The sequence below is a fragment of the Streptomyces sp. NPDC086080 genome (assembly GCF_044540255.1).
GTDB lineage: Bacteria > Actinomycetota > Actinomycetes > Streptomycetales > Streptomycetaceae > Streptomyces.
The window spans coordinates 389,989-447,059 of record NZ_JBITRU010000001.1 but is presented as its reverse complement, the minus strand read 5'-3'; the positions used below and the strand labels follow the sequence as shown (position 1 = coordinate 447,059).

The 57,071-nt window shown below is 72.3% G+C and carries 47 protein-coding genes (2 of these 47 only partly in view); 18 read left to right on the top strand and 29 right to left on the bottom strand.

The genetic code is table 11. From position 1 onward, the window contains the following. A protein-coding gene (gene ptsP / locus ACIF9R_RS02075; RefSeq protein WP_399972977.1) for a phosphoenolpyruvate--protein phosphotransferase crosses the window boundary here: on the top strand, positions 1-468 show its end. 1,203 nt of this gene lie to the left of the window's left edge; 468 of the gene's 1,671 nt are visible here — the last part of the coding sequence; its start codon lies off the left edge, out of view; the stop codon is at positions 466-468. Between the two features lie 68 nt (positions 469-536). Here ptsP and ACIF9R_RS02070 read toward each other — a convergent pair whose 3' ends face one another. Then, on the bottom strand, positions 537-1,430 hold the full coding sequence (locus ACIF9R_RS02070) for a hypothetical protein (protein WP_399972974.1): 894 nt from the start codon (positions 1,428-1,430) through the stop codon (positions 537-539). A 99-nt stretch (positions 1,431-1,529) separates the two neighbouring features. Continuing rightward, positions 1,530-3,497, bottom strand: a complete 1,968-nt coding sequence (locus ACIF9R_RS02065) for an acetoacetate--CoA ligase (RefSeq protein ID WP_399972972.1) — start codon at positions 3,495-3,497, stop codon at positions 1,530-1,532. A 212-nt stretch (positions 3,498-3,709) separates the two neighbouring features. Here ACIF9R_RS02065 and ACIF9R_RS02060 point away from each other — a divergent pair, with 212 nt between their 5' ends. After that, the gene (locus ACIF9R_RS02060) at positions 3,710-6,088 is read left to right on the top strand and encodes a glycoside hydrolase family 31 protein (protein ID WP_399972970.1); all 2,379 of its coding nucleotides are present in this window, start codon (positions 3,710-3,712) and stop codon (positions 6,086-6,088) included. Here ACIF9R_RS02060 and ACIF9R_RS02055 read toward each other — a convergent pair. The 6 genes from ACIF9R_RS02055 to ACIF9R_RS02030 form a co-directional block, all read right to left on the bottom strand. Then, on the bottom strand, positions 6,079-6,615 hold the full coding sequence (locus ACIF9R_RS02055; protein ID WP_399972968.1) for an NUDIX domain-containing protein: 537 nt from the start codon (positions 6,613-6,615) through the stop codon (positions 6,079-6,081). The two genes, ACIF9R_RS02060 and ACIF9R_RS02055, sit on opposite strands and share 10 nt — an antisense overlap. Positions 6,616-6,753: 138 nt before the next feature. Then, positions 6,754-7,356, bottom strand: coding sequence for a GTP-binding protein (locus tag ACIF9R_RS02050; protein ID WP_399972966.1), 603 nt, complete (start codon positions 7,354-7,356; stop codon positions 6,754-6,756). Beyond that, positions 7,337-11,023: a hydantoinase B/oxoprolinase family protein gene (locus tag ACIF9R_RS02045; RefSeq protein WP_399972963.1), complete on the bottom strand. Its 3,687-nt coding sequence runs from the start codon at positions 11,021-11,023 to the stop codon at positions 7,337-7,339. Before ACIF9R_RS02045 ends, ACIF9R_RS02050 begins: the two co-directional genes overlap by 20 nt. 24 nt (positions 11,024-11,047) lie before the next feature. Beyond that, a complete protein-coding gene (locus ACIF9R_RS02040; protein WP_399972961.1) occupies positions 11,048-11,443 on the bottom strand; it encodes a DUF742 domain-containing protein in 396 nt (131 codons plus the stop codon). A gap of 9 nt (positions 11,444-11,452) precedes the next feature. Further along, entirely contained in the window at positions 11,453-11,887 is a 435-nt protein-coding gene (locus ACIF9R_RS02035) for a roadblock/LC7 domain-containing protein (RefSeq protein ID WP_399972958.1), read from the bottom strand. Then, positions 11,884-14,844: a nitrate- and nitrite sensing domain-containing protein gene (locus ACIF9R_RS02030; protein ID WP_399972955.1), complete on the bottom strand. Its 2,961-nt coding sequence runs from the start codon at positions 14,842-14,844 to the stop codon at positions 11,884-11,886. The genes ACIF9R_RS02035 and ACIF9R_RS02030 overlap by 4 nt, the downstream gene beginning before the upstream one ends. A 417-nt stretch (positions 14,845-15,261) precedes the next feature. On the opposite strand from ACIF9R_RS02030, the gene ACIF9R_RS02025 reads away from it, so the two are divergent. Continuing rightward, the gene (locus ACIF9R_RS02025) at positions 15,262-15,888 is read left to right on the top strand and encodes a hypothetical protein (RefSeq protein WP_399972952.1); all 627 of its coding nucleotides are present in this window, start codon (positions 15,262-15,264) and stop codon (positions 15,886-15,888) included. 171 nt (positions 15,889-16,059) lie between these two features. Continuing rightward, positions 16,060-16,824, top strand: a complete 765-nt coding sequence (locus ACIF9R_RS02020; protein ID WP_399972950.1) for an IclR family transcriptional regulator — start codon at positions 16,060-16,062, stop codon at positions 16,822-16,824. On the opposite strand, the gene ACIF9R_RS02015 is transcribed toward ACIF9R_RS02020, so the two are convergent. The 4 genes from ACIF9R_RS02015 to ACIF9R_RS02000 form a co-directional block, all read right to left on the bottom strand. Beyond that, entirely contained in the window at positions 16,825-21,477 is a 4,653-nt protein-coding gene (locus tag ACIF9R_RS02015) for a hypothetical protein (protein ID WP_399972947.1), read from the bottom strand. A 34-nt stretch (positions 21,478-21,511) separates the two neighbouring features. Next, on the bottom strand, positions 21,512-22,393 hold the full coding sequence (locus ACIF9R_RS02010; protein ID WP_399972945.1) for a hypothetical protein: 882 nt from the start codon (positions 22,391-22,393) through the stop codon (positions 21,512-21,514). A 49-nt stretch (positions 22,394-22,442) separates the two neighbouring features. Continuing rightward, positions 22,443-23,969, bottom strand: coding sequence for a hypothetical protein (locus ACIF9R_RS02005; RefSeq protein ID WP_399972942.1), 1,527 nt, complete (start codon positions 23,967-23,969; stop codon positions 22,443-22,445). 104 nt (positions 23,970-24,073) lie between these two features. Further along, complete coding sequence (locus ACIF9R_RS02000; RefSeq protein ID WP_399972940.1) at positions 24,074-24,778, bottom strand: GntR family transcriptional regulator; 705 nt, start codon at positions 24,776-24,778, stop codon at positions 24,074-24,076. 133 nt (positions 24,779-24,911) lie between these two features. Between ACIF9R_RS02000 and ACIF9R_RS01995 the strand changes: the two genes are divergently transcribed. The 5 genes from ACIF9R_RS01995 to ACIF9R_RS01975 are packed head-to-tail and all read left to right on the top strand — an operon-like array spanning position 24,912 to position 29,460. Then, complete coding sequence (locus ACIF9R_RS01995; RefSeq protein WP_399972937.1) at positions 24,912-26,231, top strand: MFS transporter; 1,320 nt, start codon at positions 24,912-24,914, stop codon at positions 26,229-26,231. Continuing rightward, positions 26,228-27,073, top strand: a complete 846-nt coding sequence (locus ACIF9R_RS01990; RefSeq protein WP_399972934.1) for a putative hydro-lyase — start codon at positions 26,228-26,230, stop codon at positions 27,071-27,073. Before ACIF9R_RS01995 ends, ACIF9R_RS01990 begins: the two co-directional genes overlap by 4 nt. 37 nt (positions 27,074-27,110) lie before the next feature. Further along, positions 27,111-27,869, top strand: a complete 759-nt coding sequence (locus tag ACIF9R_RS01985; protein ID WP_399972931.1) for a LamB/YcsF family protein — start codon at positions 27,111-27,113, stop codon at positions 27,867-27,869. Further along, positions 27,866-28,528: an allophanate hydrolase subunit 1 gene (locus ACIF9R_RS01980; protein ID WP_399972929.1), complete on the top strand. Its 663-nt coding sequence runs from the start codon at positions 27,866-27,868 to the stop codon at positions 28,526-28,528. Before ACIF9R_RS01985 ends, ACIF9R_RS01980 begins: the two co-directional genes overlap by 4 nt. Beyond that, the gene (locus ACIF9R_RS01975) at positions 28,525-29,460 is read left to right on the top strand and encodes a biotin-dependent carboxyltransferase family protein (RefSeq protein ID WP_399972926.1); all 936 of its coding nucleotides are present in this window, start codon (positions 28,525-28,527) and stop codon (positions 29,458-29,460) included. The genes ACIF9R_RS01980 and ACIF9R_RS01975 overlap by 4 nt, the downstream gene beginning before the upstream one ends. A 606-nt stretch (positions 29,461-30,066) precedes the next feature. Here ACIF9R_RS01975 and ACIF9R_RS01970 read toward each other — a convergent pair. Continuing rightward, the gene (locus ACIF9R_RS01970; RefSeq protein ID WP_399972923.1) at positions 30,067-31,485 is read right to left on the bottom strand and encodes a HEAT repeat domain-containing protein; all 1,419 of its coding nucleotides are present in this window, start codon (positions 31,483-31,485) and stop codon (positions 30,067-30,069) included. Positions 31,486-31,783: 298 nt separating this feature from the next. Further along, positions 31,784-32,176, bottom strand: coding sequence for an ankyrin repeat domain-containing protein (locus ACIF9R_RS01965; RefSeq protein WP_399972920.1), 393 nt, complete (start codon positions 32,174-32,176; stop codon positions 31,784-31,786). 258 nt (positions 32,177-32,434) lie between these two features. Here ACIF9R_RS01965 and ACIF9R_RS01960 point away from each other — a divergent pair, with 258 nt between their 5' ends. Together ACIF9R_RS01960 and ACIF9R_RS01955 are read left to right on the top strand one after the other, a co-directional pair. Further along, positions 32,435-32,629 carry a hypothetical protein gene (locus ACIF9R_RS01960; RefSeq protein WP_399972917.1) on the top strand — a complete coding sequence of 65 codons (195 nt, stop codon included), beginning with the start codon at positions 32,435-32,437 and terminating at the stop codon, positions 32,627-32,629. A 50-nt stretch (positions 32,630-32,679) separates the two neighbouring features. Then, a complete protein-coding gene (locus ACIF9R_RS01955; protein WP_399972915.1) occupies positions 32,680-34,404 on the top strand; it encodes a hypothetical protein in 1,725 nt (574 codons plus the stop codon). A 133-nt stretch (positions 34,405-34,537) separates the two neighbouring features. Here the strand turns inward: ACIF9R_RS01955 and ACIF9R_RS01950 are convergent, their stop codons facing one another. Continuing rightward, positions 34,538-36,037 carry a PLP-dependent aminotransferase family protein gene (locus ACIF9R_RS01950; protein WP_399972913.1) on the bottom strand — a complete coding sequence of 500 codons (1,500 nt, stop codon included), beginning with the start codon at positions 36,035-36,037 and terminating at the stop codon, positions 34,538-34,540. Between the two features lie 64 nt (positions 36,038-36,101). On the opposite strand from ACIF9R_RS01950, the gene ACIF9R_RS01945 reads away from it, so the two are divergent. The 4 genes from ACIF9R_RS01945 to ACIF9R_RS01930 all read left to right on the top strand — a co-directional run bounded on the left by ACIF9R_RS01945 (position 36,102) and on the right by ACIF9R_RS01930 (position 39,627). Beyond that, complete coding sequence (locus ACIF9R_RS01945; protein ID WP_399972910.1) at positions 36,102-36,803, top strand: YitT family protein; 702 nt, start codon at positions 36,102-36,104, stop codon at positions 36,801-36,803. After that, positions 36,800-37,567 (top strand): glycerophosphodiester phosphodiesterase, encoded by a 768-nt coding sequence (locus ACIF9R_RS01940; protein WP_399972907.1) that lies wholly within the window; start codon positions 36,800-36,802, stop codon positions 37,565-37,567. Before ACIF9R_RS01945 ends, ACIF9R_RS01940 begins: the two co-directional genes overlap by 4 nt. Before the next feature lie 51 nt (positions 37,568-37,618). Then, positions 37,619-38,986, top strand: a complete 1,368-nt coding sequence (locus ACIF9R_RS01935; protein ID WP_399972905.1) for an MFS transporter — start codon at positions 37,619-37,621, stop codon at positions 38,984-38,986. A gap of 266 nt (positions 38,987-39,252) precedes the next feature. After that, entirely contained in the window at positions 39,253-39,627 is a 375-nt protein-coding gene (locus ACIF9R_RS01930; RefSeq protein WP_003977404.1) for an RNA polymerase-binding protein RbpA, read from the top strand. 119 nt (positions 39,628-39,746) lie between these two features. Here ACIF9R_RS01930 and fxsA read toward each other — a convergent pair whose 3' ends face one another. From fxsA to ACIF9R_RS01910, 4 genes are all read right to left on the bottom strand, one after another. Next, entirely contained in the window at positions 39,747-40,334 is a 588-nt protein-coding gene (gene fxsA / locus ACIF9R_RS01925; protein WP_399972901.1) for an FxsA family membrane protein, read from the bottom strand. 68 nt (positions 40,335-40,402) lie between these two features. Continuing rightward, positions 40,403-41,230, bottom strand: coding sequence for a polyprenol monophosphomannose synthase (locus ACIF9R_RS01920; RefSeq protein ID WP_399972898.1), 828 nt, complete (start codon positions 41,228-41,230; stop codon positions 40,403-40,405). 560 nt (positions 41,231-41,790) lie between these two features. Beyond that, positions 41,791-43,395 carry an amidohydrolase gene (locus ACIF9R_RS01915; RefSeq protein WP_399972896.1) on the bottom strand — a complete coding sequence of 535 codons (1,605 nt, stop codon included), beginning with the start codon at positions 43,393-43,395 and terminating at the stop codon, positions 41,791-41,793. A gap of 246 nt (positions 43,396-43,641) precedes the next feature. Next, positions 43,642-44,082, bottom strand: a complete 441-nt coding sequence (locus ACIF9R_RS01910) for an Lrp/AsnC family transcriptional regulator (protein ID WP_351998282.1) — start codon at positions 44,080-44,082, stop codon at positions 43,642-43,644. Positions 44,083-44,298: 216 nt separating this feature from the next. On the opposite strand from ACIF9R_RS01910, the gene ACIF9R_RS01905 reads away from it, so the two are divergent. Next, a complete protein-coding gene (locus ACIF9R_RS01905) occupies positions 44,299-44,733 on the top strand; it encodes a hypothetical protein (protein ID WP_399972892.1) in 435 nt (144 codons plus the stop codon). A gap of 168 nt (positions 44,734-44,901) precedes the next feature. On the opposite strand, the gene ACIF9R_RS01900 is transcribed toward ACIF9R_RS01905, so the two are convergent. The 4 genes from ACIF9R_RS01900 to ACIF9R_RS01885 form a co-directional block, all read right to left on the bottom strand. Beyond that, entirely contained in the window at positions 44,902-46,074 is a 1,173-nt protein-coding gene (locus ACIF9R_RS01900; RefSeq protein WP_399972889.1) for an acyl-CoA dehydrogenase family protein, read from the bottom strand. A gap of 511 nt (positions 46,075-46,585) precedes the next feature. After that, entirely contained in the window at positions 46,586-47,242 is a 657-nt protein-coding gene (locus ACIF9R_RS01895) for a TetR/AcrR family transcriptional regulator (protein ID WP_399972887.1), read from the bottom strand. 94 nt (positions 47,243-47,336) lie between these two features. Beyond that, on the bottom strand, positions 47,337-47,477 hold the full coding sequence (locus tag ACIF9R_RS01890; RefSeq protein WP_190100033.1) for an SCO1431 family membrane protein: 141 nt from the start codon (positions 47,475-47,477) through the stop codon (positions 47,337-47,339). A 142-nt stretch (positions 47,478-47,619) separates the two neighbouring features. Further along, entirely contained in the window at positions 47,620-48,993 is a 1,374-nt protein-coding gene (locus ACIF9R_RS01885) for a peptidase C39 family protein (protein ID WP_399972884.1), read from the bottom strand. A gap of 283 nt (positions 48,994-49,276) precedes the next feature. On the opposite strand from ACIF9R_RS01885, the gene ACIF9R_RS01880 reads away from it, so the two are divergent. Continuing rightward, a complete protein-coding gene (locus ACIF9R_RS01880; protein WP_399972881.1) occupies positions 49,277-49,897 on the top strand; it encodes a uridine kinase in 621 nt (206 codons plus the stop codon). Between the two features lie 426 nt (positions 49,898-50,323). Next, positions 50,324-52,180 (top strand): AAA family ATPase, encoded by a 1,857-nt coding sequence (locus ACIF9R_RS01875; RefSeq protein ID WP_399972879.1) that lies wholly within the window; start codon positions 50,324-50,326, stop codon positions 52,178-52,180. Between the two features lie 188 nt (positions 52,181-52,368). On the opposite strand, the gene ACIF9R_RS01870 is transcribed toward ACIF9R_RS01875, so the two are convergent. From ACIF9R_RS01870 to ribH, 6 genes are all read right to left on the bottom strand, one after another. Beyond that, positions 52,369-53,445, bottom strand: a complete 1,077-nt coding sequence (locus ACIF9R_RS01870) for a hemolysin family protein (protein ID WP_399972876.1) — start codon at positions 53,443-53,445, stop codon at positions 52,369-52,371. Beyond that, entirely contained in the window at positions 53,442-54,773 is a 1,332-nt protein-coding gene (locus ACIF9R_RS01865; RefSeq protein ID WP_399972873.1) for a hemolysin family protein, read from the bottom strand. The genes ACIF9R_RS01870 and ACIF9R_RS01865 overlap by 4 nt, the downstream gene beginning before the upstream one ends. A gap of 295 nt (positions 54,774-55,068) precedes the next feature. Further along, positions 55,069-55,539, bottom strand: coding sequence for a PH domain-containing protein (locus ACIF9R_RS01860; protein WP_399972871.1), 471 nt, complete (start codon positions 55,537-55,539; stop codon positions 55,069-55,071). An 18-nt stretch (positions 55,540-55,557) separates the two neighbouring features. Next, complete coding sequence (gene hisG / locus ACIF9R_RS01855) at positions 55,558-56,421, bottom strand: ATP phosphoribosyltransferase (protein WP_399972868.1); 864 nt, start codon at positions 56,419-56,421, stop codon at positions 55,558-55,560. 49 nt (positions 56,422-56,470) lie between these two features. Continuing rightward, on the bottom strand, positions 56,471-56,743 hold the full coding sequence (locus ACIF9R_RS01850) for a phosphoribosyl-ATP diphosphatase (RefSeq protein ID WP_004990764.1): 273 nt from the start codon (positions 56,741-56,743) through the stop codon (positions 56,471-56,473). A gap of 34 nt (positions 56,744-56,777) precedes the next feature. Then, positions 56,778-57,071, bottom strand: the 3' portion of a protein-coding gene (ribH, locus tag ACIF9R_RS01845; protein ID WP_399972865.1) for a 6,7-dimethyl-8-ribityllumazine synthase. Its footprint extends 192 nt past the window's final position; only the last 294 of its 486 coding nucleotides appear in the window; its start codon lies beyond the right edge, outside the window; it ends in the stop codon at positions 56,778-56,780.

The window sequence follows — 57,071 nt, the reverse complement described above, 5'->3', positions numbered from 1 at the left end:
CGGGAGGCGGGGCTACGGGCGAAGTTCGGCGCCATGGTCGAGATCCCGTCGGCCGCGCTGCGGGCGCGCTCGGTCCTGCAGGAGGTGGAGTTCCTTTCGCTGGGCACGAACGACCTCGCGCAGTACACGTTTGCCGCGGACCGTCAGGTGGGTGCGGTCTCCCGGCTGCAGGACCCCTGGCAGCCCGCGCTCCTCGATCTGGTGGCGCTGTCCGCCGAGGCGGCACGGGCCGAGGGCAAGAGCTGTGGTGTCTGTGGTGAGGCCGCTTCCGATCCACTGCTGGCCTGTGTGCTGACGGGTCTGGGTGTCACCTCTCTCTCCATGGGCGCGGCGTCTCTTCCGTATGTGCGGGCGTCCTTGGCGAAGTTCACGCTGGCGCAGTGCGAGCGGGCCGCGGCGGCCGCGCGGGCGGCGGACAGTGCCGAGGATGCCCGCGCCGCCGCTCAGGCGGTGCTGTCGGGCGAGTAGCCGGATCGCGATCGGCTTCCCGAGGGGCGTTCCACTCGAGGTGGAACGCCCCTCGGGCGTTGCGCGGCTCAGTGATCGTGGGCCCTGCTCGGGCCGCCCTCCTCTCCCAGGTCGGGTGGCTCGCAGTAGTCGACGTTGGACTCCGGAGCGATGAGGTCTCCGGATTCCGCGTCCGTGCAGTAGGCGTCGAAGACCTCTCCGGCGGTCAGGGGTTCGAGACCGTAGGCGCGCACGCGCCAGCCTTGGACGCGGTCCGGCGTGCCGGGTGTGCTGGTCCGCATGACGAGTCCGCCGGGGCTCGCGGTGGCGAGGCCGACGGCCAGGACGGTGGTGAACTCCAGGGCTTCGGACTTGTCAAGCTCCATGTGACCGGAGAGGTCGTCGGCGTGCAGGACGGCGACGAGCGTTTCGGGTGCTCCGGCGACGCTGCAGACGAGGTGCCGCTCGCCGGGTGGCGCCGTGTCGAGAATCCGCACGAGGAGGTGCGAGGCGCGGGTGAAGGCGGCGCGGCCCAGATCCTCGCCGCAGGAGACGCAGGCGCCGAGGCGGGCGAGGAGTGTGGTCGCGTACTCCCACGTCGCCTGGCGGACGGCCTCGTCGACGAGGGTGGGCAGGAGGTCGGCGAGCGGCCGGCCGTCGTAGGGGACCGTGGGCCCGGTGGAGGCGAGTTCGGCGGTGAACCGGTTGCGGCTGGTTCGGCTGTCGGGGTCGAGGCCCGTTCGCTCGCAGAAATCGGCGTAGTCCGCGGGGTCGAAGAGGGCCACGGTGGTGTGTCCGCCCTGGAGGGCGCGTGTCCTGAGGACGGCTTCCATCTGCTGGAGGTAGATGGTGTGGTCGTCGAAGACGAAGCTGCGGTAGCGCCGCATGGCGCGGAAGTCGTGTTCGTCGGTCAGCACGCCGATGGTGCCGGTGATTTCGCGGCGCAGGACGCGTCGCAGGGTTCGGTGATCGGTGGACGCCATGTCTCCCCCTCTGCACGGTCGATCAATGCTCACTCACAGTAATCGGAGGCACTGACAACGGGGGAGACGATGGCGTATCCGGAGGCGGCCGATGCGGGTTCAGGCGCGGGTGCGGCCGAGGTCCTCGTAGAAGGCGAGCAGGTCGAGGTTGTCGATGGAGCCGGGGTTGACCGCCTTGGCCAGGGGTGTGCCCTGGAGGAGGCGCTTGACCGGGACCTCGATGCGTTTGCCGGTGAGGGTGTGCGGAACGCCGGGCACCTCGATGATCTCGTCGGGGATGTGGCGCGGTGAGAGTTGTTCGCGGATGGTCCGCTTGATGCGGCTGCGCAGGTCCTCGTCCAGGGTGGCGCCGGGGGCCAGGTGGACGAAGAGGGGCATCCAGTAGCCGCCGTCGGGCTGCTCGACGCCGATGACGAGGGATTCCCTGATCTCCGGGAGGCGCTCCACGGCTTCGTAGATGTCGGCCGAGCCCATCCGGACGCCCTGGCGGTTGAGGGTGGAGTCGGAGCGGCCGTGAATGACGACCGAGCCCCTCGAGGTGATGGTGATCCAGTCGCCGTGCCGCCAGACACCGGGGTAGGTGTCGAAGTAGCTGTCGTGGTACCGGCTGCCATCGGGGTCGTTCCAGAAGCGGATCGGCATGGAGGGCATCGGGTTGGTGACGACGAGTTCGCCGACCTCGTCGGTCAGGGGCTTGCCGCTCGGGTCCCAGGACTGCAGGTCGGTGCCGAGACCGGGGGCCTGGAGCTCGCCGATATGGACGGGGAGGGTCGGTACGGCACCGGCGAAACAGGAGCACACGTCCGTGCCGCCGCTGACGGAGGCGATCCAGAGATCGTCGCGGACCTCGTCGTGCAGCCAGCGGAAGCCGTCGGGGGGCAGGGGGGAGCCGGTGGTCGCGACACACTTGACGGCGGAGAGGTCGAAGTCCCGCGAGGGGTGCACACCCGCCTTGCGGCAGGCCATGACGTACGCGGCGGAGGTGCCGTAGAGGGTGGCTCGGGTGCGCTCGGCGATCCGCCACTGGGCCCCCGTGTCGGGGTAGCCGGGGCTGCCGTCGTACAGGACGATCGTCGTTCCGGTGAGGAGGCCGGAGACGAGGAAGTTCCACATCATCCAGCCGGTCGACGTGTACCAGAAGAAGCGGTCCTCGGGACCCAGGTCGCAGTGGAGTCCGAGTTGCTTGAGGTGCTCGACGAGGATGCCGCCCTGGGACTGGACGATCGCCTTGGGCAGGCCGGTGGTGCCGGAGGAGTAGAGCACCCACAGGGGGTGGTCGAAGGGCACCTGCTCGAAGACCGGCTCGGTGTCCGCGGAGGTGAGGGCGGACCAGTCGAGTGCGCCGTCGGGTGCCTCGGTGCCGAGCAGGGGGATATGGACAACGGCGCGCAGGGTGGGCAGGTCAGCGCGCAGTTCGGCGACGACGTCGCGGCGGTCGTGTTCCTTGCCGCCGTAGCGGTAGCCGTCGACGGTGAACAGGACGACGGGTTCGACCTGCTGGAAGCGGTCGAGGACGCTGCGGGCTCCGAAGTCGGGGGCGCAGGAGGTCCACACGCCGCCCACGGCCGCCGTGGCGAGGAGGGCGACGACCGCCTGGGGGATGTTCGGCAGATAGCCGCTGACCCGGTCGCCGGGGCGTACGCCGAGGGAGCGCAGTTCGGCGGCGAGGGAGCCGACCTGGCGGCGCAGCTCGGCCCAGGTGACGGGGGTCGGATCGTGGGTCTCGTCCACGTACAGCAGGGCCGGTTCGTCCGCGCGGGACTCGGCCGCGCGCAGGGCGTGCTCGGCGTAGTTCAGCGTCGCTCCGGGGAACCACTGGGCGCCGGGCATCGAGCGGTCGCCCAGCACGCGCGTGTACGGCGTCGAGAAGCGGACGTCGAACCATTCCGTGACCGCTTGCCAAAAGGTGTCCAGTTCCTCCACCGACCAGCGGTGGAGCGCCGCGTAGCCGCCCTCGGCGGGGGCGTTGTGGTGGTCGGCGGCCCAGGTCTGGAACGCGGTGATCCGTGCCTGGGCGATCCGTTCCGGATCCGGCTGCCAGAGCGGCTGGGGGTTCACGGTGGACATGGGGCGGCTCCCGGGCTGTGCGCGTGGTGTGCGTCCTGCGCGCACGGGCTGGGGTGTGCGCGTGACGCGGCTGAGAGGGACGATGCCACGTGATCGACTTCTGCACCAGGGCACCCCCACTCGGTCCGTGTCGTGGAGATGTGGTCCGATCACGGATGAACGGGAGTTGAACGACACCCGCGCGGGGCGTGATCGATGACAGGGTGAGCAGCATGGACGGTCGTGACCTGGTGCGTTCGGTGAGGTCGGTCGGTTCGGCGGGGGCGGCTCAGGGGTTGCGTACCGTACGGGCGGCGTGGCGCAGGCGGTGGGCGGACGCCCGTGGGCTGCCGCCGCGGGGGCCGGTGCGGGCGCGGGTGCCCGGGTCCGTGCGGGCGGTGGAGTTCGGGCCCGGTGGAGGGCTGATCAGGTTCAGCCGCTCGGATCTGCGGATCTTCGTAGCGGTGAACGGGGCCGTTTTCTGGGGCTGGGACGGGACGGCTCCCGAACCGTCGTACGCGCTGGCCGGCCGCTGCCCCGATCCGGATCCACGTGCGGCGCTGGAGCCGGACAAGGACGGTGGCTGGCGTGTGGTGGCCGAGCGCATGACGGTGGTGGTGTCCCGGTACGGGGCGGTGGAGGTGCTCACTCCCGGCGGCGTGTCACTGCGGCGTGATCTGCCGCCGCGCTGGTGGGAACCGGTCGGTGGGGGAACCGCGCGGTGGTCGCAGCGGTCGGAGGTGCCGGCGGACGCCCGCTTCTTCGGTCTCGGAGGGCGCGCGACGGGCCCCCGGCTGCGGGACGGCGCGTACCGCTTGTGGAACACCGGTCCCGATCGTGTCCTCCGGCGCGGCGGCGACCCTGTGTCCGTCACGATGCCGGCGCAGATGGTGGTGGCCGACGCGGGCACTCATCTGGTGTTCCACGACAGTTCGTGGGACGGCTCGGTGACCCTCCGGGAGGGCGAGGAGGGAGCCGGTTCCGGGCACGACCGGGCCGGGACGAGTGAGCTGCGGATGGACGGTGGCCCGCTGCGCTGCTGGGTGATGGTCGGCACTCCCGCGCGGGTGCTGCTCGCCTGGGCGTCGCTCACCGGCGCTCCGGCACTGCCTCCCGCGTGGGCGCTCGGTCACCAGCACGCGTGGTGGGGTGGCGGTGGTGAGGAGGACCTGCGGAGAGTGGTCGATGGCCACCGCGAGCACCGGCTGCCGTTGGACGCCGTACACCTGGGCGCCGGCCACTTGGACTCCCGGCGGGTGTTCACCGTCGACCAGGAGCGGTTCCCGAAGCTGCCGGTCCTCGCGGACGAGCTGCGGCGCGAGGGGATCAGGCTGGTGTCGGTCGTCGGTCCCGCCGTCGGAGCGATACCCGGCAGCCCCGTGTACGACGACGGAGTGAACCGGGACGCCTTCGTGCGGGACGCCTCCGGGGATCTCGTGCGGGGAGTCTCCTGGTCCGGGGACGCCGTCTTTCCGGACTTCACGCACGCGCGCGTGCGCGCGTGGTGGGGCGCGTTGTACGCGGAGCGGCTGGCACAGGGGTTCGCCGGCTTTTGGCACACGCTGGACGAGCCGACCTCGTTCACGGCCTTCGGGGAGCCGACGCTGCCGCGGTCGGCCGGGCACGCGATGGAGGGGCGTGGCGGTGATCATCGCGAGGCGCACAATGTGTACGGGCTGTGCATGGCCTGGGCCGCGTACGAGGGACTGCGGACCCGGGAGCCCCAGGAGCGGCCGTTCGTGGTGACCCGCTCCGGGTGGGCCGGTGTGCAGCGCTACGCGGGGGTGTGGTCGGGCGAGGTGGGGGCGGGCTGGTCCGGGGTGCGGGCGTCGCTGGCGCTGGTGCTCGGTCTGGGGCTGTGCGGGATTCCCTACTCGGGCCCGGATGTCGGCGGCTTCGACGGGGCCCGGTCCCCGGAGCTGTACCTGCGACGGCTCCAGCTGGGGGCCTACCTGCCGTTGTTCCGCACGTGTACCGGTCCGCGTGCGGGCGGCGGGGAACCGTGGGAGCTCGGCGCGGAGGTTCTGGCGCACGCCCGCGCGGCGCTGGTGGAACGACGCCGGCTGTTTCCGTACTTCATGACCCTGGCGCACCTGGCCAGGCGCACCGGAGCACCTTATGTGCGGCCGTTGTGGTGGTCGGCGCCCGAGGAGCGCCTGCTGCGTGACTGTGAGGACGCGTTCCTGCTCGGCGACTGTCTGCTGGTGGCGCCGGTGCTCGGCCCGGGGGTGGACCGGCGGTCCGTCCCGTTGCCGCGCGGGAGGTGGTACGACACGGCGACGGGACAGGCGTACGAGGGGCCGGCCCGCGTCGTGGTCGACGCGCCCCTGGGCCGGATTCCGGTGTTCGCGCGCGGTGGCGCCGTCCTTCCGGTGCGGGGGGAGAACGGTGGTACGGAGCTCGAGGTGTGGGCCCCTGCCCGGGGGCGGACCGGGGGTGGGCTGGTCGTGCCGGATGCCGGCGACGAGTGGGAGGAGCCGGAGATCGAGCGGTACACGGTCCGGTGGTCGGGTGCGCGGATTCTCGTCGAGCGGGAGGGTGAGGACGGTGTCGGTGAGCCGCGCCGGCCGGTGCGTGTGCGTGGGCTGGGCCCGGGTGGGGGTCAGATGTAGCGGCCCTCGAACCACGCCCGTACGGCCATGGTGTGCAGGGGGAAGGCGAGTTCCTCCGGGCGGCGGAGAAGGTGCCGGCCCTCGGTCTCGTCGGTGGGGGCGGAGGGCGGCAGGTCCTGCGCGGAACGTTCCGGCAGGAGCCCGAACAGCAGCAGGTGTCCGTCGGGTGAGCTCATGGCGTCGGCGAGGCGGACGTCGCGGCTCGCCGCTTCGATGCCGGTCTCTTCCCGCAGTTCACGGACGACTGCCTGGCGCCAGTCCTCCCGGTGGTCGATGAAGCCGCCGGGCAGTGCCGTGCCGCCGCGCGCGGGGGCGATGGCGCGGGTGATGACGACCAGGGCGGTACCCCGCGTGTCGTACACGGGCTGGAGGGCCACCGCGACGGGAAGGGGGTTGCGGTAGGCCACGGCGCCGCAGGCCGGGCAGGTGCGGGGCCAGCCGGAGACGCCCTCCCCGTAGGGCGCACCGCAGCTCGAACAGTGGGAGTGCGGCACGGAGTTGGGGGACGGGGCAGGAGTTTCGGGCACGCGCGGGACTGTATCCGATCACGACGGGCGTGTCTCCGGCAGGTCGGTCATGGGCGGTGAGTGACCTGGGGACACCGGGAGCCGCGCGGCGGCCCGTACCCCGGCCGGCGGGAGTACGGGCCGTGTCCGCCCGTCTCCTCAGGTGGTGACGGCCCGTCGGTGCGAGGCCTGTGCCATGGCGTGCTGGACGACGCCGATGAGGACCTCCTTGACCGACTCACGGTCCCGCGCGTCGCATGTCAGCAGCGGTACGTGCGCGTCGAGGTCGAGGGCCCGGCGGATGTCCTGTTCCGGGTAACGGGCCGCGCCGTCGAAGCGGTTGACTCCGACGAGGAACGGTATGGAGCGCCGCTCGAAGTAGTCGATGGCGGCGAAGCAGTCCTGCAGACGCCGGGTGTCGGCGAGGACGACGGCTCCGAGGGCCCCCTCGGACAGTTCGTCCCACATGAACCAGAACCGCTCCTGGCCGGGTGTGCCGAAGAGGTACAGCACCAGGTCCTCGCGGAGCGTGATGCGGCCGAAGTCCATGGCCACGGTCGTGGTGTTCTTCGCCTCCACGCCACTGGTGTCGTCCACCGGGCGTCCGGCCTCGGTGAGGAGTTCCTCGGTGCGCAGCGGCCTGATCTCGCTGACCGCGCCGACGAGCGTGGTCTTCCCCACGCCGAAGCCGCCGGCCACAAGGATCTTGAGCGTGACGGGCTCGACCGGGGGCTTGCCGCGCTCAGAACGCCCGAAGATCATCGATCTCTTCTCCTGCTTGATGGGGTTCGGGCGGCGGGCCGTATCCCCCGCCGCCGGGGGTTTCGATGACGAGTACGTCGTCGGCGCCCAGGTCGGCCGTGTCGCTGCCGGCGAGCCGGGTGACCGTGCCATCGGCTCGTTCGACCCGGTTGGAGCCCAGGGCTCCGGGGGCTCCACCCGCCATGCCGTACGGCGCGATCCTGCGGTGCTGGGACAGCGTGGAGACGGTCATGGGTTCCAGGAAGCGCAGACGGCGCACGGCTCCGTCGCCGCCGGGCCACCGTCCGGAGCCTCCGCTGCCGCGGCGCACCGCGAACTCCTCGAGACGGACGGGCAGTCGCCATTCGAGGATCTCGGGATCGGTGAGCCGGGAGTTGGTCATGTGGGTCTGCACGACGGACGCGCCCGGGAAGCCGTCTCCGGCACCCGAACCGGAGGCCACGGTCTCGTAGTACTGGTGGCGTGCGTTGCCGAAGGTGACGTTGTTCATGGTGCCGGAGCCCTCCGCCTGGACGCCGAGGGCCGCGTAGAGGGCGCCGGTGACGGCCTGGGAGGTCTCCACGTTGCCCGCGACCACGGCGGCCGGCGGTTCGGGCGCCAGCAGGGAGCCGGGCGGGACGATGATCGTCAGCGGGCGCAGGCAGCCGTCGTTGAGCGGGATGTCGTCCGCGACCAGGGTGCGGAAGACGTACAGGACGGCCGCGTTGACGACCGAGAAGGGGGCGTTGAAGTTGGTGGACAGCTGTGCCGACGTACCGGTGAAGTCGATGGTCGCGGCCCGGTTCTCGCGGTCCACCCGGACGCGCACCCGGATGACGGCGCCGGAGTCCGTCTCGTAGGCGTACTCACCGTCGTCGAGGGCGTCGATGACGCGGCGCACCGCCTCCTCGGCGTTGTCCTGGACATGCTTCATATAGGCCTGGACGACATCGAGGCCGAAGTTCTCGATCATGTGACCGACCTCGTCGACCCCCTTGTGGTTGGCGGCGATCTGGGCGCGCAGATCGGCGAGGTTGGTCTCCGGGTTGCGGGAGGGGTGGGGGGCCTCGGTGAGGAGGCGGAAGGTCTCCTCCTCACGGAAGCGTCCGTGCTCGGTGAGCAGCCAGTTGTCGAAGAGGATGCCCTCCTCGTCGATGGTGCGGCTGTCGGCCGGCATGGAGCCGGGGGCGATGCCGCCGATCTCCGCGTGGTGGCCGCGTGAGGCGACATGGAAGAGGACCTTCTGTTCACTCTCCGTGTCGTCGTCGGCAGCGGCGCCGAAGACCGGGGTGATCACGGTGACGTCGGGCAGATGGGTGCCGCCGTGGTACGGATCGTTGACGGCGTAGGTGTCCCCGGGGCGCATGGACGGGCCGCGCCGCCGGATGACCTCTTTCACGCTGGTGCCCATCGAGCCCAGGTGGACGGGGATGTGCGGGGCGTTGGCCACCAGGTTTCCGTCGGGGTCGAAGAGGGCGCAGGAGAAGTCCAGGCGCTCCTTGATGTTGACGGACTGGGCGGTCGACTCGAGGCGGGCGCCCATCTGTTCGGCGATGGACATGAAGAGGTTGTTGAAGACCTCGAGCAGGACCGGGTCGGCCGCTGTGCCGACGTCGGAACTCTGCGTGACCACGGCGCGTTCCATGACCAGATGCCCGTCGTCCCTCACCGTGGCCCGCCAGCCGTCGTCGACGACGGTCGTCGCACCGGACTCGGCGATGATCGCCGGACCGGTGACGGTCTCGCCCGGCGGAAGGTCCTCGCGGCGGCACAGGGGTGCGTCGCGCCAGATTCCGCCGGTGTGGAGGCGGACCGTCCGGGAGGTGGCGGCGCCGTGTCCGGGGAGGGCTTCGGCGGGAGCGAGGGCGGAGAGATCGGGGGGTTCCGTGATGCCGGTGGCTTCGATGGAGAGGGCTTCGACGACGATGGGGCGGTCGAGCGTGAAGGAGTACGTGGCGCGATGACGTTCTTCGAAGGCGCGCCGCATCGTGCCGGGTTCGGTCAGCTCGACGGTGAGGGTGGTGTCGGTGCCGTCGTAGCGCAGCTGGGCGCGGCGGGTGACCTCGATCCGCTCGTCGGGGACGTCCTCGGCGAGGAGTTCGGCACGGGCCGCCGTCTCCAGGTCGTCGGCGATCTTGTGGACGCCGGGCATCGCGTCGGGTCGCAGGGGCGCTTCGACGGAGCGTTCCCGCATGGCCGTGGTGTCGGCGAGACCGATGCCGAGTGCGGACAGGACACCCGCCATGGGCGGGACGAGGACGGTGCGGATACCGAGGGAGTCGGCGACCATGCAGGCGTGCTGGCCGCCCGCGCCGCCGAAGGTGGTGAGCGCGTACCGGGTGATGTCGTGGCCCTTTTGGACGGAGATCCGCTTCACCGCGGCGGCGATGTTGGCGACGGCGATCTGCAGATAGCCCTCCGCGACCTGTTCGGGGGTGCGGTCGTCGCCGGTCCGTTCATGGATCTCGCGGGCGAGGGCGGTGAAGCGGTCCCGGACGACGGCGTCGTCGAGAGGCTCGCCGCCGTCCGGGCCGAACACGGCGGGGAAGTGGGCGGGCTGGATACGGCCGAGCATGACGTTGGCGTCGGTCACGGCGAGCGGGCCGCCGCGCCGGTAGCAGGCGGGGCCCGGTTCCGCGCCCGCCGAATCCGGTCCCACGCGGTAGCGGGATCCGTCGAAGTGGAGGATCGAGCCACCGCCGGCGGCGACGGTGTGGATGTCGAGCATGGGCGCGCGGAGCCGGACTCCGGCGATCTGTGTGGTGAAGACGCGTTCGTACTCACCCGCGAAGTGCGAGACGTCGGTGGAGGTGCCTCCCATGTCGAAACCGATGACGCGGTCGAATCCGGCGATCCGCGACATGCGAGCCATACCGACGATGCCGCCGGCCGGTCCGGAGAGGATGGCGTCCTTGCCGCGGAACTGACCGGCCTCGGTGAGACCACCGTTGGACTGCATGAACATCAGCCGTACGTTCTGGAGTTCGTCGGCGACATGGCGGACGTAGCGGCGCAGTACCGGCGAGAGGTAGGCGTCGACGACGGCCGTGTCGCCACGCGGGACGAGCTTCATCAGAGGGCTGACCTCACTGGACAGCGAGATCTGCGGAAAGCCGATACGGGCGGCCAGCTCCCCGATCCGCTGTTCGTGAGCGGGGTGCAGATGGCTGTGCAGGCAGACCACGGCGACGGACCGGATCCCGTCGTCGTACGCCTGTCGCAGCGGACCGGTCAGGGCGTCCAGGTCGGGGGGACGCAGCACGGTACCGTCGGCGGCGAGGCGTTCGTCCACCTCGACGACCCGTTCGTACAGCAGTTCGGGCAGGTCGATGCGGCGGGCGAAGATGCGGGGGCGGTTCTGGTAGGCGATGCGCAGGGCGTCGCGGAAGCCGCGGGTGATGACCAGCAGGGTTCGTTCGCCCTTGCGTTCGAGAAGGGCGTTGGTGGCGACCGTGGTCCCCATGCGTACGGCGTCGATCGGGGCGTCGGATCCGGCCAGCAGCGCGCGCACGCCGACGACCGCCGCGTCCGTGCCGAAGGCGGCCCCCCGGCTCGCGCCGGAACGGGAATGCTCCGGATCCGGCCGGTCTGACAGCACCTTGTGGGTGAGCAGCCGACCGTCGGGACGCCGCGCGACGATGTCGGTGAAGGTGCCGCCTCGGTCGACCCAGAACTGCCAGCCTGTCACGTCACTACCCCGCTTCCGCGCCGGTCACAGTGCCCGGAGGCCGCTGATCACATCGCGCAGAATACTCTCGTCCGGCAGCTCGGCCGGGGGTACCGGCCGGTTCACATGGACCAATTCACAGTCCACGAGGTCTCCGACGAGGACCCGGATCACTCCGATCGGCAGGTCGAGTTCGGCGGCGAGTTCGGCGACCGTCTGCGAGGTGTCGCGGCACAGCCCGACGATGTCCACGTGCTCCGGGGAAAGGGTGGGGTCATCCTCCGGGTCGTCCGCGTACGGCTCCGCGACGACCACCGCGATCAGGTCCAGGCGGTGCTGGGCCGCACTGGTGGTGCGGCCCCGCGTCATCGCGTACGGACGGACGACCGGTCCGGCTTCGTCGTCGAACCAGTGGCTTCTCCCCTGACCGTCAGCGCTCATGTCCTCTCACTACCCGCCCGAGGACAGATCGGTGCGCGGTGCGGCGCCCAGATGCACACCGACCCGCTTCACCAGCAGCGTCATCTCATAGGCGACCTGACCGACGTCGGAGTCGGCATCCGCGAGGACGGCGAGGCAGCTGCCGTCACCGGCGGCGGTGACGAAGAGGAACGCCTCGTCGAGTTCGACGACGGTCTGGCGCACGTCGCCTGCCTCGAAGTGGCGGCCCACACCTTTGGCGAGACTGTGGAATCCAGAGGCGACGGCGGCCAGGTGCTCGCTGTCCTCCCGGGTCAGTTCCTTCGACGCGCCCGTGGGCAGGCCGTCGCCGGACAGCACGATCGCCTTGCGGATGCTGGCGACGCGGTCCACCAGGTCGTCGAGGAGCCAGTTCAGCTCCCCCCTGTCGCTCTCGGCATGGCCGGTGGCCTTCGGTGCGGTCATCGACCGTCCCCCTTAGTTGTTCGTCGTGGTGCTGTGCCGCTGTCGGCTTCGTCGCCTGCGGCGTTCTCGTCGCGGCCGCGCTGCCAGCCGCGCTGCAGCGAGGCCATGCGGCTGCGTACTTCGTCCGCGTCCCGTTCAACGGGCTCGGCCCTGCTGTCGTTCAGCGGTTCGGCCGCGCGCTTGAGCTGCGGGGCCAGGCTGGCCTGCCGTATCCGCCGGGGCAGTGATCCGGCGACGGGCCCTGCCGCGGCGGGGTCCGGCCCGCCGGGGTTCGCCGGGGAGGCGTCGGGTCCGCTCGCCGCGGTCGCAGGGCTCCGGGTGCGCCGGGGAAGTCCGGCCGGTGAACCGGCTGCGGACGGGCCACTGTGCTCCGCGTCGTCGGCCGTGGGACGGGCGGGGCCTGCGGACCGCCGGCGGGCGGGCAGGGGCGGCGGTGTCTCCGCATCCGGTTCCTCTCGCTCAGGACCGGAGACCGGACGTCCGGCGCGGCGGCGGGCGGGCAGCGGGGACAACGGCTCCGCGGCCGGCCCGTCGTGTCCTGCGGGTTCCACGCCGCGGCGCCGGACGGGCAGCACGGGCGTGGCTCCCGGTTCGGGGCGGGTGGGTGAGACGGCCGTCCTCTCCTCGTCGGCCCGCTCCCCCCGGGCGCCCTGGTCGCGGACCGGACGGCCGTGGGAACTGACCAGCTTGGGGGTCGCCCTGCGGGTGAGCGGGACCGGCGTGCTCGTCCCGTCCTCCGTCTCCGGGGCCTTGGGAGTGCCGGAGTTCCGCCGGTGGGGCTCACGCCCGCGGCCGGGGCGTTCGTCCTTGGTGTCGGAGAGGGAACGGCGGGAGCGGAAGAGCCCGCCGTGCTCGCTCTCCCCGTCGCCCAGGGCGCCGGGGAAGCTCTCCAGGGTGTCCAGGTCGACGGGGGCTTCCAGTTCGACCGGCCCGTCCAGCACCGAGGCGGGCAGTCGGGGCAGTTGTACGGGCACCTGGGAGAGTGCGGCACGGCGGCTCTCCTCGGTTTCCCGGTTCTTGGAGCGCTGGGGCCGGTCGAGGCGGAAGCCGACGCCATTGGTGTCCGGGATGTCGTCCGTCAGCAGTGCGTCGGGGATGAAGACGACCGCCGTGGTACCGCCGTACGGGGAGGGCTGCAGGGAGACCCGGACGTTCTGGCGCTGGGCGAGACGGCTGACCACGAACAGTCCGAGCCGGTCCGTGTCGGAGAGTTCGAACTCCGGGGTTTCCGCCAGCCGGAGGTTGGCGTCCAGGAGCGCGTCGGCCGCCATGCCGAGCCCGCGGTCGTGGATCTCCAGGGTGAAGCCGTTGCCCACGCGCTCGCCCACGACCTGGACGGCGGTGTGCGGCGGGGAGAACACCGTGGCGTTCTCGAGCAGTTCGGCCGTGAGGTGGGTGAGGTCGGCGACCGCCGGTCCGGTGACGGCGACCCTCGGCAGTCGGCGGACCTCGATGCGCTCGTAGTCCTCGACCTCCGCGACCGCGGCGCGTACGACGTCCATGAGCTGCACGGGCTTGCGCCACTGCCGGGAGGGTGCCGCGCCGGAAAGGATCACCAGGCCCTCGGCGTGCCGGCGCATACGGGTGGTCAGGTGGTCCAGGCGGAAGAGGTCGGCGAGTTCCTCGGTGTCCTCGGTCCTGCGCTCCATGGCGTCCAGCAGGGTGAGCTGCTTGTGCAGCAGGACCTGGCTGCGGCGGGCGAGATTGACGAACACCTCGGAGACGCCGGCGCGCAGCTCGGCCTGTTTGACGGCGGCTTCCACGGCCGCGCGCTGCAGGGTGTTGAGGGCCTGGCCGACCTCTCCCATCTCGTTCTTGTCGTACTCCAGACGCGGCACCTCGGTCTCGATGTCGACCTGTTCCCCGGCGGAGAGACGGCGCATCACGCTGGGCAGCCGTACACCGGACGCCTCGTGTGCCTCCAGGCGCAGCTGCCGGAGGTCGCGGATGAGGCCGCGGCCGACGCGTACGGAGAGGAAGAGGGAGACCAGCAGGGCGATGAGTCCGAGCAGACCGGCGACGACTGCCTGGCCGATGACCTCCATGGCGACGGGGCGGACGCGGTCCTGATAGCGGTCGGTGGCCTGGTCGTTGAGGGTGCCGAGCTCGGCGAGCACATGGCCGGCGGCGGTGTCCCAGCTCTTCGCGGTGATCCCGCGCGGCGGTCCGGTGCCGGAGGAGACGGCGGCCTCCTCGCCCACGCGCAGCGGGGCGGACGCCGCGCTCTTCCAGAAGGTCTCGTAGCGGTCGCGTTCGGTCGCGGGCAACTGCGGCAGGCCGACGTCGTACAGCAGCGTGCGCTGGGCGACGAAGTCGGAGATGTCCCGCGCTTCGGCACGGGACATCTCGCCGACGATCAGTGCGGAGCCCAGCAGGGCGTCCTCGCGGGACAGCAGTTCGCGGGCGCGGGCGAGGCTGACGAGGGCGCGGTACTGCTTGTCGAGCTCGGCGTCGTCGACCACGTGCAGATTGGCCAGCAGCACATAGCAGGGGTCGATCAGCCGGTTGTAGAGGTCGAGGGCCTGGGAGCGGTTGACGGTACCGTCCTCGACGCTGCGGCGGAGGGACTCGATGCCGTCGAAGGACTCCAGTACCGCGCTCAGTTCACCGGAGTCTCCGTGCATGGCCTCACGCACATCGGCGTCGTCCGCGCTTCTGCGGACGCTGTCGACGGCTTCGTCGGTGGCGGCCCGGCTGCGCCGGAGGGCGGCGAGTCCGTCGGAGGCGCGGGGGTCGGCGAGATGGACGAGGGTCTGCCGGCGCTCCTGCTGGAGGACGCGCACGGTGTCCTCGACGGGGTAACCGACCTCCTCCATCACCGAGGACACGTCGAACAGATGGCTTGCCTCGCGGCCCGTGAGCGCGGTGGTGAAGGCCCAGATCGTCGTCAGGGACACCAACGGCACGAGAAGCAGCGCCACGATCTTCCGGCGGATGGACTTCCCGCGAAAGCGCATGGCCTCCCCCAGCTCGGCCCCCGGCGACCGGGGGTACACATGTGCGTCAACAAACGGCGCGAGCCTACTACCGCACCGGGGTCAACTCGAAGACGTGTCCGGAAGCTATGGTTCCGTCCCGGTGACGGGGAATCAGGAGTTGTCCGTGCATTGCGGGAGATTGCCTCCCGGATTGCGGGGTGCGCCCGCCCGGCCGATCGCCCGGGCGGGCGGCTCGTGTTGGCCGATTTCTTTCCTGTTCGGGAATCTTCACGACGTGCCGTTCGTCCTTCTCTATGGGAAATGGGGGCGGAATCGGCCACACGAGCCGTGTCCCGTACCCGGGCGGCGTAAAACAACGCAAGCCGGGCAGCCACTGGGGAGTCGGGTCTTCGGACACGGGCAAGCGGTCTGCTGGCGGTGGGGAGTGACACGGTGATGGGCACGGCGGAGCGGCGCGAAGCGCCCGAGGAGGATGCGGCGGTGCGGGTGGCCTCCCGGCCGGACGCAGGTGGGCCGGGTCGCGGCATACCCGCGGCCGGGAGTGTGCCGACCGGCAAGCCGGTCGCCGCGGCGACCGCGCCCCGGGCGGCGCGGGTGGGCAGGGTCGGCGGCGCGGCGCGGAAGACCCCGGGGAACAGCGGTGAGTCAGGCGGTGCCCGCGACCGGGTCGGCTACCGGCCACTGTGGGTCGAGGAGCCGGCCCGGCGACGCCGGCTGCCCGATCCGGTGCGGACGGCGGCCGTGCGGGCGGTGCTCGTCATCGCGGTGACGCTGATTCAGGCCATGGTGGCCTTCCTGTGCACACTGGCCGGGTCCTGGCTGGCGTTCCCCATGGTCATCAGCAGCGTCGTCAGTACCATCCTGGCCACCTGGGCGGCACTGGACGTGTGGGTCACCCGCCAGGTCTGGAACCAGCGCAATGGTGTGGTGTCCATGCCCAGCAGCACGGCGCGGGCCCTGCGCCGCGAGCGGCGCAGGGCCCGCCGCCAGGAGCGGTCCGCTCAGCGCGCGCAGGCACGCATACGCCGGCGCGGCGGAGCCGGGCAGCTGTCGCACTCCTGAGATCACCCGGGCCTCACCGATGCCGTCGGCATGCGGACCCTCGATACGCTGAGGTTTCGTACGGCGCACACGCGAGCGTCCTGCGCCACTGCCCCGACAGACGGTGAGAGAACCGGAACCACGATCCACGCGCGCGAGCCCGGGAGGGACGGGAAGGGCACGACGAGTGCCGTGCAGTCCGTGGACCGCGCCGTGAGCGTGCTGGAGATCCTCGCCCTGCGCGGCGAGGCGGGGGTCACGGAGATCGCCGGCGAGCTGGGCGTGCACAAGTCCACCGCCTTCCGGCTGCTCGCGGTGCTGGAGAACCGCGGTCTGGTGGCCCGGACCCATGACCACGGCACGTACCATCTGGGGGCCGGCGTACTGCGCCTCGCGGGGGCGGCTGCCCTGCGGCTCGACATCTCGCAGGAGGGGGTCCCGGTGTGCCGGGACCTCGCGGACGAACTGGGCGAGACGGTGAACATGGCGGTGCCGGACGAGGACGCGGCCGTCAACATCATGCAGGCCCGCGGCACCGCGTCGGTCACGGCCCAGAACTGGCTCGGCCGGCGCACCCCGCTGCATGCCACGTCCAGCGGCAAGGTGTTCCTGGCCCATATGCCGCCCGCCCTGCGTGAAGACCGCCTCACCCGCCCGCTGCCCCGGTTCACCGACCGTACGATCACGGAGCCCGCTGTGCTGCGCGGTCAGCTGGAGAGGGTCCTCGAGCAGGGGTACGCCGTGACGCGGGAGGAATGGGAACTGGGCCTCGCCGCCGTCGCGGCGCCGGTCCGCTCGCACGACGGCTCGGTGATCGCGGCGATCAGTGTCTCGGGGCCGGTGTACCGGCTGACAGCCCAGCGGCTGCCGCGGTTGGGCGGCCGGACGGCGGCAGCGGCGGCCGAGCTGTCCCGGCGCATGGGCTACGGCTTCCGAGTCGCGGCGGACGACGCCTGATCAGCCACTCGCCGGGGCGGGCCGCTTGAACATGCGGGTCGCGGTGATCTCGCTGTGCGCCTCCTCGGCCGGGTACTGCTGGGGAAGCCCCGGCCGCAGGTGTTCCTCCACGCTGATGTACTTCAGGCCGGCCCGCAGGTCGGCGTCGTTGCGCAGCCGGATGACCAGCGGGAACTCGGCAAGCGCCGTGGTGTCGAACAGACCGGTGGTGTAGAGCAGCTGGACACCGAGTGCGTCGGCGACCGCCCGTTGGAGTTCCAGCAGGTAGGTGGCGTTGGCGCGGCCGATGGGGTTGTCCAGGAACAGCGTGCCGGCGTGCCGCTGCTTGTCCCGTCCGCGGTCGTTGGAGCGCAGGGCAGCCATCGTGCAGTACAACGCGATGGCGGCGGTGAGCAGCTGACCGCCGGAGAACACGTCGCCCATCTGCCCGACGGGCACCCGCTCGGCCCGCAGTACCGCGTCGGGCTTGAGGATCTCGACGGCGACGCCCTTCGGCCGGAGGGCGGCGGCGACCCCGCGCAGCAGCAGGGACATGCCGTCGCGCCGCAGGTCGGAGTTCTTCCTCACGGCCGCCCGGGTCGCCTCGTCGATGACCTCCCCGAGGCGCTCCGTGAGGGTGGCCTGATCGGGTTCCTCGAAGCGGATGCGCAGGAACTCCTGCCCGGACCACTCGCCGAGGCCTTCCGGCAGCCGGGACAGTCTCTGGGCCGAACGGAGAGTGGCGAGGGCGGACTCGACCAGCCCTCGAAGCCGGTCCACGATCGAGTCGCGGTTGCGCTCCAGCTGCTCGAGCTCGTCCGTGAGGACCCGGAGCCGGGGTGCGAAGGCGTCCGCCCACTTCTGGGCGTGCTCGGGCAGCGCGGAAGCGGGCAACTCCCTGATCTGCTGGCGTGCGGGGGTGCGGACCTGCTCGTAGCGCGTGGAGTTCGCATGCCGGACAAGGACGTCGCTCGCCTCGCGAACGGTGGACTCCGCGGCGGACAGGTCGGCGGCGCAGCCGCGCAGGGAGCGGCGGGCCTCGGCGGCGGACTGCCGGGCCTCGTCCCATCGGCCCGGGTAGGGCTCGGGCCGCTCCTGCTCCTCCTCGGGCGCGTGATCGCGCAGCAGGTCGCGGAGCATGGCGGCGATCTCGTCGAAACCGCCGGCCGCGTCCTCGGCGGCGCGGTGGGTGTCGAGAAGTTCGGCATGGGCGTCGCGGGCCTGCTGCGACGCCTCGTCACGAGCGGCGAGCTCGGTGGTCGCGGTCCGCAGCAGTACCTGGGCGTGCTCGGCGTCGCGCGGGATCAGCTCTTCGGGGAGCTCGGTGTGCGCCCCGCCGTCCTGGGGCGCGAGCCGCTCGGCCTCGCCCCGCAGCCGCCCGAGCTGTTCGCTCGCGCCGGACATCCGGGTCTCCAGGAGCTGCACCAGTTCCTCGGCGCGGGCGGCGGCGGCCTGCCGGCTGGGGCCGTCGGAGCCGTCGGGCGACTGGAGCAGTTGCTCCGCGCGGGTGCGGACCTTGTTGCTGAGCCGGTCCAGATCAGCGCGGGCGGCGCTCTCGTCGCTCTCCGCGCGGGCCTGTTCGGCGCGGAGATCGGCGCCGACACCCACCTGCTCGTACAGCTGGGAAGCGGCCCGGTAGGCCTCGCGCAGCGCGGGCAGGGACGCCTGCGGCGCCTGTGTGCCGTCCTCGGGTACGTCGTCGGGGGCGCCCGCGATCTCGGCGCGCTCGGCCCGCAGCGCCCGGGCGGTGCGCCGGGCGTCGTCGGCGGCACGCTGGGCGCCGCGCCGGTCCTCGTCGGCGGCGCGCGCTCGTTCCAGACAGGTCTGGGCGCGTGCCTCCGCCTCGGTCGCGTCGTCGGCCAGCTCCCGCAGCTTGGCCTGCCAGCCTGCCCGTTCGCGCAGCCGGAAGGCGAGTCCCGCCAGGGCGTCGGCCGCGCGCCGGGCCTTCTGCGCGGCCTCCTGCCGCTCGTCACGGACCCGGGTGGCCTCGACGGCGGCTTCCTCGGCCTCCGCTCGTACGGTCCGGGCCTCGGCCAGTTCGGCCTCGGCCTCCTCCGCGAACGCCCGCGCCTCGCGCGCCGCGGCGGCCAGCTCCGTGAGCCGCCCGGCGGGGCAGCCGGTGCGCCAGGAGGCGAGCCGGGCGGCGAGTTCCCGGTCCTTGCCGAGCCGGGCGGCGAGGGCGCGGATCTCCTCGTCCCGCTCGGTCGCCCGGGCGCGCAGCGTCTGGCGCTCCTCGTCGGCGGCGTGTTCGTCGTGCATGGCCGGGTTCGGCGGTACGAGGAAGACGTCACCGGTGTCCGTGCCGGGCGCGGGCGTCGGGGCGAGCAGTGCCGCCGCCGTGCCGACGGCGACGGCGGACCGGGGCAGCAGGGCGGCGTCCCTCAGCGCGTCGCGGGCGCGGAGGTGGGAATCGGGATCGGTGATGATGACGCCGTCGACCAGTTCGGGACGGGCGGCCAGGACGCGCGCGTGGTCGGCCGGGTCGACGGCCTGCGCGAGGTAGCGCCATCCGGGGAGCGCCGGGATGCCGTGCTCGCCGAGGAATTCGACCGTGGCCAGTACGTCCGGGCCGGGCGGGAGCAGACCGCCGTCCCCGAGTGCGCCGAGGATACGGGCGTCGTCCGCGGCGGCGGTCCGCAGGTCGAACAGCTGTCGTTCGGCGGAGGAGACGGCGTCGTCGAGCAGTTCGCGCAGTTCGTCGGCGAAGCGGTCGAGTTCCTCGCCGGTGAGCGCCCCTTCGGCGGAGGAAGGCCCGGCGGCGGAATCAGCCGCGGTGCGTTCGGTGTCCGTGCGTTGTCCCGGTACACCGGCCCGCCGCCCGGCAGAAGCCCCCGGCAGGCTGAGCAGTTCCGCGAGCCGCTGCTCGGCCGCCAGGGTCTCGGCGGTACGGAGTTCGCCCTCGTGGGCGCGCTCGGCCGCCGTGGCCGCATCGGCCGCACGGGCCGCGGTGAGTTCCGCGCGGCTCTCGGCGGCGGCCGCCTCACGTGCGTGCTCCGTGGTCCGGCGGGCCGTCTCACGGGCGGAGTCCCAGGCGGCGACCGCCGTCTTCTCCGCGTCGCTCGCCGCGAGGGCGGCCCTCGCGGGGTCGGCGTCGGGGGCGCTGTCGTCGAGCCAGCCGGCGCGCACGGCTTCGGCGGTCTCCTGTTCGACCTCGGTGAGCCGCTGCCGCAGGTGCCCGATCTCGCTGCGGGCCCGTTGTGCCTCGGTGGCGGCGGCGGTGGCGTCGCGGTGGGCGCCTTCGCCCGTCTCCTGGAGGGCGGAGGAGCGCTCCTCCTCCTCGTTGGCGAGGTTCTCGGCGTTCCTCGCGGCCGCGTGCAGAGCGCGGACCAGGTCGACGGCCGCGTCGGCGCGTGCGGCCAGTGCGGGGGCCGCGTCCCGCTCGGCCTCCTGGATCGCGGCGGACACCCTCGCCGACCGGTCGGCGGCCGCGCGGTGGCGCAGCACGGCCTCGGCGGCCTGCCAGGAGGAGTACAGGGTCCGTGCGTCGGCGAGTTCGCGCTTCTGGGCGGCGGCGGACTTCTCCGCGGCGGCGAGTGCCAGGGAGGCGTTACGGTAGGCGAGTTCGGCGGAGATCAGCGCGCTGTGCTCACGTGCCGACTCGGCGTGGGTGACCGCGTTCGCGGCGGCGGTGACCCGCCCCGCCAGGTCGGCGGCGCGGACGCGTTCCTGTGCGCCGCGCGCGGAGAGACGGCGGGCCAGGGTACGGGTGCGGCGCTCGGCGGCGGTGTGGATCTCCCGCGCGCGGGAGCGGGCCCCGGCGGCCTCGACGATCCGGCCCAGCAGGTCGACGGACCCGGCGGTGAAGTCACGCTCGGCGATCAGTTCGGCGCGCCGGCCCAGCTTGTTTCCGAAGCCGCCGACCAGGTCGGCGAGTCCGTCGGTGTCGCGGGTGTCGGTGACGGCGCGCAGCAGCAGGTCGGTGAAGTCGGAGTCCTTCTTCACCGCGAAGAGGCCGGCGGCCTCGCCCTCGTCGGCGTTCATCTCCCGCTGGTAGCGGAAGAGTTCCGGGTCGAGTCCCAGGTCTGTGAGGTGTTCGGTCCAGCGCTCGTGGATCTCCTCCCAGTGCACCTCGAGGTGCGGGTATGTCCTGCCCGCCTCCATGAGGGCGTCCCGGAAGCCCTTCATCGTGCGGCGTCGTCCCCGCGCGCCGGACTGGCCCTCGGCGGGCCGCGGTACGGCCGTGGACTCGGCGACGGGAAGGTTGTCCAGGCCGAGTCCGGGGCCGGGCCGCAGGGAGTACCAGGTCTCGGCGAACTTCCGCGGGTCACTGGACACCTGGCGGCCGCGCCACTCGCTGACCTTGCCGACGACGACGCACTCCCCGGTCTGCACATGCTGCCACTCGAGCGCCACATGGCCGCAGTCGTCGGCGAGCAGGAACTTGCGCAGCACCCCGGAGCTGGCGCCGCCGAGGGTGTTGCGGTGACCCGGGAGCATCACGGAGAAGATCAGCTTCAGCAGCACCGACTTGCCGCCGCCGTTCTCCAGGAAGAGCACCCCGGCGGGGGCGGGCCGACGCGGCGGGCCGACGGGTTCCTCCTGGAAGAACTCCGCCTGCGCCGGTGCGGGGTCCGGCACGGCGGCGCCGACACCGCGCAGGTCGAGCACGGTGTCGGCGTAGCGCGCACCGGCCGGCCCGATGGAGTAGAGGCGGACCCGGGACAGCTCGTACATGGCGGACTCTCGTGAGGCTTCGTGAGGTGGGGGTTCAGGCGGAGTGGAACGGCAGGCCGGCGTCGGCGACCAGTTCCAGGTCGTCGGTGTCCTCGGGCGGCAGCAGGGTGGGGGTGCCGTCGGTGACGGGGACGACGCCCAGCTCCAGCAGTTCGGCCAGGGCGGCGCCGCCGGCCATGTCGCGGACCTGGAGCTGGTAGCGGGCCGTGGTGCGGTAGGTGCCGCCGTTGTCGTCGCCGGTGCGCTGGAGGAAGCCGGAGTCGGTGAGGAAGCTGACGGCCTTGGCGACGATGCCGGTGGTGGAGCCCGCGAGCCGGCGTGCGTCCTTGGTGGCGCCGGTGGCGCTGCGTCTGGCCCAGATCCGCCAGGCGGACTCCAGCCCGGGGGCGTCGCTGGCCGGGTCGGTGTTCTCGCCCTGTTCGGCGGCCCGCTCCTCCAGCCGGTGGCAGGACTGGCGGACGAACGCGTCGACGCCGTTGACCGTGACGCGGCCGATGTAGCCGTCGTCGGCGAGGTCCTCGGGGCGGGGGAAGGCCGTGGCGGCGACGGCGAGATGGGCGAGTCCGTGGAGGAACCGGTCGCCGCCGTCGGCGGAGGTGCGGCGCGCGTAGTCGCCCATGCGCACGGCGAAGACGGAGTCCTCGGCGGCGGTGACGGCCATACCTGCGCGCGGGGACACCTCCAGCACGATCAGTCCGAGGCCGGTGGCGACGGCGTCCGCGAGCCGCGCGAACGGCGGGTCCTCGCGGTAGCGGCGCAGCAGGTCGGCGTACTCCTGGTCGCGGGCGGGCTGGAGCTTGGGCTGGAGGCCGAAGGCGACGAGCCGCGCGGCGTCGGCGGCGTCGGCGGGGGTGACGGCGGCGTTCGCCGGTGCGGCCGTGGCCTCCGGTTCACTCCACTCGACGTGCTCGGTCACGGTCGGGACTCCTCGTTCGGGGAAGGATCGGTACGGGCCGCCGGCTCGGTCATGCCGCCTCCGTCCGGTCCGCGGCCATGCCCGCCGCGTCCAGCAGGGCCGTGCCGACGATGAGGTCGGCGCCGCCGAACTCGGGATCGTCGAGGTCGGTGCCGTCGTCCACGGCGAACAGCAGCTTGCGTTCGCCCTGACGGTAGGCGGTACCGACCGGCGGGCTGGCGGCGTGGACGGCCAGCAGGGCGACCAGATAGGGCAGCTCGGGGTCCTGGCGGCGGGCTTCGGCGAGCAGGCCGGAGAGCCGGCGCGGTGCGTCGGCCGGCAGGTCCAGCAACTGGGTGGCGGCCGCCAGCTGCTCCTCGCTGAAGCGGCTGTCGTCGGGGGTGGCGATCAGGTCCGGTTCCGGCATCTCGGCGCCGAGGTGTTCCCGCTCCACGGGCGGCGTCAGCAGGATCTCGACGAGATCGGCGACCCGGACGGACACCGGGGTGCGCAGTCCGGTGCCGTGGGTGAAGAAGGCGTCGGTGACCCGGGTCGCCCGCTCGACGGGCAGCGGGAGCAGGGGCGACAGGAGGTGGCCGTAGAGGTCGGTGCCGGAGGTCGGCGTGGGGGTGGCGAAGGCCTGCCGGTCCTGTTCGGCGCGGAACAGCGGGCCGGCTTCCAGCAGCCGGGACTGGAGCTGGGTGTGGCGCCGGATGCAGTCCTTGACGATGTCCACCAGCTCGGCGGCCCGGCGCTTGTGCTCGGGGTCCTCGGACTCGTCGCGGGCCTTGCGGATGTTGGTGAGGATCGCGTTCTCGTGGCGGTAGCGGTCCGCCACGTGGTCGAGGGCCTCGGCGATCATGTCGGGCACGGTGCTGAGCCAGTCCACCGCGCGGACGTTGCGGCGGGTGGCCTCCAGGGCCCGGCGCAGGGTCTCGGAGTACTGCACGGTCCGGTAGCGGGCCTGTTCGGCGGCGAGCTGGGCGTCGGCGAGCCTGCCCCGGCTGATCAGGACCTCCAGCTTGACCTCGGCGGCGATCTGCGCGCTGGTGACATCGGTGTCGAGGGCGCCGACCAGGACGTTGACGGCCTCGTCGGTGGTCCGCAGGTACACCGTGCCACCGGGGCCGGGGACCTCTTCGATCAGCTTGAAGTCGTAGTCGCGGCGCACGTACGTGCCGTCCGCCCCGAACACGCCGTACACCGCGCGGAAGCCGCGGTCGACGCTGCCGACGTTGATCAGGTTCTCCAGCACCCAGCGGGCGACCCGCTCGTGCTCGGCGGCCGGGCGGCGCGGGGCCTGGGCGGCGATGCGCGGGATGAGCCGGGCCACTATCTGGTCGTGGTCGGCGCCCGTGTCGAAGTCCATGTTCAGCGTGACCAGGTCGATGGCGGCGAGGGCGATCTCCGCCATGCCGTACACCGAGTACTCACCGGCCAGGTTGGCCTTGCGCGCGTCCAGGTCGTGCAGCGGCGCGGTGCAGGCGAGCGCGCGCAGCCGCCGCGCCAGCCCTTCGTCGGCGGCCGGGCCCGGCGCGGGCCGCGGCCCCGCGCTGAGCTGGGGCGGAACGCTGTCCGTCGATGCAGGCGAAGTCACGGTGCACAGACTAGGTCCTCGGTCCGACAGCAGCCCAAACGAGGCAGATGGGTCCGTGCGTCACGGTTGTCGCACCACCGCCGGGCACCGCCCGGCGGCCGGGTTCAGCCGCCCTGCCCGTCCTCGCCCACCCGGCGCCGGTACACCTCCACCACCCGTTCCAGCGAGACGTCGAGGTAGGCCGTGAGCAACTGCCCGGCCTTCTCCCGGTCACCGGCCCCAAGGGCTTCGAGAATCTCGACATTTCGCGTGATGTACGGTTCGTGCAGCTTCTTGGGTTCGTCCACCACATGGAACGCGAGCCGCAGTTCGGCGAAGACGCTGCGCATCAGTTCGTCCGTGCGCTCACTGCCGGCGAGCGCCACCAGCTCCCGGTGGAAGTGGATATTGGCCGTACCGACGGCATTCCAGTCACCTTCGCGCGCCGCCCGGCGCCCCTGCTCCACCACCCGGGCGAGCGCGTCCAGCACGTACGGCGGGTCGCCCAGGCCACGCACCACGGCACTCTCGACAAGGCGGCGGGTGCGGTAGATGTCCTCCACGTCCTCGACGGTCAGCACCCGGACGAACACCCCCCGGTTCAGCTCGTGGACGAGCAGCCGTTCGTGCGTGAGCAGCCGGAACGCCTCGCGCAGCGTGTTGCGGGAGATCCCGAGCGCGCCCCCGATGCTGTCCTCCGGCAGCCGGGTCCCGGGCGGGAAGTACCCCTCGGCGATCCGGCTCCTGAGGATGTCCGCGACCCGCTCGGCGGTGCTGGTACGGCCCAACAGGGCGCGGTCGTCGGCCAGTCCGCTCAGCTGCTCCGTCATGCCCGGAATTCAACCGCACGCGGAAGAACGAGACAACACAAGTATTGAAGGATCGTTCAACGATCCTCTACTTTGCTGCACACGGCACGGCTCATCTCCTTCCGCACGCTCCGTCCCCCTCTGCGAGGTGCCCATGAGCACGACCCCTCCACCGAAGGCACTGACCGACGAACCACGCCCCGGGTTACCGGAACACCCGGACGAAGAAGGGGCGTTGGGCTGGCTGCGCGCGCTGGGGCCGCGCGGCCGGCGCGCCTTCGGCGGCGCGTTCGGCGGGTATGCCCTGGACTCCTACGACTACTTCACGCTGCCGCTCACCATGGTCGCGCTGTCCGCGTACTTCGGTCTCGACAGCGGTCGGACCGGCCTGCTGACGACCGTCACCCTGGTGGTCTCCGCGGTCGGCGGCGCCCTCGCCGGCGTGCTGGCGGACCGCGTCGGCCGGGTGAAGGCGCTGCTGCTGACGGTGATCACCTACGCGGTGTTCACCGTGGCCTGCGGATTCGCGCCCAACTTCGAGACACTGCTGGTGTTCCGGGCGCTCCAGGGCCTCGGCTTCGGCGGCGAGTGGGCGGTCGGCGCGATCCTGGTCGCCGAGTACGCGAGCGCCAGACACCGGGGACGCACGCTCGGCGCGGTGCAGAGTTCCTGGGCCGTGGGCTGGGCGCTGGCCGTGATCGTGTACACGATCATCTTCTCGCTGGCCGACGACGACCTGGCCTGGCGCGTGATGTTCTGGACCGGCGCGCTGCCGGCCCTGCTCGTCGTGTGGATACGGCGCAGTGTGCGGGACGCGCCCCGGGCGGCCGCCGCGCGGGAGAAGAGCGCCCGGAGGGGCTCGTTCACGGCGATCTTCCAGCCGGACCGGCCGGGATCGACGGGTCTGCTGCGCACCACACTCTTCGCCGTGCTGCTCTCCACCGGCGTCCAGGGCGGCTACTACACCCTCGCCACCTGGGTGCCGACCTATCTGAAGACGGAGCGCGATCTGTCGGTCGTCGGCACCGGCGGCTATCTGACGTTCCTGATCTCGGGTGCCTTCCTGGGCTACCTGACCGGCGGCTGTCTCACCGACCGGCTGGGCCGCCGGCGCAACATCTGGCTGTTCGCCCTGCTGTCGGCGATCTGCGTCCTGGCGTACACGAACATCCCGAGCGGCGCCAACACCCTGGTCCTGGTGCTCGGTTTCCCGCTGGGGTTCTGCATGTCGGCCATCTTCAGCGGATTCGGCTCCTATCTGAGCGAGCTGTACCCGACGGCCGTGCGCGGCACGGGACAGGGCTTCACGTACAACACCGGACGTGCCGTGGGCGCCGTCTTCCCCACGACGGTCGGCTTCCTGGCCGACAGCTGGGGTGTGGGCGGGGCACTGGTCTTCGGCGCGATCGGCTACGGCCTCGCGGCGCTGGCGCTGCTGGGGCTGCCGGAGACGCGCGGGAAGGAACTGGAGTGAAGCACACCGACGACCGCACGCCGACCGTCGTGACGGACCGCCCTGTGCCCCTCGTCCACGAGCACGCGCGCGGGTGGAGCCCGCGCACGGCGCGCGCCCGCTTCCGGGAGGGACTGGCGGGTCCCACGGCCGGTGTGGCCGCAGGTCACACGCAGGCCAACCTGATCGCGGTGCCCGCCGAATGGGCGTACGACATGCTGCTCTTCTGCCAGCGCAATCCCAAGCCCTGTCCGGTCCTGGACGTCACCGACGCCGGGTCCGTGACCACCGTCCTCGCCCCGGACGCCGACCTGCGCACCGATCTGCCGCGCTACCGCGTGTGGGAACACGGCGAGCCGGTGGACGAGCCGACGGACGTACGGGCGCACTGGCGCGGTGATCTGGTGTCGTTCCTGATCGGCTGCAGCTTCACGTTCGAGTGGGCGCTGACGGCGGCGGGGGTTCCGGTCCGGCACCTGGAGCAGGGACGCAACGTTCCCATGTATGTGACGAGTTGGCGGTGCCGTCCGGCGGGACGGCTGCGTGGGCCGATGGTGGTGTCCATGCGGCCCGTGCCGCCCGGCCGGCTGTCCGCGGCGATCCGGGAGAGCAGCCTGCTGCCCGCGGTGCACGGCGGTCCCGTGCACTGCGGCGACCCGTTCGGGCTGGGCATCGACGACCTCGGCCGGCCGGACTTCGGCGATCCCGTGGACTTCGAGCCGGACGACATCCCGGTGTTCTGGGCCTGCGGGGTCACCCCGCAGGCCGCGGTCATGGCCTCTCGTCCGCCGTTCGCCATCACACACGCACCGGGGCAGATGTTCCTGACCGACGCCCGGGACGAGCAGTTCCGCGTGGCGTGAGGGCCCACTCGACACGAACAGGAGAAACGAACAACCCATGACCCCGATCGATCTGAACGCCGACCTCGGCGAGGGCTTCGGCCGCTGGCAGCTCACCGACGACGAGCGACTGCTGTCCGTCGTCACCAGCGCCAATGTGGCCTGCGGCTTCCACGCGGGGGACGCGGCCACCATGCGCCGGGTGTGCGAGCTCGCGGCCGAGCGCGGGGTACGGATCGGCGCCCAGATCTCCTACCGGGACCTGGCGGGGTTCGGGCGGCGTGCGATGGATGTGCCGCCCGCCGAGCTGGCGGCCGAAGTGGCCTACCAGATCGGCGCCCTGGAGGTGTTCGCCCGCGCGGCGGGCTCCCGCGTGGCGTACGTCAAGCCGCACGGGGCGCTCTACAACCGGGTCGTGGGCGACGAGGAACAGGCCCGGGCGGTCGTCGACGGGGTGGTCCTCGTGGATGCCGGGCTGCCGGTCCTCGGCCTGCCCGGCTCCCGCCTGCTGGAACTGGCCGGGAAGGCGGGCCTGCCGGTGGTGGCGGAGGCGTTCGCCGACCGGGCGTACACGGACGAGGGCACGCTGGTTCCCCGCCATCAGGAGGGCGCCGTGTTCACCGGCCCGGAGTCGGTCGTGGCACGCTCGGTGGATCTGGCCCGCCACGCGGAGGTCGACGCGCAGTCGGGGCGGCGCATCGAGGTACGGGCGCGTTCCCTGTGCCTGCACGGCGACACACCCGGCGCGGTGGACACGGCACGGCGGGTGCGTGCCGCGCTGGAGGCGTCCGGGGTCCGGGTGGAGGCGTTCGTATGAGGGTGGTCCCCGTCGGCGAGGATGCCCTGCTCGTCGAGGTCTCGTCCGGCGCCGAGGCACAGGCGCTCCACGCGGAACTGCTGCGGCGCCGCGCGGAGGGCTCGCTGTCCGTCGGCGAGATCGTCCCCGCCGCCCGCACGGTGCTGCTCGACGGCCTGTCCGAACCCGCCGGGCTGGCCGCGGAGCTGACCGCCCTCGAACTGCCGCCCGTGCCCCCGCCCGCGACGCGGACGGTCGAGATCCCCGTGCGCTACGACGGACCGGATCTGGCCGACGTCGCCGCGCACTGGGGTGTCCCCCCGCGGGAGGTGGCCCGTGTCCACGCGGATGCCGAATTCCGCGTCGCCTTCTGCGGATTCGCGCCTGGCTTCAGTTACCTCACCGGGCTGCCGCCACGCTACGACGTACCCCGCCGGCCGACGCCGCGCACCGCTGTCCCACCCGGGTCGGTGGCGCTGGCGGGGCCCTACACGGGGGTGTATCCGCGTTCCTCACCGGGCGGCTGGCAGCTGATCGGCACCACCGACCTCGTGCTGTGGGATCACGCGCGGGTGCCGGCGGCGCTGCTCTCCCCCGGCACGCGCGTGCGCTTCGTGCCGGCGCCGGCGCCCACAGCCACAGCCACAGCCACAGCCACAGCCACGGAGCCTGCGGCATGACGGACCGTGCGCTCGCCGTCGTACGGGCGGGAGCCCTGACGACGGTTCAGGACCGGGGCCGCCCCGGCCACGCCCACCTGGGCGTACCCCGCTCCGGGGCGCTGGACGGACCGGCGGCGGCGCTCGCCAACCGGCTGACGGGCAACGCACCGGACGCTGCCGTCCTGGAGACGACTCTCGACGGCTGCTCCGTACGTCCACGTTCCACGGTCACGATGGCGGTCACCGGGGCCCCCTGCCCGGTCACCGTGGACGGCGGCCCGGTCGCGTGGGGCGCGCCGGTACGTGTGCGTGCCGGGTCGGTACTGGACGTCGGGCCGGCGGTGTCCGGGGTGCGCGCCTATGTGGCCGTGTCCGGCGGCATCGCCGTCGAGCAGGCACTCGGCAGTCGCTCCACGGACCTGCTCTCCGGGCTCGGCCCGGCCCCCCTCACGGACGGTTCCGTGCTCCCCCTCGGGCGGCCCGGGCATCAGAGCCACGCGCGGGTGGACGTCGCTCCTCAGCCGGCGCCCCCGGCCGAACTCCTGCTGCGCGTCGTCCTGGGCCCGCGCGACGACTGGTTCACCCCGACGGCGGTACGGCTCTTCACGTCGCGCGCCTATCACGTGTCGCCGGCGAGCAACCGCATCGGACTCCGCACGACCGGGCCGGTCCTGGAACGGGCGAAGCGGGCGGAACTCCCCAGCGAGGGCGTGGTGCTGGGGGCTGTCCAGGTACCACCCGACGGCACACCGGTGGTCTTCCTTGCCGACCATCCGACCACCGGGGGCTACCCCGTGATCGCGGTCGTACGCCCCACCGATCTCCCGGCCGCGGCCCAGGCCGTGCCCGGCACCCCGGTCCGCTTCGTCGCGGTGCGCCGCGGCCGTGGCGCGGGGCACGTCCGGCGGATCGGGTCGGAGGAAACCGACGGCTCCCGCGCTCGCCGGTGAGTGGCGGTCCGGCGCGGCCCGCCGCACGCGGAGGAGACGTCGACGCGGGGCCCCGCCGGCACAGCGAGCGTGGGGAATGCCGGCATCCGACGGAAGGGCCGCCGGGAACACCGCCCACGTCTGCCGACTGAGGGACGAGGACAGGCCGGGCCTCGCGTCCCTCCACCCTCCATCCTCCGCCCCCGCCCTCCGCGGGCAGTCGTGCCGCTGGGGCGGCACGGGTGGGCGCGACGGCACCCCGCGAGCGCCGGGCTGCGCGCACACCCCCCGCCCGGCAACGGACGACGGGCACGGTGCCCCGCCGTCGGGTGCGTCACCGACGCCGGCGGGAGCGAGGACGAGGGGGTGCGGCCGCGGTCGACGAGGTGTCGGGCTGCCGGGAGCGCGCAGTGGGCCGCGCCGTCCACCTCGAAGGGAAAGGACTCGGTCACGATGACGACACGCACACCGGTGCTGTCGCCGCACCGGACGTGGCCACGTCACCGTGGATCTTTCCGCGCGGGGCACGCGCCGTGGGCGTCGTCTCCTCCCCCGCGTGGGCCGGACGGCATCCACGCACACCCGACCCGCTGGTCTTGCCGTTGACGCCGCACCTGCGCCGGCCGGTCACACGGCGGTCTCCTCGGGGCCGATCCGGCCGCGAACGGCGGTCTGGACCTCCGCCTCCTCGGCCGGGTCGGCGGCGAGCCTGCGCAGGCGGTCGACGACCCGGGTGTCGCCGGTCTCGGCGTGCCGGGCGGCGATCTCGCGAGTGGTCTCCTCGCAGTCCCACAGGCACTCGACGGCGAAGCCGGCGCCGAAGGACGGGTCGGTCGCGGCGAGGGCACGGGCGGCCCTGCCCCGTAGATGGGAGGAGGCGGTCTCGCGGTAGATGTGGCGGAGTACGGGGGCCGCGCACGCGATGCCGAGCCGTCCGGTGCCGTCCACGAGGGTCCACAGGGTGGGAGCGTCGGGGCCCTCGCCCCGTACGGCCTCCCGGAGCGCGCCGAGGACCAGGTCACGGTCCTGGAGACCGCCCCGGCAGGCGAGGACACGGCCGGCGGCGGCGCCGAGCGGATCCGGCCGGTGGGCCCAGCCGCGCGCCCGGTCGACGGCGGCGAGACTCCTCATGCGTTCGAAGGCGTCGACAGCGGCCTCCACCACAGGCGTGGAGCCGGTGGCCACGGCGCGCTCGATCAGCGCGAGGGCGTCGGGATCGTTGCTGTCGGCGAGGTAGCGCAGGGCGGTGCACCGGGCTCCCTCGGTACCGTCCTCGGCGGCCCGGACGATCTCGGGCCGGTCCTCGGGCCCCGCCACGGCGGACAGACAACGGGCGGCCGGGACATGGAGCGCGGCGCCGCGCTCCATGCCGTGCTGGGCCCATTCGAACACCGCGCGCACGCTCCAGCCGGGGCGCGGTCCGGTGGGGCTCATCTGCCGCTGCCAGCGGTCGAAGCAGCCGGCCTCCTGGGCTCGGCGCACGCGCGTGGCGATGGACTGCCGGGTGTCGTCGGCCCACAGCCGCCAGGGCCGTGGCTCGAAGGCGTCGCGGACGGTGGCGGCCAGCGCGGCCTCGCCCTCGGCGTCGGTGGCGAATCGCGCGAGGACCGGGGCGGCCAGGGCCCTGAGGCCCGCGTCGTCGTCCCGGAGGGCCAGTTCGTCCAGGGCCCAGGCCCAGTTGGTGCCGTGGGCGGCGTACCTGCGCAGGAGCTGGAGGGCGTCCCGCCTGCCGTAGGAGGCGAGGTGTCCGAGGACGGCGAGGGCCAGTCCGGTGCGTGACTCCTCGGTGTCGAGAATGTCCTCGGCGCCGAAGAGGTGGGCCTCGACCGCGTCCAGTTCACCGTGCAGGTCGAGGTAGAGGCGGGCGTAGTAGAGGGAGCGGTTCTCCACCTGCCAGTCGTGGCGCGGGTCGCGCAGCACACAGTCGTTCAGCGCCGCGAGCGCTTCGGGTCGCGGGGCGGTGAGCGCGTGCAGTGTGCCGTCGCCGCGGCCCCGCTGGAGCAGGCCGAGCAGCGTACCGCTGGGCGCTATGACCGGATCGAACATGGGAAACAGCCTCACATCAAGCGTCGACGCAACCGGGGACCTGCATTACCTGGCCGCGTGACAACACGTCGGGGCGCCCGCCGTTTCCTGCTTGCTGTAGACCATCTCTCTGCCTCTCGTCGGTGGCCCATGCGGGCCGCGTCACGGCCCACGCGGTGCGGCAACACCTGCCCAGCCCTCGCGTCCGTGAATCACGTCGCCATGATGACCCGGCGGTCACATCTACCGCGACCGAAATTTCGGCGGCCCCGTACCGCCTCCCCCGTTTTCCTTGTCGTCGCTGGTCGGAGCGGGTCGCTCAGTGCTCGCCGAACAGCTCCAGCAGGTCCGTGCGGGCGAACATCCGGGCCGTGTCGACGGCCGAGGGGGTGCCCGCGGCGGGGTCCGCGCCGCCCTTCAGAAGAACCCGGACCACCTCGGTCTCACCCTTGAAGGCCGCCCCCGCGAGTGGCGTCTGGCCCCGGTCGTTGACGCGGTCGCCGTCGGCGCCGCGCTCCAGCAGTGCGCGCACCGCCTCGGCGTGGCCGTGATAGGCGGCGAGCATCACGAGCGAGTCGCCCCGGTCGTTGGTGAGGTCGGCCGGGACTCCCGCGTCGACGTAGGCCACGAGCTCCTCGGTCCGGCCCCGCCGGGCCAGGTCGAAGATCTTGGTCGCCAGCTCCACGACCTCGGGGTCGGGGGCTTCAGTCATCGCCGGACCGCCTCTCACTGCACATCACGCATCGGGGACAGGACGTACGTCTGCGAGCGGTGCAGAGCCGTACGGGTGAAACGCCAGCGTACTGGCTCGCGCGGCACATGACCCGATGCGCCCGAGGCAATGATCACGACAGGTCGCCCCGAGGACCTTCGACGAGAATCCACCCAGTTGCACCTTTTATCGTATAGATACATTCTGTGATCGTGGAAGCACTCATGGTGACTGCCCCCGTGAACCAGGAGAACAGACATGATCATCTCGATCTCATGCGTGGTGTTGCTCGGCGTCGTCGTCTTCGTCTTCTTCCGCAAGGACGGACTGAAGGTGTCGCACGCTCTGGTGGCCATGCTGTTCGGCTTCTATCTGGCCAGCACGGCCCTCGCGCCCAGTATCAAGGCGGGCGGTGAGAGCCTGGCCGGCCTCCTGGGCGGGTTCAAGTTCTGACCCGCCCCGACCACGCCCCGCCCGCCCGTACGCACCCTCTGGAGACAGCAGTGGCCCGGCGCCCCCTTCCCCGCATTCTGAGCAACGGCAGCGCGCAGCTCGCCCGGAGCCGGGAGCTGGCCAGGACGGCCGCCGACAGCGCGGCGGACGTCCTCCACCCGCTGATCACCATCACGCGCGGTCTGCGCCGACTGGCATCGGCCGGACGGCGCAGGTGGGCCGGCACGCCCAAGGACAGGCGCGGGCCGCTGCTCTTCCTGGTGGCATCGGTGGTGCTGGTCGTGGCGCTCGCGCCGTACGGTCCGCTGCTCGCCGTCATCACCCTGATGGCGGCGGCGGCCTGGCAGGGCCGGGAGCGCACCCCGTCCGTGCCCGACGGACCCGAGGCGTTGCAGGCCCAACGCCTGAAGTCGCTCTACGAAGCCCTGGTGCCGTACTTCTCCACCCCCGAGGACCCGGAACCGCTCTACGCCCACGGCGGCGACTGGACGAAGGCGTTCTCCGAGTACGAGTTCGACGGCACCGGCCGCATCACCGGCCTGGTGATCGGCTACCCCGCCTACTTCACCGACGGCGAACCGGAGTCCCGGGCGCGGATCGAGCATCTGCTCGGCGCCAAATCGGGTCGCGGCCGCGAATACCACTTCGTCTGGGACGAGGAGGGCAACCAGCTCACCGTGCGCGTTCTCGCACCCCTGCCCACGGACATCGCCGCGCAGCCCTTCGTCACGGCCCCCGGCGAGACGGTCCTCGGCTTCACCGACCCCATCCGGGTGCAGCGGACGCTGCCCCTGACCCACGGGGCGCACGGCACGGAGCGGTGCGACGTCCCGCCCGTCGTCTGGCGTACCGGCCTGCGCTCCACCGAGCCCCATCTGCTCGTCGCCGGCCAGCCGGGCAGCGGCGCCTCGACCCTGTTGCGCTCCATCGCCCTGCAGGCCCTCCACCACGGCGATGTGGTGATCGTCGACGGCGGCGGAACGGGCGAGTACGCCTGTCTCACCGGCAGGGACGGCGTGCTCGCCGTCGAGTGCGGGCTGACAGGCGCGCTGACCAGCCTGGAGTGGGCCGCGCACGAGACGGAGCGCCGCCTGATCGCCGCCAACCGTGCCCACCAGGCAGGGGATCCGCCGCCCGAGGACACCAGGCGACCCCTGTGGCTCCTGCTCGACCGGCCGAGCGCCTTCACCCACCTGGCCGCGGCGGACGGCCGCCCGGATCCCCAGTCCCTGCTCCAGACTCCGCTGCGGCACGGCCGCCCGGCGAACGTCACCGTGGTCGTCGCCGAACAGCTCGACAGCCTCGACGCCCTTGCCGAGCCGGTACGGCAGCACACGCGCGCGCGTGTCGTCCTCGGCCCCGCGAAGGCGGAGCAGCTGGCGGCCGTCCTGGGGGCACCACCGCACACCACACCGGTCGACCAGGTGCCACCGGGGCGCGGCTATGCCCGCCTGGGCTCGGGTCCGGTACACCGCCTCCAGGTCCCGGCGACTCCGGACCCGTACGACGACGCGACCAGCGACGCCCACCGGCAGGCGGTCCTCGACCTGTTGCCACCGCGGACGACACCGGCGGACGAGGAGCCGGAGCGGGTGGAATCGGAGGCGCCGGAAGCGGCCGTGATGCTCACGGAGTCCGTTCGCCTGGAGAAGGCGACGACGGAGAAGGTGCCCTCGGGCGCGGTGGCCGCCGACGCGGAGGTCACGGCGGCGAAGGCGACCGCCACCGCGGAGCCGGCCCCCGAAGAGGCCGCGGTCGCGGAGTCGTCCACCTAGGTCCCGCCCGAGCGGGTGTACCGGGCGTTGCGGTGCGGCACGTGCCGTCCCCGGCACGAGCGGCCATGACAGGGCGGCACCGGTGCTGGGCCGCTCGTCCGTCCGGCCACCGCGGCTGGGCCGGCGGTCCCGGTCACGCCACGAACGTGCGAGGGTCCTCGGTACCGGTCGTGCCGCCGGATTCGACGACACGCGCCGCCGCGGCCAGGCGTGCCGCCGCTTCCTCCGCCACGGCGCCGCCCACGGTGAACGGCAGTCGTACGTAGCCCTCGAACGCCCCGTCGACGCCGAAGCGCGGCCCGGACGGCACCCGTACGCCGACCCGCTCTCCCGCCTCCGCCAGCCTCGAGCCGGAGAGACCTCCGGTGCGCACCCACAGCGTGAGCCCGCCCCGCGGCACCTCGAACTCCCAGCCGGGCAGCTCCCGTCGTACCGCGCTCACCAGCTCGTCCCGGTTCTGCCGGGCCTGGGCGCGCCGTACCTCCACCGCCCGCTCCCAGCCGTCCGTGCCGAAAAGCCAGTTCACGGCCAGCTGTTCCAGGACGGGTGTGCCCAGATCGGCGTACGCGCGCGCGGCGACGAGGCTGCGGATCACATCGGGGGCCGCACGGACCCAGCCGATGCGCATCCCCGCCCAGAAGGCCTTGCTCGCCGAGCCGACCGTGATCACCGTGGACCCCGCCGGGTCGAACGCGCACACCGCGCGGGGCATCTCCACGTCCGCGTCGAGCCACAGTTCGCTCATCGTCTCGTCGGCCACCAGCACCGTCCCCGCCGAACGCGCGGCGTCCACCAGCCGGCGCCGCTGGTCCTCGTCGGCGAGCGCACCGGTCGGGTTGTGGAAGTCGGCGACGACATACGCGATCCGGGGCGCCGCCTCACGCAGCACCTGGCGCCAGCGGTCCATGTCCCAGCCGGTCAGGCCCTCGGCCATGGCGACCGGGACGAGCCGGGCGCCTGCCTCCCGCATCAGCTGGAGGATGTTGGCGTAGGACGGCGACTCGACGGCGATGCGCTCACCGCGTCCGCCGAAGAGGTGGCAGATGGCGTCGATGGCGCCCATCGCGCCGGTCGTCACCATGATCTGCTCGGGCATGGTGGGAATGCCCCGCGCGGTGTAACGGTCCGCGATCGTCGACCGCAGAGCGGGCAGCCCGGCGGGATAGTCGCCGTGGGTGTGCGCGTAGGGCGGCAGTTCCTCCAGCGCGCCCTGGACGGCCCGGGTGAGCCAGGGTTCCGGGGCGGGCAGCGCGGCGCAGCCGAGGTCGATCATCGAGCCGAGGGCCTCGGGCGGCAGTGGTTCAAGTCCCCGCGCGGGGACCGGGTTGCCGGCCGGGACCGCGGTCCAGCTGCCCGCGCCGCGCCGTGACTCGAGAAAGCCCTCGGCGCGCAGCGCCTCGTAGGCGGCGGCGACGGTGGTGCGGCTGACGGACAGGGCGAGCGCCAGCTCCCGCTCGGCGGGCAGCCGCGCGGCGACCGGTACGCGCCCTTCCAGCACCAGCAGCCGGATGCCGTCGGCGAGCGCGCGGTAGGCGGGCGGGCGGCGGGTCCCCGGGCCGGCCGGGCGGTCCTGCTGGGAGTTGAGGAGCCGGGCGAGTTGCGCCGCGCCGACCGCCGAGGTCCACTGCGCCATAGGAATCAGTCCACCTTCCCCGAATTGGCCATGGATGACATGACCACTCACGCCACAGGGTGTCATGCATCGGTCCACTTCCACCACAGGGGGGCACGTTGTGGCCAGGTACTCGTCCCGGCACGGGGATCTCGTACGTCGGCTGTTCCAGCTGTACGCCGGACTGGCCTTGTACGGGGCGAGTTCGGCACTGCTGGTGCGCTCGGGGCTCGGTCTCGAACCGTGGAACGTGCTGCACCAGGGCCTGTCCGAGCGGACCGGGCTGTCGATGGGCGTGGTGCTGACCCTCGTGGGCGCGGCCGTACTGCTGTTGTGGATCCCGCTGCGGCAACGGCCCGGCCTGGGCACGATCTCCAACGTGCTGGTGATCGGCGCGGCCATGGACGCGACCCTGATGGTGGTGCCGGACGCGCACGCCGCGGCCGTACGCGTGCCGCTGCTGGCGGCGGGGATCGTGCTGAACGGGGCGGCGACCGGGCTGTACATCGCGGCGCGCTTCGGCCCGGGGCCGCGCGACGGGCTGATGACGGGACTGCACCGGCGCACGGGGGTGTCGGTCCGTCTGGTCCGTACGGCCATCGAGGTCGCGGTCGTGGTCACCGGCTTCGTTCTCGGCGGAACCGTCGGCGTCGGCACCCTGCTGTACGCGGTGACGATCGGCCCGCTGGCCCAGCTGTTCCTGCGGGTCTTCGCCGTCCCCTCGGCATCCGACGGCAGCCGGGTCGTTGCCACAGGTCAACCGCGGCGCGCGATACTGCGTCCGTGAACCCTCCGATGCGCCACCCCTACCTCGACCATCCCGGCCCCATCGCCTTCGCCCACCGGGGCGGGGCGGCGGACGGCCTGGAGAACACCGTGCGGCAGTTCCGGTGCGCCGTCGAGGCGGGCTACCGGTACATCGAGACCGATGTCCACGCGACGCGTGACGGCCGGCTGGTCGCCTTCCACGACGCCACCCTCGACCGGGTGACGGACGGCGCGGGCCGGATCGCCGACCTGCCCTGGCGCGACGTGGAGCACGCGCGGGTGGCGGGCACGGAACCGGTCCCCCTGTTCGACGAACTCCTGGAGACCTTCCCCGGGGTGCGCTGGAACATCGATGTGAAGGCCGAACCGGCCCTGCTGCCGCTGCTGGACCTGATCGAGCGCACCGGCTCCTGGGACCGGATCTGCCTCGGCTCGTTCTCCGAGGCCCGGGTGGTGCGCGCGCAGCGGCTGGCCGGGCCACGGCTGGCCACCTCGTACGGCACCCGGGGCGTGCTGAATCTGCGGCTGCGGTCCTGGGGTCTGCCGGCCGCGGTGCGCCGGTCGGCCGTCGCCGCGCAGGTTCCCGAGGAGCAGTCGGGCGTCCGGGTGGTGGACCACCGCTTCGTACGGGCCGCACACGCGCGCGGGCTGCGGGTGCATGTGTGGACCGTCAACGAACCCGAGCGGATGCACCGGCTCCTGGACCTCGGAGTCGATGGCATCATGACCGATCACATCGACACACTGCGCAAGGTCATGGAGGACCGCGGCATCTGGGTCTGAGACCGCCGCGCCCCGTCACCTCCGCGCGTTCACGGGGAAGCGAGGGCACGGGTGGACACCGACACCGTGCGGTCACCGGCCAAGGACGAGGCCCATGGCCGGCGGCGCGAGCAGCGCGGCTGGTATTTCTACGACTGGGCCTGCTCCGTGTACTCCACGAGCGTGGTCACCGTCTTCCTCGGCCCCTATCTGACCTCGGTCGCGGAGGCGGCGGCGGACGCGGACGGCTTCGTCCACCCGCTGGGCATACCCGTACGGGCGGGCTCCTTCTTCGCGTACACCATCTCCCTGTCGGTGATCCTGGCCGTGCTGGTGATGCCTCTGGTGGGCGCCGTCGCCGACCGCACGGGCCGCAAGAAGCCCCTGCTCGCGGCCGCCGCGTACACCGGGGCCGCGGCCACGGCGGGCATGTTCTTCCTGGACGGCGAGCGCTATCTGCTCGGCGGTCTGCTGCTGGTCGTCGCGAACGCGGCGCAGTCCGTGGCGATGATGCTCTACAACTCCTATCTGCCGCAGATCGCCCCGCCCGAGGAGCGCGACGCGGTCTCCTCACGCGGATGGGCCTTCGGCTACGCGGCCGGGGCCCTGGTTCTCGTCCTGAACCTCGTCCTCTACACCGGTCACGACAACTTCGGTCTCTCCGAGGGCATGGCGGTGCGCATCTGTCTCGCGTCCGCCGGTCTGTGGTGGGGCGCCTTCGCCCTGGTGCCGTTGCGACGGCTGCGCGACCGTCACGTTCCCGCGCGGGAGGCGGGCACTGCGGGAGAAGGGGCGGCCCTGTCGGGCTTCCGGCAACTCGCGGCGACCATCCGCGACATGCGCCGGCATCCGCTGACGCTGGCCTTCCTGCTGGCCTACCTCGTCTACAACGACGGCATCCAGACGGTGATCTCCCAGGCCTCGGTCTACGGCTCGAAGGAACTGGGGCTCGGACAGTCGACACTCATCGTGGCCGTGCTGCTGGTCCAGGTCCTGGCGGTGGCGGGCGCGCTGGCGCTCGGCCGGCTGGCCCGGCGGTACGGGGCGAAGCGCACGATCCTCGGTTCCCTGGTCGCCTGGACCCTGACCCTGACCGCCGGGTACTTCCTGCCGGCCGGGGCCCCCGCGTGGTTCTTCGTACTGGCCGCCGGCATCGGCCTGGTCCTCGGCGGCAGCCAGGCGCTGTCCCGCTCGCTCTTCTCCCACCTGGTCCCGCCCGGCAAGGAGGCCGAGTACTTCTCGGCCTACGAGGTCAGCGACCGCGGGATGAGCTGGCTCGGGCCGCTGCTGTTCGGGCTCACCTATCAGCTCACGGGCAGCTACCGGGATGCGATCATCTCGCTGGTGGGCTTCTTCGTCCTGGGATTCGCGCTGCTCGCGCGGGTGCCGGTGCGGCGGGCGATCGCCGACGCGGGCAATCCGGTTCCCGAGCGGATTTAGCGCTGGACGCGAAAGGGCTGTAGTGTACGCGTTTGGCCTGCCAGGCGTACCGTTACTGCGCGTCAAAGATGCCGAAACGCTGTGTCACATCTGCTAGCAGATGTGACAAACCGGGCGTCGGTGGGTACTGCAATGGTTGACAAGGCTGCGGCTACGACGGCGACGCAGGGCCCGGAACGGGAATCTTTACCGCCGACCGGACGTTGACCGGATGACGACGACAGCGACACCTGTCCTGTGGGCGACAAGCCCGGGAGGCACGATTCATGAGTGAGCGAGCTCTTCGCGGCACGCGCCTCGTGGTGACCAGCTACGAGACGGACCGCGGCATCGACCTGGCCCCGCGCCAGGCCGTGGAGTACGCATGCGAGAAGGGGCATCGCTTCGAGATGCCCTTCTCGGTCGAGGCGGAGATCCCGCCGGAGTGGGAGTGCAAGGTCTGTGGTGCCCAGGCACTCCTCGTGGACGGCGACGGCCCCGAGGAAAAGAAGGCCAAGCCCGCGCGTACGCATTGGGACATGCTGATGGAGCGGCGCACCCGAGAGGAGCTCGAAGAGGTCCTCGAGGAGCGTCTCGCCGTTCTGCGTTCCGGTGCGATGAACATCGCGGTTCATCCCCGGGACAGCCGAAAGTCGGCTTGATCCCGGCGGGAACCCGGGGCGCCGGCACACACGCACAGCGAGACAGGACCGGGGGCGCCGAACGTATTCGGCGCCCCCGGTCCTGTCTGTGTTCCCTCCCGCCCCGCTGCCGGGACCGCTCAGCGTGTCAGCGGCGGGGGCGGACCCTGTGGGGTGTCTCCCGGCGCCCTCCCGGGCTCGTCGTCGCGGACGACCTCGCCCTGGACGACCTTGCCGTCGGGACGGCGCATACGGGCCTGCTGGAAGGCGTCTCCCAGGGAGCCGTGCGCCGCCGCACGGAGCTTGCGCTCGAAGGTGCGCTCCGCGTATCGGCTCACGGCCTTCTGGACCGGCGGCACCAGCAGAAGCAGCCCCAGCGCGTCCGAGACGAGACCGGGGATGATCAGCAGCAGGCCGCCCAGCATCATCAGGCCGTTGCCCTCGCTGTTCGACCGGGGCCCGGGCGCCACGACGCCGCTCTGCTGCTGCTGCAGTGTCTCCGTGAGGTTCTTGAAAGCCCGTCGGCCGGCCCGCTTGATGACGACCGACCCGAGGACCACACCGGCCACCAGGATCAGGAAGACCACCAGGCCGTTCGACGCCCCGGCGACCATGGTGAGCAGCCAGATCTCCAGAACGAGCCAGGCGGCGACGGCCAGCGGCAGAACACCGCGCAACCGGGAGCGCCGGGGCCGGACGGGGTAAGGGGTCTGAGCACCAGTCGTCATACCCCCAGTGTGCCTGGGCGCGGCTCAGTGCGGGATAAGCGGGACAGGGGCGTCGTCGGCCGTACCAGCTACGCCTCGGACCGCTTGACGGCCGGCTCGGGCTGCTCGGCGTCGCCGCGCCCCAGGACCTTGCCCACGCGCTCCCCCACGCCCCACGCGGTGACCCGCCACAGCGCCTCGACGAGGATGTCGCGGCTCATCTTGGAGTCACCCAGTTCACGCTCGACGAAGGTGATGGGCACCTCGACGACGTGGTACCCGGCCTTGACCGCACGGCGGGCCAGGTCCACCTGGAAGCAGTAGCCCTGGGAGGCCACTTCCTCGAGGCCAAGGCCCTTCAGGGTCTCGGCGCGGAAGGCACGGAACCCGCCGGTGATGTCACGCAACGGCAGATCGAGCGCCACACGCGAGTAGAGACTGCCGCCGCGCGAGATGAACTCACGTGACTTCGGCCAGTTGACCACCCGGCCGCCCGGCACCCAGCGCGAACCGAGTACCAGGTCGGCGCCCTTGAGGGCGGTCAGCAGACGGGGCAGCTCCTCGGGCTGGTGGGAACCGTCGGCGTCCATCTCGACCAGTACGCCGTAGCCGTGCTCCATGCCCCAGCGGAAGCCCGCGAGATAGGCCGCGCCCAGGCCCTCCTTGCCCTTGCGGTGCAGCACCTGGACATGGTCGTCCTCGGCGGCCAGATCGTCGGCGAGCTTGCCGGTGCCGTCGGGGCTGTTGTCGTCGGCGACGAGCACATGGGCGTCGGGAACGGCCTGGCGGACCCGGCCGACGATCGCCTTGATGTTCTCCGCCTCGTTGTAGGTCGGAATGATCACCAGGGCCGTACCGAGCGGGCCGAAGTTCCGCCCCTGGGATCCCGCCGCGTGGGTCCCGTCGCCGTCATTCACTGCTGCCCCTTCATGTCCTGTGCGCAGGGTCCCACCATAGTCGTCGGGGCCCGCTCGGACGTGACAGGGCGTTCGCATGGTGGTGTCGTTTTCCGAAGATCGGGTAGTGATACTGCCTTTGGCCGTGCCGCGGGCGAAACGCGGGGCGGCTCACGACGGCGGGTGGGGGCCCGGCGCCCTTCGGGCCGGCCCGGGATCCGCCGGCTGCGGATCGACCTGAAGCCGTTGTCTACTGAGCGCCCGGGCCCCACCCGGGGTCGCACCTCCCCGACCGGCTGGAACCTTCCCTCGGTACTGCGCCGGCGCTGAGCCTGGCTCCCAGTGGCGGTGCCCCGGTGCGGCACACCGTCCCTGACCCAGCGGCGCTGACACGAGTGGCCGGAAGCTCTCCGGGCGGGCGTCCGGTGGTGGACCCGGCCGAACCTACCGGCCCCCTGCCGCCGCCTGTCAACAGTCGTTCGACCTGCGCAATGTGGTGCACATGCCTGGTCAGCCGCGAGGATGCGCAGGTCGCGAGACAGGGGCACGGTGCATGATCGTTGCCGTGCCCCCGACGTAGATCACTCGCCCGGCCGTACGAAGACGGTGCGTCCGCCGACCACGGTGCGCCGGCAGACGGGCAGGTCACGGCCCACCGTGAGGTCGGGCAGGCCCGGGGTGCCGGAGCGGGGATCGGTGGACCAGCGGGCCACCCTGTCGTCGGGCGCCTGGACCACGAGTTCGCCGGTGCTCCAGACGGCGTAGTCCGCTGGTGCGCCGGGCGCCAGGACGCCCGCGTCGTCGCGTCCGACGGCCCGCCAGCCGCCGCGCGTGTGCGCGGTGAAGGCCGCGCGGACGGAGACGCGGTGCTCGGGAGTGCGATGGAACGCCGCGGCGCGGACCGTGCCCCAGGGGTCGAGGGGGGTGACCGGGCTGTCGGAGCCGAAGGCGAGCGGGACACCGGCACGCAGCAGGGCCGCGAACGGGTTCAGGGAGCGGGCCCGGTCAGCGCCCAGGCGACGGGCGTACATGCCCTCCTCGCCGCCCCACAGGGCGTCGAAGGCAGGCTGGACGGAGGCGGTCAGGCCCAGTTCCGCGAAGGCGGCGATGGTCTCGTCGGTGAGCATCTCGGCGTGCTCGACGCGGTGCCGCGCGGCACGGAGGCGGGTGAGACCGACCTTCTCCGCGGCAGCGCGCATCCCGTCGACGACGGCGCTCACGGCGGCGTCGCCGATGGCGTGGAAGCCCGCCTGGAGCCCCGCCTCGGTGCAGGCGACGACATGGGCGGCGACGGCGACGGCGTCCAGGTGGGCGGTGCCGGTGTGGTCGGCGTCGGCATACGGCTCGTGCAGGCAGGCGGTGTGCGAGCCGAGGGCGCCATCGGCGAACAGGTCCCCCGCGGCGCCGATCGCGCCCAGCTCACGGGCCTTGGTGACGTCCTGTTCGGCCCAGTAGCCGACGACGCGCGGGCCGCTCTCCTCGGCGGCGAGCCGCAGCAGGCCGGTGAAGTCGTCCTCGGAGGAGATCTCCGGGCCGCCGCACTCGTGGACGGTGCCGATGCCGAGCGCGGCGGCGCGAGCGAGGGCGGCGCGCTGAGCCTCGGTGCGCTGAGCCGGCGTGACGGCGGCCAGGGCGGCGGCGCGCACCGCGTGGTGGGCGTCCCCGGTGAGCGGGCGGTCCTCACGGGTGACTTCACCCTGGACGAGGTTGAGCAGCGCGGTGGTCACGACCGCGGAGTGGACGTCGATCCGGCTGAGGTAGAGGGGTCGGCCGCCGGTCGCCTCGTCGAGTTCCGCGCGGGTCGGGGGCCGGCCGCCGGGCCAGCGGGCGGCGTCCCAGCCGTGCCCGAGCAGGACCCGGTCACCGGGGCGGGCGGCGGCGAATTCCCGTACGCGAGCGAGCGCCGCCTCCAGCGAGGGGGCTGGGGACAGGTCGAGTCCGGTGAGGGCGAGACCGGTGGCCGTGGTGTGGACGTGGGCGTCCGTGAACGCCGGGGTGACGAGTGCCCCGTCGAGGTCGATCACCTCGTCCACCCCGTCCGCGAAGGCGTCGGCGGCGCCCTCGGAGCCGACCCAGGCGACCTGACCGCGCTCGACGACCATCGCGGTCGCGAAGGGGTCGGCGGGACTGTGAACCTCTCCGCGACGAAGCAGGACGGTGTGCGGCGGGGCGGTGCGTTCGCTCATGCCTCACAGTCTCGCGCGTCGGACGGGCCCGGCCGCACGCAGGTCCTGCTCGCGGCGCCCGGCTCAGGTCCGCCGAGGGCCCTGGTCACGGGCGGGAGCGCTGGTCACCCACGAGAGCACCGGCCACGGACGCGAGCACCGCTCTCTCTCCCGGAGTCCCGCCCCACCCGCCCGCGCACGCGGCAGGTCCGGCCGCCGAACCTCCGCCCCGCGGGGCCTGCCGGGGCGCCTCCGCCGCGAGACGCCTCAGATGCGCGGCGGCCGCGCCTCGTACGGAGTGGACAGCACGACCGTCGTCCGGGTCGAGACGCCGGCCAGGGAGCGTACGCGGGCGAGGAGTTCCTCCAGCTCGTGCGGTGTGGACACGCGCACCTTGAGGATGTAGTTCTCGTCCCCCGCGACACTGTGGCAGGCCTCGATCTCGGGGACGTCGGCAAGGCGGTCCGCGATGTCGTCGGGGGCGCTGGGGTCGAAGGGTTTCACCGAGATGAACGCGGTCATGGGCAGGCCGACGGCCTCCGGGTCGACGACCGCGGCGTAGCCGCGGATGACGCCACGCTGCTCCAGCCGGCGCACCCGCTGGTGCACGGCCGACGTGGACAGGCCCGTGGCCTTGCCCAGGTCTGTGTAGCTCATCCGCCCGTCCTTGACGAGCAGCTGCACGATCTGTCGGTCCAGCTCCTCCATGGCGCAAGAACCTACAGGGCGCTTGATCGCCTCGGGTACCTGAACGGGGGCCGCGACGTCACCGCACGGGGCACCTGCGAGCGGCATGTGACGAACGCCACAGCTTTCGGGCCGTCTCCGTGATGTTCTCGTGATTACGCCCCAGGAGCGACGGGAAGTGCTTGCTGTGGTCGAGGCCGCAGCGCCTTCACGGCCCAGCCCGAGGGGGAGAACCCAATGCAGAGTCTCAAGCGCCCTGGTCGTACCACGTCCAAGCGGCAGCAGCCGGTCGCCATGCCCGAACCGGAGTACGTCGAGTCCGACACCCTGGACGACGAGCCCGACGCGTACGACACCTTCGAGATGTACCGGGTGATCTGCCCGGACTGTGCGCAGCCCATCGCCCTGCTGGCGGACGAGGACGTCCTGCCGGAGCACGCGCTCTGCGCCTCGCCGTGGAACCCGTTCGGGCTCACGGTCTGCGCAGGTACCGGACGTCTGGCTTCCGAGGCCCGGCCGGCGGACGAGTCCGTCACGCCCCAGGAGCAGGACACCGCACTGCTGTTGACGCTCCCTCAGGGGCTCGACTGGCGCACCCAGCCCTTCTCCCACGTCGGCGGCCCGGGCTCGCGTCCCATCAGGGTCCCCGGGATGCGGCGCCACGCCGCCTGAGGACAGGCCGGTACGAGGGTGACAGTGGCCGCCACCCTCGTCCGCCGTGCCGGAGTCAGCCGCGCCGCGCCGACGCAGCCGTAACGCCCCGGCTCCCCGGCTCCGGCATCCGCCGGTCAACCGTGATCTCCTGCGCACCCGGCGTGCCGGCCGGGGGCCCGGTCCGGTTCAGCGCGTCTCCGGCCCCGCGAGATGGCGGGCGATGACCATGCGCTGGATCTGGTTGGTGCCCTCGACGATCTGCAGGACCTTGGCCTCGCGCATGTAGCGCTCGGCGGGGAAGTCCGCGGTGTAGCCGTACCCGCCGAGGATCTGCACGGCATCGGTGGTGACCCGCATCGCGGTGTCGGTGCAGTGCAGCTTGGCCATGGCCGCCTGTTTGGCGAACGGCCGCCCGGAGTCGCGCAGCCGGGCCGCCGCCAGATACAGCGCGCGACCCGCCTCGATCTGCGTGGCCATGTCGGCGAGCATGAAGCGCAGCCCCTGGAAGTCGGCGATGGGCTTGCCGAACTGCCGCCGCTCGGTCGCGTAGCCGAGCGCCTCGTCGAGCGCCGCCTGGGCCAGGCCGATGGCGCAGGCGGCGATGCCGAGCCGGCCGCCGTCGAGCGCCGACAGGGCGATCGCGAATCCCTGCCCCTCCTCGCCGAGGCGCCGCGTGTCGGGGACCCGGACGCCGTCGAAGTGCACCTGGGCGGTGGGCGAGCCCTTCATGCCCATCTTCTTCTCCGGCACGGCGGCGCTCAGCCCCTCGGCGTCGCCGGGCACCAGGAAGGCGGTGATGCCGCGCGGGCCCTCCTCGCCGGTGCGGGCCATGACCGTGCAGAAGTCGGCGACGCCACCGTGGGTGATCCATGCCTTGGTGCCGGTGATCACCCAGTCGTCGCCGTCGCGCACCGCCTTGGTGCGCAGCGAGGCCGCGTCCGAGCCCGAGGCGGGCTCGGAGAGACAGTAGGCGCCGAGCAGACCGCCGCCGAGCATCGCCGGCAGGTACTCGGCCTGCTGCTCCTTGGCCCCGAAGGCGGCGAGCGCGTAGCAGGCCAGGGTGTGCACGCTGACGCCGAGGCCCACGGTGAGGCGGGCCATGGCGAGCTCTTCGAGGACCTGGAGGTACACCTCGTACGGCTGGTCGCCGCCGCCGTGCGCGGAGTCGTACGGCAGGCCGAGCAGGCCGGACTCGGAGAGAAGCGTGAAGAGCTCGCGCGGGAAGTGTCCGGCGTCCTCCTCCTCGGCCGCCCCGGGGGCGACCTCACGCTGGGCGATGTCGCGGACGAGCGAGATGAGATCCCGGGCCTCGTCCGTGGGCAGTTGCCGGTCCACCGGCTGCGGGGCGCGGTCGGGCATGGCGACGCTCTCCTCCCTGTTCGGGCACATCGGCGTGCGCCTTGGGTGGGGGCGGCTCCGCCGGGGTCGTTTCGGTAGCTGGCCGATGCTCGCGCTCCCGGGTCTCGGAAGCTGCTGACCAGCGGCTGTGCGCTGTGAGTATGCCCGATCGGCAGGAGCGAGTCACTGGTTAACGACCGCTTACTTCAGGATACCTTCACCCCACCCTCCCCGCTCCGGACAGGTCCGCACCATTGACCAACTGGTCTAGTCCTTCTAGGGTCTTGGTCCACCGAGCGAGTCACCGCGTCCACGCCCGTCCCGTCCGTGCCCGCCCCCGCACCCTTCGGGCGCTCGTGGCCGCCGCGTGTGCGTACTCGGCACCGGGCTGCTCGCCGGTGCGGGGCGCCCCGACCGCGACCGCCGCGACCTCGGCTCAGGAGGCCGCCGCCGGTTCCGAGGCCGTCGGCCGGGCGCGGCCGGAAGGCCGGGTCACGGGGAACCTCCGCCCCCGCCTCGCGGCGGGTGCGGCTCAGGCGTCGCGGCGGGCGGGCGCCGGAGCCGGGTGGGCGGGGTCCAGCTCCTCGATGGCGCGCAGGGCTCCGCCGAGCGTCTTCACCAGCAGCTCGCGCATGGTCTCGCGGGGCAGTTCGCCACGGTCGATCCAGGTCAGCGCGGCACCCTCCACGCTGCACACCCAGGCCAGCAGCCCCATCCGCGCCACCGGGGCGATGTCGGTACGGCCGTAGGCCCCCTCGGCGATGGTCGTGACGATCGCCTCCCGCACCCCGTCCCGGATGGCGTGCACCTCGGTGTCGAAGCCGACGCCGCCGCTGACGATCGCGCGATAGGCGGCCTGATTGTGCTCGGCGTAGCGCAGATAACTGTCAATGGTGCGTTGCACCCGCTCCACGGGCGGCAGTCCGGCTCCGCTCGCCGCGTAGGAGACCAGACCGGCCACCGAGTCCTCGATGATCGCCAGGTAGTAACCGCGCTTGGAGTGGAAGTAGTAGTAGATCAGCCCCTTGGCGACCTGCGCCTGGCGCGCGATGTCGTCCATCGAGAGCGCGTCGTAGGACGTGTCGGCGAACAAGCTCCGCCCGATGGCGATGAGTTCGGCCCTGCGGGCCGAAGAGCGCTGAGTGCCGCGCGCTCCGGGGCGGACGGCGGACTGCTGGCTGGTGTTCACTGTCGACCCAGGTCTCCTGCGGGGGGCGGGACAATCCCGCCGCAGTATGACAGGTCGGCCATCGGGCCGGGCCGGGCGGCCCGGGACCGCCGGGTTACAGCAGTCCCAGCCGGGTCACGAGCATCGCGAGGACCACGACGAGCGTCCATCCCATGACATGCTCGAGGATCTTCGGCCCGTCCTCCCGGGGACCGCCGGTGCGGGCGCGGGTGACGGTGGCTGCGTTCGCGGTCATGACTTCTCACTGCTCTCTGCGGTGCGTGGGCTCCCCCTGCGGCAGACGTCCACCCTGCCACCGTGAGCGGCTTCCGCTGCCGAGACATCGGTCACACGACGGCGGGACCCCGGATGACCGGGACCCCGCCCGCCGGGCCGGCTCAGCGCACGCCCACCGCCGCGAGCGCCTTGCGCTGCCGCGGTGTCGGATGCGCCGGGAAGTACAGGTAGCAGACCCCTCCGGTGCCGGAGGCGACCTTGCCGGAGGCGTTGTACCGCTTGGTCCGCAGCCAGATGTTCTCCCACTCGCACCGCCGGTAGACCCGGCGCACGGCCTCGTTGTCGTCCGAGGCGGGGTCGTTGGCGATCACATCACCGTCGTCGGTGAACCCGATCACGGTCATCAGATGCCCGGAGGTGCCGTACCCCGCCCCGGTCAGCTCCTCCGCGAGGAACGACTGGGACGTTATGGCCGGGATCCCCGCCGCGATCAGCGTCTCCAGGTCGGTGAGGGAACGGAGACGGGTGACCACGCCCTGCAGACCCGCGAAGGTCGCTGCGTAGGCGGCGTTGAACGGCCAGTTGCCGCAGCCGGCGTACTGGTAGTCGTACGTGTAGCGGGCCGCGTGGCAGATCTGCGGGTCCGCGTAGGACGGGTCCACCCAGGACAGCTGCTCCTCGGTGAGCCTGCCGCCCCAGTACTCGATGATCATCTGCGAGGAGGTCGGGCTGCACCAGGCCTCACCGCCGTTGTCGTACTCCGGGTACTGGCCCTTGTGGATCTCCTGGGAGTAACGGGGGACGATCAGTTCCCTGGCCAGGCGGGGCGTGGAGGCGGGGACGGTGAACCGGTCGGGGACGTCGGAGCCCATCGCGCCGGCCCGCCACACGGTCGGAGTGAGGCGGGTCCCGGGGCGGCGGTGGAGGGTGAGGCGCAGCCGGTAGGAGACGAGCCGCAGACCCGAGGCCGCGTCGTCGAGGGCGAAGGTGTCCGTCCAGACACTGCTCCTGCCGTCTCCCTGGTCGTCCACCGAGGTACGCCGGATGTCCTGGTCCCCGGCCGCCCAGCGGCCCATGACGTACCAGGGGGTGTCCGTGCCGTCGGAGTACGTGCCCTTCAGCTCGATCTGGAGCCAGGTGCCCACGGGGGTGTGAGCGTTCCAGGAGGCGATGACCTCCGTGGCCGGGACCTCGAGGCGGTGGACGGGGGAGGTCCATCGCGCGTACTCCCAGGCGGATGTGCGGCCCGTGTGCGGGTCGGTGTAGTCCGTGGTGCCGGCGGCTCTCGCGATCACCAGGCCGGGGCGGGATCCGGCGACGGCGCGGGTCCCCTCGGCGGTGCCACCACGCCAGTCGGCGTACGAGGTCCAGGCCCGGTTGTCGACGGTGCGGGCGGCGCCCCGGCGGGCGTCCGTGGTGCCGGTGGTGCCGGCGGTCGGCGTGCCCGCCAGTGCCGGGGCCGCGCTCCCGGCGACGGTGGCGACGACTGCCGCGGCCAGAAGGGTTCTGCGGGACGGCAGTTCGGCTCTGCTCATGGGTGAAGGACCCCCAGGTGTCGGAGTCAAGACAGGACCAGTGCACGACCGGACGGACGGTGTACGTCGGCCGGATGGAACGGGTGTGGGCCAACTATGAACGCAGCCGGGCGCATCCTGCCAGCACCCCGGCCGTGCCACGCCCGACCAACATGGGACTCGACCATTGGCGGGACACCCGGCGGGCCTCGCCGGACGGGGGCCTACAGTGCTTCCGTCAGCCCGCCCCGGCCCTCGCGCCCTCCCCTGCCCCGTCCCTGCCTCGGCCCCCCGGGAACCAGCCATGCACGATCTCGCCTCCCGCATCCGCCGGCTCGACCCGTCCTGCGGCCCGGTCCGGCTCATCGGTGTGGACGGCCATGCCGGCTCGGGGAAGTCGACCTTCGCCGGGCGACTGGCCGAGGCGCTGGACGGCGCCCCGGTACTGCGACTCGACGACATCGCCGACCACGAGACGCTGTTCGGCTGGACCGGACGGCTGCTGAGCCAGGTGATCGAACCGCTCGGCCGGGGCGAGACCGCGCACTACTCCCCCTACGACTGGCGCACCCGCCGCTTCGGTCCGCCCCGCCCGCTGCCGCCTGCCCCCGTGATCCTCGTGGAGGGCGTGGGCGCCGGCCGCCGCGCGCTGCGCCCGCATCTGGCGCTGCTGCTGTGGATGGACCTGGCCGAAGGACGGTCCTGGTCCCGCGGACGGGCGCGGGACGGTGAGGAGCAGCGGGAGTTCTGGGAGGGCTGGGTCCGCGCGGAGGGCGAACACTTCGCGGGCGACCCCTCGCGCCCCTTCGCGGACCTGTTGGTACGGGAGCGCGGAGAGGGATACGAGGTGTTTCCGGGGCCTGCCGGAACGGGTGCGTCGACCCGCCCGCTCACGCACGGTGACGGACCACCGGCAATGTGGTGATCCTGTGAAGAGCGGTCCCGGACAAGTTGCCGCAGTACCCCAACTCGGCTTGACCGTAGGCTCGTACAGGTCTTACGTTCTCAATGTGCGGCGCTTCGGAGCCGCCCTCGTACACGAAGCCCCCGGTTGTTCCCCCGTGATCGGGGGCTTCGTTCTGCCCTCTTCACCCCTTCCTGCCACCCAGCGGCATATGACGATCACCCTGGGTCACCGTCGGCGCGGAGTTCCTCCCTCCCGCCTCCCTCCCTCACCCGCACGGCACCCTTCGGGCGTGAGGCCACCGCAGGTACGATGCCCTCGGTGCGTCACGGACACTGCTTCGCGCACCTTGCAACTCCGGTCCGCGGTACAGCGGTTCGACCACAGGGCGCCGACCGGCGAGGGCCGGCCGGCACACCGACGGGGGCACGGTTTGTGGGGGACGTGATGGACTTCGCCGCGCAGGGCCCGCAGGCCCCGGCCGACCTCGCCTGGCTGCGAGGCGTGGACGCCTACACCATGGGCGCCTATCCGCAGGCGGAGGAGGAGTTCCGGACCGCGGTGCGGATCGACCCCGGCATGGCCGACGGCTGGCTCGGGCTGCACGCGCTGCGCGTCGACACGACGACCGCGCTGCTGCGGATGTTCCGCCACCGGGAGCGCTTCGGTGAGCAGCGCGGCCGGCACCGGCGCAACCTCAACTCCTGGTACTGGCTGGGATGGTGGGTGCAACCCGTGCTGGAGAGCCCGCGTGACCTGCTGCTGGCGCACGCCTCGCACTGGCTGGACGGCCGCCATGTCCCCGAGCTGGACCGGGCGCTGGCCGGACTTCCGCCGGTGGACACGGACCCGCAGGTCCGCTTTCTGCACGCCTGCCGGGCCTATCTGGTCAAGGACTGGGAGCAGTTGGTCCGGCACACGGACTCACTGGTCGAGGACCCGCTCCTGGGCATCGAGGCGGGACTGTTCGGCGGCATGGCCCGGGTACGTCTGGAGATGTACGGGCAGGCCGAACCGTTGCTGTCGGCGGCGCTGATGCGGTGCCGCAGCGAACAGCCGCAGCGCAAGGAACTGCGCTACTGGCTGGCCCGCGCCCATGAGGGGACCGGCCGCAGCGCCGCCGCGCTCCCCCTGTACCGCGCGGTGCACCGGGTCGATCCGGCCTTCATGGACACCGCCGCCCGGCTTGCCGCGATCGCCGAGGGCGACGGCTACGACGATGCCGCCGGTCTCGCCGCGATCACCCTCACCGGCGCCGGGGACATGATCGACGGCCCGGACACGCTCGACCCGCTCTTCGGCACCGAGGGACGGGACCTCAGACTGTCCGAGCCGGAGCCGCCGCCGGCCCCGCTGCCGACGGGCCCGGGGGTGCGCGAGCGGGCGGGCGGCTCCGCCTGGCCGCTGCCGACAGGCCCCACCGATCCGGCACTCCTGGAGGAGGCGCTCGCGGAACTGGAGCGCATGGTGGGTCTGGAACCGGTGAAGCGCCAGGTCAAGGCGCTGTCGGCGCAGCTGAACATGGCCCGGCTGCGATCCGGGCAGGGGCTGCCGGTGCAGCCGCCGAAACGGCACTTCGTCTTCTCCGGACCGTCAGGGACCGGCAAGACCACGGTGGCCCGCATTCTGGGGCGTGTCTTCTACGCCCTCGGACTGCTCGGCGGTGACCATCTGGTGGAGGCCCAGCGGGCCGATCTGGTGGGTGAGTACCTCGGGCAGACGGCGGTGAAGGCCAATGAGCTGATCGACTCCGCGCTCGGCGGGGTGCTGTTCGTGGACGAGGCGTACGCGCTGTCCAACTCGGGGTACGGCAAGGGCGACGCGTACGGGGACGAGGCACTTCAGGTGCTCCTGAAGCGGGCGGAGGACAACCGGGACCATCTGGTGGTGATACTCGCCGGGTATCCGGAGGGCATGGACCGGCTGCTGGCGGCGAACCCCGGGCTGTCGTCACGGTTCACCACGCGGGTGGACTTCCCGTCGTACCGGCCGCTGGAGCTGACCGCGATCGGCGAGGTGCTGGCGAAGGAGAACGGGGACGGGTGGGACGAGGAGGCACTGGACGAGCTTCGGTCGATCGCCGGGCATGTGGTGGATCAGGGGTGGATCGACGAGCTGGGCAACGGGCGGTTCCTGCGCACGCTGTACGAGAAGAGCTGTGCCTACCGGGATCTGCGGTTGTCCCTGTATCCGGGGGCGTTGACCCGCGAGGATCTGGCGACCTTGCGGTTGCCGGATCTGATGCAGGCGTACGGGGAGGTGCTCTCGGGGCGGGCGCCGGCGGATCCTTCGTCCGGGTTGTGAGGCGCCGGCGTCGAGGTCGGCCTGCTACGGGATGTCCGCTCGGGGATGTCCGCTCGCCCCGCTGAAGGGGTGCCACCGCGCCCACCCTCCCCCATCGCCCCCGGGGATGCCTCCCGGACCGTTCAGGCACCCGGTGAGGCACGACTGCCCGCGGCCGGGGGCGGCAGGGCCGTCCCCGGCCGGGGCGATTACGTCGCCAGTGCTTCCTCCGGGGTGCCGCTCGCTCGCTGGGGGGTCAGGGTCACCTCTCGGTGGGCCGGGTCGCGTACCTCGCCGACCAGGAGTTCCAGGACGTCCTCCAGGGCCACCAGGCCCAGGACCTTGCCGGTGGGGTCGCAGACCTGGGCGAGGTGGGTCGCGGCACGGCGCATCACCGTGAGGGCGTCGTCCAGGGGAAGCTCGGGGCGCAGGGTCGCCATCGGGCGCCAGAGCTGCTGCGGGACCGCACGGTCGGAGTCCTCCAGGTCCAGTACGTCCTTGACATGGAGGTAGCCCATGAAGACGCCGCTGTCCGCGGCCACCGGGAAGCGGGAGTACCCGGTGCGGGCGGTGAGTTCCACGATCTGTCCCGGGGTGACCGCGGGGGTGACCGTCACCAGCGACCCGCCCTCCAGCAGGACGTCCGTAACCGGTCGGGAGCCCAGCTCCAGGGCGTCCTCCAGACGCTCGGCCTCCTCGGGGTCGAGGAGGCCGGCCTGGCCGGAGTCCTCCACCAGCCGGTTGAGCTGCTCGCTGGTGAAGACGGCCTCGATCTCGTCCTTCGGCTCGACGTGGAAGAGCCGGAGGACGGCCTGGGCGCAGGCGCCGAGCGCGGCGGTGACCGGCTTGCACAGACGGGCGAACCAGACCAGGCCGGGGCTCAGCCACAGCGCGGACGTCTCCGGGGCCGCCATCGCCAGGTTCTTCGGCACCATCTCGCCGATGACGAGGTGGAAGAAGACGACGACGGCGAGCGCGATGGCGTAGCCGAGCGGGTGGATCAGACCGTGCGGTACGTGCATCCAGGCGAAGACGGGCTCCAGCAGATGAGCGACCGTCGGTTCGGCGACCGCGCCCAGGGTGAGCGAGCAGACGGTGATGCCGAACTGCGCGGCCGCCATCATCTGCGGCAGATGTTCCAGGCCGTACAGCACCTGCCGGGCACGGGCGGTGCCGAGGGGTTCGATCTGGCTGCGGCGGACCGAGACCAGCGCGAACTCGGCGCCGACGAAGAAGCCGTTGGCCAGCACGAGCAGCGCGGCGAACAGCAGTTGCAGAACGCTCATCCGGCCACCTCCACGAGCGGCAGCGGGGCCGTTCTGACCAGGCGGACGCGCTCGGCGCGGTAGTGGCCGACCCGGCGGACCGACAGTCGCCAGCCGGGCAGTTCCGCGCGGTCGCCGACGGCCGGGATACGGCCGAGCAGATCGGCGACCAGGCCGGCCACCGTCTCGTAGGGACCCTCGGGCACGTCCAGGCCCACACGGAGCAGGATGTCGACGCGGGCACCGCCGTCGACGTCCCAGGCCGGGTCACCGTCCTCGGGCGGGGCGGCGACGATGTCGGGGGCGTCCTGTCCGTCGTGCTCGTCGCGCACCTCGCCGACGATCTCCTCGACGATGTCCTCCAGCGTGACCACGCCGGCCGTGCCGCCGTACTCGTCGACGACGACCGCGATGGGCTGTTCGCTGCGCAGCCGCGTGAGCAGCGGCCGTACGGGCAGGGTCTCGGGGACCAGCAGGGCCGGGCGGGCGATGCGGTCCACGGGAGTGCGCAGCCGGTCCCGCACGGACACCGCGAGGGCGTCCTTGAGATGAACCATGCCGGCGATCTCGTCGATCCGGTCCCGGTACACGGGGAAGCGGGACAGACCGGTGGCCCGGGTCAGGTTGACCACGTCCTCGGCGGTCGCCGACACGTGCAGGGCGCTGACCTTCACGCGCGGGGTCATGACGTGCTGGGCGGTCAGCCCGCCCAGGGACAGGGTGCGGACGAAGAGGTCCGCCGTGTCCTGCTCCAGGGCACCGGCCCGGGCCGAGTGCCGGGCCAGGGAGACGAGTTCACCGGGGGTGCGGGCGGAGGCCAGCTCCTCGGCGGGCTCGATGCCGAGCACCCGCACCAGGTGGTTCGCCACGGCGTTCAGTCCGGCGATGACCGGGCGGAACAGGCGGGCGAACACGTGCTGCGGACCGGCCACGAAACGGGCGACCTGCAGCGGGCGGGACACCGCCCAGTTCTTGGGCACGAGTTCGCCGATCACCATCTGCACGGCCGAGGCCAGCAGCATGCCCACGACGACACAGACACCCGGGACCGCGCCCTCGGGTATGCCGAGTCCGGTGAAGGGTCCGTGCAGCAGTCCGGCGAGTGCCGGCTGGGCCAGCATGCCGACGACGAGGGAGGTGATGGTGATGCCGAGCTGGGTGCCGGAAAGCTGGAAGGACAGTTCTCTCAGGGATGCGACGACCCGGCGGGCGCGCCGGTCGCCGCCCGCGGCGGCCTGCTCGGCGTCCGCCCGCTCGACGGTGACGAGGCCGAACTCGGCGGCCACGAAGAATCCGTTGGCCAGGATCAGCAGGAACGCGGCTGCGAGCAGCAGCAGGGGGGTGGTCATGATGCCGCCGCCTCCGCATGTGCGCGAACCCGGGAACACGGGTCCGCGCTCTGTCGGCAGGGGGCGGCGCAGGTACTACAGGACGATCCGTCCATCGCCGGAGAGGGTCACTCCTCGGGTAGCTGGAGCCCCTGGGACACCGGGCGGGGCGGCAGGGGCGAAGGCACGGTCGTCGCGCCTTCGCCCACCAGATTAATCAAGACATGGGCGACTGCGGCAGGTGGACGTCCCCCACGCTTCTGGGAGCCGGCCCCGCGAGGCCCCGAAGGGGCGGCTCGCCGGGGCGGCCCGGATGTCAGCCCCGCGCCGTCCCGGGACCGGCCGCGGAGCGGTCCTCGGCCAGTGCCCGCAGGGCGCGTGCGTCGGCGACGGCGCGTGCCCTGGCGATGCCCGGCTGGATGCCGAGGACGGGCATGCTGGTGCCGTCGCTGAGGTCGAGGAAGACCCAGGGATCACCCGCGCGGAGGTTCACCTGAAGGATCTGTGCCCACTCCAGGCGGCGCCGGCTCACGATGTTGACGACGGTGACACCCGTCTCGTCCGCGACGACCTTGGGCCGGGCGAGCAGGAAGAGCACACCGGCCAGCAGGGCCGCCGTGAACACGAAGCTGAGCCGCTCCCCCGGGCCGAACTGCTCCAGCAGCAGCCCGATGAGGGAGACCGCCACGAACACCGCGGTGCCGGCCGTGAGCAGGACCGCCCGGGTGCGGGCCGGGCGGAAGGTGACGGGCAGTGCGGGCAGCCGGCCCGGCGTGGAATCCGACATGAGGTGCTCCGGGGCCGGTCAGAGGCGGCAGGCGTGGATGGCCGTGGTGAGGATGGCGCGGGCGCCGATGTCGTACAGGTCGTCCATGATCCGCTGTGCTTCCTTGGACGGGACCATCGCGCGGACGGCGACCCAGCCCTCGTTGTGCAGCGGGGACACGGTCGGCGACTCCAGGCCCGGGGTGAGCGCGACGGCCTTCTCCAGCTGCTCGACCCGGCAGTCGTAGTCCATCATCACGTAGGTGCGGGCGACGAGGACGCCCTGGAGGCGGCGCAGGAATTGCTGCACCTTGCTCTCGACGGTCTCGTCGGAGTCGGCGGAGGCGCCGGTGCGGCGGATGACGACGGCCTCGGACTTCATGATCGGCTCGCCGAACACCTCCAGGCCCGCGTTGCGCAGAGAGGTGCCGGTCTCGACGACGTCGGCGATGACCTCGGCGACGCCCAGTTCGATGGCGGTCTCGACGGCGCCGTCGAGGTGGACGACGGAGGCGTCGATGCCGTGTCCGGCGAGGTGCCCCGCGACGATCCCCTCGTAGGAGGTGGCGACCGTCCTGCCGGTGAGGTCGGCGACTTGGGTCGCCGTGCCGGGCTTGCCGGCGAAGCGGAAGGTCGAGCGGGCGAAGCCGAGCGGCAGGATCTCCTCGGCGTCGGCGCCGGAGTCGACGAGCAGGTCCCTGCCGGTGATGCCGATGTCGAGCTTGCCGGAGGAGACATAGATCGCGATGTCGCGCGGGCGGAGATAGAAGAACTCGACCTCGTTCGTCGGGTCGACGATCCGCAGTTCCTTGGACTCACGGCGCTGCTGGTAGCCGGCCTCATGCAGCATCTCCCCCGCGGGGCCTGACAGGGAACCCTTGTTGGGGACGGCGATGCGCAGCATGAGGTCGGCTTCCTTTGGTGTGAAGGGGTGTGTCGCGGATGACGGTTGTTTACAGGTGGGCGTAGACGTCGTCGAGGGAGATGCCGCGGGCGACCATCATCACCTGGACGTGGTAGAGCAGCTGCGAGATCTCCTCGGCGGCCGCTTCCTTGCCCTCGTACTCGGCGGCCATCCAGACCTCGGCGGCCTCCTCGACGACCTTCTTGCCGATGGCATGGACGCCCTTGTCGACCAGTTCGGCGGTACGGGAGGTGGCGGGGTCGCCGTGGGCGGCCTTGTGCTGGAGCTCGGTGAAGAGCTCCTCGAACGTCTTCTTGGACATGGTGGTCCTTACCCTACGCGCTGACGGGGACTGCTCACCGCCAGGGTTCGGATACCGAACGCAGGCAGGCCGCGGTCGCCACGGCCGCGGTGACCGCCTCGTGGCCCTTGTCCTCGCTCGATCCGGGCAGCCCGGCACGGTCCAGGGCCTGCGCCTCGTCGTCACAGGTGAGCACGCCGAAGCCGATGGGCACACCGGTGTCGACCGACACCTGGGTGAGGCCCTGGGTGACGCCCTGGCACACGTAGTCGAAGTGGGGTGTGCCGCCCCGGATGACGACGCCGAGGGCCACGACCGCGTCGTAGCCCCGGCCGGCCAGGACCTTGGC

Excerpts from the sequence above, each read along its gene's own strand:
- hisG (WP_399972868.1), bottom strand. The coding sequence starts at position 56,421 with ATGCTGCGCATCGCCGTCCCCAACAAGGGTTCCCTGTCAGGCCCCGCG.
- ACIF9R_RS02030 (WP_399972955.1), bottom strand. The coding sequence starts at position 14,844 with ATGCGCTTTCGCGGGAAGTCCATCCGCCGGAAGATCGTGGCGCTGCTT.
- ACIF9R_RS02050 (WP_399972966.1), bottom strand. The coding sequence starts at position 7,356 with ATGATCTTCGGGCGTTCTGAGCGCGGCAAGCCCCCGGTCGAGCCCGTC.
- ACIF9R_RS01905 (WP_399972892.1), top strand. The coding sequence starts at position 44,299 with ATGCAGAGTCTCAAGCGCCCTGGTCGTACCACGTCCAAGCGGCAGCAG.
- ACIF9R_RS01860 (WP_399972871.1), bottom strand. The coding sequence starts at position 55,539 with ATGTCGGATTCCACGCCGGGCCGGCTGCCCGCACTGCCCGTCACCTTC.
- ACIF9R_RS01880 (WP_399972881.1), top strand. The coding sequence starts at position 49,277 with ATGCACGATCTCGCCTCCCGCATCCGCCGGCTCGACCCGTCCTGCGGC.
- ACIF9R_RS02070 (WP_399972974.1), bottom strand. The coding sequence starts at position 1,430 with ATGGCGTCCACCGATCACCGAACCCTGCGACGCGTCCTGCGCCGCGAA.
- ACIF9R_RS02025 (WP_399972952.1), top strand. The coding sequence starts at position 15,262 with ATGGGCACGGCGGAGCGGCGCGAAGCGCCCGAGGAGGATGCGGCGGTG.
- ACIF9R_RS01995 (WP_399972937.1), top strand. The coding sequence starts at position 24,912 with ATGAGCACGACCCCTCCACCGAAGGCACTGACCGACGAACCACGCCCC.
- ACIF9R_RS01850 (WP_004990764.1), bottom strand. The coding sequence starts at position 56,743 with ATGTCCAAGAAGACGTTCGAGGAGCTCTTCACCGAGCTCCAGCACAAG.
- ACIF9R_RS01885 (WP_399972884.1), bottom strand. The coding sequence starts at position 48,993 with ATGAGCAGAGCCGAACTGCCGTCCCGCAGAACCCTTCTGGCCGCGGCA.
- ACIF9R_RS01890 (WP_190100033.1), bottom strand. The coding sequence starts at position 47,477 with ATGACCGCGAACGCAGCCACCGTCACCCGCGCCCGCACCGGCGGTCCC.
- ACIF9R_RS01960 (WP_399972917.1), top strand. The coding sequence starts at position 32,435 with ATGATCATCTCGATCTCATGCGTGGTGTTGCTCGGCGTCGTCGTCTTC.
- ACIF9R_RS01950 (WP_399972913.1), bottom strand. The coding sequence starts at position 36,037 with ATGGCGCAGTGGACCTCGGCGGTCGGCGCGGCGCAACTCGCCCGGCTC.
- ACIF9R_RS02000 (WP_399972940.1), bottom strand. The coding sequence starts at position 24,778 with ATGACGGAGCAGCTGAGCGGACTGGCCGACGACCGCGCCCTGTTGGGC.
- ACIF9R_RS01985 (WP_399972931.1), top strand. The coding sequence starts at position 27,111 with ATGACCCCGATCGATCTGAACGCCGACCTCGGCGAGGGCTTCGGCCGC.
- ACIF9R_RS01910 (WP_351998282.1), bottom strand. The coding sequence starts at position 44,082 with ATGGAGGAGCTGGACCGACAGATCGTGCAGCTGCTCGTCAAGGACGGG.
- ACIF9R_RS01975 (WP_399972926.1), top strand. The coding sequence starts at position 28,525 with ATGACGGACCGTGCGCTCGCCGTCGTACGGGCGGGAGCCCTGACGACG.
- ACIF9R_RS02035 (WP_399972958.1), bottom strand. The coding sequence starts at position 11,887 with ATGACCGCACCGAAGGCCACCGGCCATGCCGAGAGCGACAGGGGGGAG.
- ACIF9R_RS01945 (WP_399972910.1), top strand. The coding sequence starts at position 36,102 with ATGCATCGGTCCACTTCCACCACAGGGGGGCACGTTGTGGCCAGGTAC.
- ACIF9R_RS01900 (WP_399972889.1), bottom strand. The coding sequence starts at position 46,074 with ATGCCCGACCGCGCCCCGCAGCCGGTGGACCGGCAACTGCCCACGGAC.
- ACIF9R_RS01915 (WP_399972896.1), bottom strand. The coding sequence starts at position 43,395 with ATGAGCGAACGCACCGCCCCGCCGCACACCGTCCTGCTTCGTCGCGGA.
- ACIF9R_RS02065 (WP_399972972.1), bottom strand. The coding sequence starts at position 3,497 with ATGTCCACCGTGAACCCCCAGCCGCTCTGGCAGCCGGATCCGGAACGG.
- ACIF9R_RS02040 (WP_399972961.1), bottom strand. The coding sequence starts at position 11,443 with ATGAGCGCTGACGGTCAGGGGAGAAGCCACTGGTTCGACGACGAAGCC.
- ACIF9R_RS02015 (WP_399972947.1), bottom strand. The coding sequence starts at position 21,477 with ATGTACGAGCTGTCCCGGGTCCGCCTCTACTCCATCGGGCCGGCCGGT.
- ACIF9R_RS01870 (WP_399972876.1), bottom strand. The coding sequence starts at position 53,445 with ATGAGCGTTCTGCAACTGCTGTTCGCCGCGCTGCTCGTGCTGGCCAAC.
- ACIF9R_RS01865 (WP_399972873.1), bottom strand. The coding sequence starts at position 54,773 with ATGACCACCCCCCTGCTGCTGCTCGCAGCCGCGTTCCTGCTGATCCTG.
- fxsA (WP_399972901.1), bottom strand. The coding sequence starts at position 40,334 with ATGACGACTGGTGCTCAGACCCCTTACCCCGTCCGGCCCCGGCGCTCC.
- ACIF9R_RS01970 (WP_399972923.1), bottom strand. The coding sequence starts at position 31,485 with ATGTTCGATCCGGTCATAGCGCCCAGCGGTACGCTGCTCGGCCTGCTC.
- ACIF9R_RS01965 (WP_399972920.1), bottom strand. The coding sequence starts at position 32,176 with ATGACTGAAGCCCCCGACCCCGAGGTCGTGGAGCTGGCGACCAAGATC.
- ACIF9R_RS01980 (WP_399972929.1), top strand. The coding sequence starts at position 27,866 with ATGAGGGTGGTCCCCGTCGGCGAGGATGCCCTGCTCGTCGAGGTCTCG.
- ACIF9R_RS01930 (WP_003977404.1), top strand. The coding sequence starts at position 39,253 with ATGAGTGAGCGAGCTCTTCGCGGCACGCGCCTCGTGGTGACCAGCTAC.
- ACIF9R_RS02060 (WP_399972970.1), top strand. The coding sequence starts at position 3,710 with ATGGACGGTCGTGACCTGGTGCGTTCGGTGAGGTCGGTCGGTTCGGCG.
- ACIF9R_RS01875 (WP_399972879.1), top strand. The coding sequence starts at position 50,324 with ATGGACTTCGCCGCGCAGGGCCCGCAGGCCCCGGCCGACCTCGCCTGG.